The sequence below is a fragment of the Mesorhizobium sp. CA7 genome (assembly GCF_020165015.1).
In the GTDB taxonomy this organism is placed as follows: Bacteria; Pseudomonadota; Alphaproteobacteria; order Rhizobiales; family Rhizobiaceae; genus Mesorhizobium.
Window position 1 is genome coordinate 341,746 of sequence record NZ_JAIUHH010000002.1, and the last position, 56,308, is coordinate 398,053.

At 63.8% G+C, this 56,308-nt stretch carries 54 protein-coding genes (2 of these 54 running past the window's edge); 26 read left to right on the forward strand and 28 right to left on the reverse strand.

Annotation, left to right across the window (positions count from 1 at the left end):
• The 6 genes from rbfA to LB552_RS06395 all read left to right on the forward strand — a co-directional run.
• Positions 1–374: the 3' portion of a 30S ribosome-binding factor RbfA gene (gene rbfA / locus LB552_RS06370; protein WP_224602927.1), read on the forward strand. The gene continues 43 nt to the left of window position 1, outside the view; 374 of the gene's 417 nt are visible here — the last part of the coding sequence; its start codon lies beyond the left edge, outside the window; the stop codon is at positions 372–374.
• The gene (gene truB / locus LB552_RS06375; protein WP_224602929.1) at positions 375–1,334 is read left to right on the forward strand and encodes a tRNA pseudouridine(55) synthase TruB; all 960 of its coding nucleotides are present in this window, start codon (positions 375–377) and stop codon (positions 1,332–1,334) included.
• Positions 1,335–1,544: 210 nt separating this feature from the next.
• Entirely contained in the window at positions 1,545–2,639 is a 1,095-nt protein-coding gene (gene corA, locus LB552_RS06380) for a magnesium/cobalt transporter CorA (RefSeq protein WP_224602931.1), read from the forward strand.
• 189 nt (positions 2,640–2,828) lie between these two features.
• On the forward strand, positions 2,829–3,098 hold the full coding sequence (gene rpsO / locus LB552_RS06385) for a 30S ribosomal protein S15 (protein ID WP_095765958.1): 270 nt from the start codon (positions 2,829–2,831) through the stop codon (positions 3,096–3,098).
• A 380-nt stretch (positions 3,099–3,478) separates the two neighbouring features.
• Positions 3,479–5,629, forward strand: a complete 2,151-nt coding sequence (gene pnp / locus LB552_RS06390) for a polyribonucleotide nucleotidyltransferase (protein ID WP_095765957.1) — start codon at positions 3,479–3,481, stop codon at positions 5,627–5,629.
• Between the two features lie 132 nt (positions 5,630–5,761).
• The gene (locus LB552_RS06395; protein WP_224602932.1) at positions 5,762–6,772 is read left to right on the forward strand and encodes a class I SAM-dependent methyltransferase; all 1,011 of its coding nucleotides are present in this window, start codon (positions 5,762–5,764) and stop codon (positions 6,770–6,772) included.
• Between the two features lie 87 nt (positions 6,773–6,859).
• Here the strand turns inward: LB552_RS06395 and LB552_RS06400 are convergent, their stop codons facing one another.
• The 4 genes from LB552_RS06400 to fabA all read right to left on the reverse strand — a co-directional run bounded on the left by LB552_RS06400 (position 6,860) and on the right by fabA (position 11,210).
• Complete coding sequence (locus tag LB552_RS06400) at positions 6,860–8,413, reverse strand: putative bifunctional diguanylate cyclase/phosphodiesterase (protein WP_224602934.1); 1,554 nt, start codon at positions 8,411–8,413, stop codon at positions 6,860–6,862.
• A 102-nt stretch (positions 8,414–8,515) separates the two neighbouring features.
• Positions 8,516–9,328, reverse strand: a complete 813-nt coding sequence (gene fabI, locus LB552_RS06405) for an enoyl-ACP reductase FabI (RefSeq protein ID WP_095765954.1) — start codon at positions 9,326–9,328, stop codon at positions 8,516–8,518.
• Positions 9,329–9,358: 30 nt separating this feature from the next.
• Positions 9,359–10,579: a beta-ketoacyl-ACP synthase I gene (gene fabB / locus LB552_RS06410; RefSeq protein ID WP_224602936.1), complete on the reverse strand. Its 1,221-nt coding sequence runs from the start codon at positions 10,577–10,579 to the stop codon at positions 9,359–9,361.
• A gap of 115 nt (positions 10,580–10,694) precedes the next feature.
• Positions 10,695–11,210, reverse strand: a complete 516-nt coding sequence (gene fabA / locus LB552_RS06415; protein WP_140845655.1) for a 3-hydroxyacyl-[acyl-carrier-protein] dehydratase FabA — start codon at positions 11,208–11,210, stop codon at positions 10,695–10,697.
• 249 nt (positions 11,211–11,459) lie between these two features.
• Between fabA and irrA the strand changes: the two genes are divergently transcribed.
• Both irrA and LB552_RS06425 read left to right on the forward strand, forming a co-directional pair.
• Positions 11,460–11,891 (forward strand): iron response transcriptional regulator IrrA, encoded by a 432-nt coding sequence (irrA, locus tag LB552_RS06420; RefSeq protein WP_095766194.1) that lies wholly within the window; start codon positions 11,460–11,462, stop codon positions 11,889–11,891.
• Between the two features lie 4 nt (positions 11,892–11,895).
• On the forward strand, positions 11,896–12,276 hold the full coding sequence (locus LB552_RS06425; protein WP_224602938.1) for a DUF4260 domain-containing protein: 381 nt from the start codon (positions 11,896–11,898) through the stop codon (positions 12,274–12,276).
• A 140-nt stretch (positions 12,277–12,416) separates the two neighbouring features.
• Here LB552_RS06425 and LB552_RS06430 read toward each other — a convergent pair whose 3' ends face one another.
• On the reverse strand, positions 12,417–12,974 hold the full coding sequence (locus tag LB552_RS06430; RefSeq protein WP_095765950.1) for an SH3 domain-containing protein: 558 nt from the start codon (positions 12,972–12,974) through the stop codon (positions 12,417–12,419).
• A gap of 270 nt (positions 12,975–13,244) precedes the next feature.
• Between LB552_RS06430 and LB552_RS06435 the strand changes: the two genes are divergently transcribed.
• A complete protein-coding gene (locus LB552_RS06435) occupies positions 13,245–14,246 on the forward strand; it encodes a 2-hydroxyacid dehydrogenase (protein WP_224602940.1) in 1,002 nt (333 codons plus the stop codon).
• Between the two features lie 7 nt (positions 14,247–14,253).
• Here LB552_RS06435 and LB552_RS06440 read toward each other — a convergent pair whose 3' ends face one another.
• The 6 genes from LB552_RS06440 to dnaN all read right to left on the reverse strand — a co-directional run bounded on the left by LB552_RS06440 (position 14,254) and on the right by dnaN (position 19,673).
• On the reverse strand, positions 14,254–14,667 hold the full coding sequence (locus tag LB552_RS06440) for an aconitase X swivel domain-containing protein (protein WP_224602942.1): 414 nt from the start codon (positions 14,665–14,667) through the stop codon (positions 14,254–14,256).
• Positions 14,664–15,917, reverse strand: a complete 1,254-nt coding sequence (locus LB552_RS06445) for an aconitase X (RefSeq protein WP_224602944.1) — start codon at positions 15,915–15,917, stop codon at positions 14,664–14,666. The genes LB552_RS06440 and LB552_RS06445 overlap by 4 nt, the downstream gene beginning before the upstream one ends.
• On the reverse strand, positions 15,914–16,402 hold the full coding sequence (locus LB552_RS06450; RefSeq protein WP_224602946.1) for a GNAT family N-acetyltransferase: 489 nt from the start codon (positions 16,400–16,402) through the stop codon (positions 15,914–15,916). Before LB552_RS06450 ends, LB552_RS06445 begins: the two co-directional genes overlap by 4 nt.
• A 4-nt stretch (positions 16,403–16,406) precedes the next feature.
• Positions 16,407–17,162 carry a molybdopterin-synthase adenylyltransferase MoeB gene (locus LB552_RS06455; protein ID WP_224602948.1) on the reverse strand — a complete coding sequence of 252 codons (756 nt, stop codon included), beginning with the start codon at positions 17,160–17,162 and terminating at the stop codon, positions 16,407–16,409.
• Positions 17,163–17,253: 91 nt separating this feature from the next.
• Positions 17,254–18,414 (reverse strand): DNA replication/repair protein RecF, encoded by a 1,161-nt coding sequence (recF, locus tag LB552_RS06460; RefSeq protein WP_224602950.1) that lies wholly within the window; start codon positions 18,412–18,414, stop codon positions 17,254–17,256.
• Between the two features lie 140 nt (positions 18,415–18,554).
• Positions 18,555–19,673, reverse strand: a complete 1,119-nt coding sequence (dnaN, locus tag LB552_RS06465) for a DNA polymerase III subunit beta (RefSeq protein ID WP_095765942.1) — start codon at positions 19,671–19,673, stop codon at positions 18,555–18,557.
• Between dnaN and LB552_RS06470 the strand changes: the two genes are divergently transcribed.
• The gene (locus LB552_RS06470) at positions 19,672–19,890 is read left to right on the forward strand and encodes a hypothetical protein (protein WP_224602952.1); all 219 of its coding nucleotides are present in this window, start codon (positions 19,672–19,674) and stop codon (positions 19,888–19,890) included. The two genes, dnaN and LB552_RS06470, sit on opposite strands and share 2 nt — an antisense overlap.
• Here the strand turns inward: LB552_RS06470 and dnaA are convergent.
• From dnaA to LB552_RS06495, 5 genes are all read right to left on the reverse strand, one after another.
• Positions 19,874–21,421 carry a chromosomal replication initiator protein DnaA gene (gene dnaA / locus LB552_RS06475; RefSeq protein WP_095765941.1) on the reverse strand — a complete coding sequence of 516 codons (1,548 nt, stop codon included), beginning with the start codon at positions 21,419–21,421 and terminating at the stop codon, positions 19,874–19,876. The genes LB552_RS06470 and dnaA overlap by 17 nt on opposite strands.
• A gap of 844 nt (positions 21,422–22,265) precedes the next feature.
• Entirely contained in the window at positions 22,266–22,532 is a 267-nt protein-coding gene (gene rpsT / locus LB552_RS06480) for a 30S ribosomal protein S20 (RefSeq protein WP_095765940.1), read from the reverse strand.
• A gap of 304 nt (positions 22,533–22,836) precedes the next feature.
• Positions 22,837–23,610 carry an enoyl-CoA hydratase gene (locus LB552_RS06485; protein ID WP_224602954.1) on the reverse strand — a complete coding sequence of 258 codons (774 nt, stop codon included), beginning with the start codon at positions 23,608–23,610 and terminating at the stop codon, positions 22,837–22,839.
• 46 nt (positions 23,611–23,656) lie between these two features.
• Positions 23,657–24,547, reverse strand: coding sequence for a bifunctional DNA-formamidopyrimidine glycosylase/DNA-(apurinic or apyrimidinic site) lyase (mutM, locus tag LB552_RS06490; protein ID WP_224602956.1), 891 nt, complete (start codon positions 24,545–24,547; stop codon positions 23,657–23,659).
• On the reverse strand, positions 24,540–25,778 hold the full coding sequence (locus LB552_RS06495; protein ID WP_224602958.1) for a phosphopentomutase: 1,239 nt from the start codon (positions 25,776–25,778) through the stop codon (positions 24,540–24,542). The genes mutM and LB552_RS06495 overlap by 8 nt, the downstream gene beginning before the upstream one ends.
• A 134-nt stretch (positions 25,779–25,912) precedes the next feature.
• Between LB552_RS06495 and LB552_RS06500 the strand changes: the two genes are divergently transcribed.
• A complete protein-coding gene (locus LB552_RS06500; RefSeq protein ID WP_224602960.1) occupies positions 25,913–26,851 on the forward strand; it encodes a phosphate/phosphite/phosphonate ABC transporter substrate-binding protein in 939 nt (312 codons plus the stop codon).
• Positions 26,852–26,854: 3 nt separating this feature from the next.
• Here the strand turns inward: LB552_RS06500 and LB552_RS06505 are convergent, their stop codons facing one another.
• From LB552_RS06505 to LB552_RS06515, 3 genes are all read right to left on the reverse strand, one after another.
• Positions 26,855–27,472, reverse strand: coding sequence for a TadE/TadG family type IV pilus assembly protein (locus tag LB552_RS06505; protein WP_224523393.1), 618 nt, complete (start codon positions 27,470–27,472; stop codon positions 26,855–26,857).
• Positions 27,473–27,509: 37 nt separating this feature from the next.
• Positions 27,510–28,103 (reverse strand): TadE/TadG family type IV pilus assembly protein, encoded by a 594-nt coding sequence (locus LB552_RS06510; protein WP_411965601.1) that lies wholly within the window; start codon positions 28,101–28,103, stop codon positions 27,510–27,512.
• Between the two features lie 142 nt (positions 28,104–28,245).
• Positions 28,246–28,668: a pilus assembly protein N-terminal domain-containing protein gene (locus tag LB552_RS06515; RefSeq protein ID WP_224602962.1), complete on the reverse strand. Its 423-nt coding sequence runs from the start codon at positions 28,666–28,668 to the stop codon at positions 28,246–28,248.
• A gap of 345 nt (positions 28,669–29,013) precedes the next feature.
• Here LB552_RS06515 and LB552_RS06520 point away from each other — a divergent pair, with 345 nt between their 5' ends.
• The 9 genes from LB552_RS06520 (at position 29,014) to LB552_RS06560 (ending at position 38,210) form a co-directional block, all read left to right on the forward strand.
• Positions 29,014–29,193 carry a Flp family type IVb pilin gene (locus tag LB552_RS06520; RefSeq protein WP_095765933.1) on the forward strand — a complete coding sequence of 60 codons (180 nt, stop codon included), beginning with the start codon at positions 29,014–29,016 and terminating at the stop codon, positions 29,191–29,193.
• Positions 29,194–29,350: 157 nt separating this feature from the next.
• Positions 29,351–29,869: a prepilin peptidase gene (locus LB552_RS06525; protein ID WP_095765932.1), complete on the forward strand. Its 519-nt coding sequence runs from the start codon at positions 29,351–29,353 to the stop codon at positions 29,867–29,869.
• A gap of 222 nt (positions 29,870–30,091) precedes the next feature.
• Positions 30,092–30,904: a Flp pilus assembly protein CpaB gene (gene cpaB / locus LB552_RS06530; protein ID WP_224523395.1), complete on the forward strand. Its 813-nt coding sequence runs from the start codon at positions 30,092–30,094 to the stop codon at positions 30,902–30,904.
• A complete protein-coding gene (locus tag LB552_RS06535; RefSeq protein ID WP_224602964.1) occupies positions 30,901–32,409 on the forward strand; it encodes a type II and III secretion system protein family protein in 1,509 nt (502 codons plus the stop codon). Before cpaB ends, LB552_RS06535 begins: the two co-directional genes overlap by 4 nt.
• Before the next feature lie 14 nt (positions 32,410–32,423).
• Positions 32,424–33,155, forward strand: a complete 732-nt coding sequence (locus LB552_RS06540; protein ID WP_224602966.1) for a CpaD family pilus assembly protein — start codon at positions 32,424–32,426, stop codon at positions 33,153–33,155.
• A 45-nt stretch (positions 33,156–33,200) separates the two neighbouring features.
• A complete protein-coding gene (locus tag LB552_RS06545) occupies positions 33,201–34,484 on the forward strand; it encodes a CpaE family protein (RefSeq protein WP_411965673.1) in 1,284 nt (427 codons plus the stop codon).
• A 30-nt stretch (positions 34,485–34,514) separates the two neighbouring features.
• Entirely contained in the window at positions 34,515–36,011 is a 1,497-nt protein-coding gene (locus LB552_RS06550; protein ID WP_224602978.1) for a CpaF family protein, read from the forward strand.
• A 155-nt stretch (positions 36,012–36,166) separates the two neighbouring features.
• Positions 36,167–37,180, forward strand: a complete 1,014-nt coding sequence (locus LB552_RS06555; protein ID WP_095765926.1) for a type II secretion system F family protein — start codon at positions 36,167–36,169, stop codon at positions 37,178–37,180.
• Between the two features lie 13 nt (positions 37,181–37,193).
• The gene (locus LB552_RS06560) at positions 37,194–38,210 is read left to right on the forward strand and encodes a type II secretion system F family protein (RefSeq protein ID WP_224602988.1); all 1,017 of its coding nucleotides are present in this window, start codon (positions 37,194–37,196) and stop codon (positions 38,208–38,210) included.
• 147 nt (positions 38,211–38,357) lie between these two features.
• Here LB552_RS06560 and LB552_RS06565 read toward each other — a convergent pair whose 3' ends face one another.
• Positions 38,358–39,185, reverse strand: coding sequence for a tetratricopeptide repeat protein (locus tag LB552_RS06565; RefSeq protein WP_224602990.1), 828 nt, complete (start codon positions 39,183–39,185; stop codon positions 38,358–38,360).
• Positions 39,186–39,310: 125 nt separating this feature from the next.
• On the opposite strand from LB552_RS06565, the gene LB552_RS06570 reads away from it, so the two are divergent.
• The 5 genes from LB552_RS06570 to pdeM all read left to right on the forward strand — a co-directional run bounded on the left by LB552_RS06570 (position 39,311) and on the right by pdeM (position 45,530).
• Entirely contained in the window at positions 39,311–40,675 is a 1,365-nt protein-coding gene (locus LB552_RS06570) for a leucyl aminopeptidase family protein (RefSeq protein WP_224602992.1), read from the forward strand.
• 68 nt (positions 40,676–40,743) lie between these two features.
• Positions 40,744–41,094, forward strand: a complete 351-nt coding sequence (locus LB552_RS06575; RefSeq protein ID WP_040985896.1) for a MarR family winged helix-turn-helix transcriptional regulator — start codon at positions 40,744–40,746, stop codon at positions 41,092–41,094.
• A 37-nt stretch (positions 41,095–41,131) separates the two neighbouring features.
• The gene (locus tag LB552_RS06580; RefSeq protein ID WP_224602994.1) at positions 41,132–41,992 is read left to right on the forward strand and encodes an NlpC/P60 family protein; all 861 of its coding nucleotides are present in this window, start codon (positions 41,132–41,134) and stop codon (positions 41,990–41,992) included.
• A gap of 271 nt (positions 41,993–42,263) precedes the next feature.
• Positions 42,264–44,795, forward strand: coding sequence for a ligase-associated DNA damage response DEXH box helicase (locus LB552_RS06585; protein ID WP_224603402.1), 2,532 nt, complete (start codon positions 42,264–42,266; stop codon positions 44,793–44,795).
• Positions 44,796–44,813: 18 nt separating this feature from the next.
• A complete protein-coding gene (gene pdeM / locus LB552_RS06590) occupies positions 44,814–45,530 on the forward strand; it encodes a ligase-associated DNA damage response endonuclease PdeM (RefSeq protein ID WP_095765921.1) in 717 nt (238 codons plus the stop codon).
• A gap of 3 nt (positions 45,531–45,533) precedes the next feature.
• Here the strand turns inward: pdeM and LB552_RS06595 are convergent, their stop codons facing one another.
• Genes LB552_RS06595 through LB552_RS06610 form a run of 4 tightly spaced genes read right to left on the reverse strand, consistent with a single transcriptional unit; the run spans position 45,534 to position 50,291 of the window.
• On the reverse strand, positions 45,534–46,472 hold the full coding sequence (locus LB552_RS06595; protein ID WP_224603004.1) for a dimethyl sulfoxide reductase anchor subunit family protein: 939 nt from the start codon (positions 46,470–46,472) through the stop codon (positions 45,534–45,536).
• A 2-nt stretch (positions 46,473–46,474) separates the two neighbouring features.
• A complete protein-coding gene (locus LB552_RS06600; protein ID WP_224603006.1) occupies positions 46,475–47,209 on the reverse strand; it encodes a 4Fe-4S dicluster domain-containing protein in 735 nt (244 codons plus the stop codon).
• Complete coding sequence (locus LB552_RS06605) at positions 47,206–50,136, reverse strand: molybdopterin oxidoreductase family protein (protein ID WP_224603008.1); 2,931 nt, start codon at positions 50,134–50,136, stop codon at positions 47,206–47,208. Before LB552_RS06605 ends, LB552_RS06600 begins: the two co-directional genes overlap by 4 nt.
• The gene (locus LB552_RS06610) at positions 50,133–50,291 is read right to left on the reverse strand and encodes a hypothetical protein (RefSeq protein ID WP_224603010.1); all 159 of its coding nucleotides are present in this window, start codon (positions 50,289–50,291) and stop codon (positions 50,133–50,135) included. The genes LB552_RS06605 and LB552_RS06610 overlap by 4 nt, the downstream gene beginning before the upstream one ends.
• 124 nt (positions 50,292–50,415) lie before the next feature.
• On the opposite strand from LB552_RS06610, the gene LB552_RS06615 reads away from it, so the two are divergent.
• Positions 50,416–51,303, forward strand: a complete 888-nt coding sequence (locus LB552_RS06615; RefSeq protein ID WP_224603013.1) for a LysR family transcriptional regulator — start codon at positions 50,416–50,418, stop codon at positions 51,301–51,303.
• A gap of 342 nt (positions 51,304–51,645) precedes the next feature.
• Here the strand turns inward: LB552_RS06615 and LB552_RS06620 are convergent, their stop codons facing one another.
• From LB552_RS06620 to LB552_RS06635, 4 genes are all read right to left on the reverse strand, one after another.
• On the reverse strand, positions 51,646–52,902 hold the full coding sequence (locus LB552_RS06620; RefSeq protein WP_224603015.1) for an Hsp70 family protein: 1,257 nt from the start codon (positions 52,900–52,902) through the stop codon (positions 51,646–51,648).
• Between the two features lie 201 nt (positions 52,903–53,103).
• The gene (locus tag LB552_RS06625; RefSeq protein WP_224603017.1) at positions 53,104–53,892 is read right to left on the reverse strand and encodes a TIGR02186 family protein; all 789 of its coding nucleotides are present in this window, start codon (positions 53,890–53,892) and stop codon (positions 53,104–53,106) included.
• Positions 53,892–54,815 carry a sulfite exporter TauE/SafE family protein gene (locus tag LB552_RS06630; RefSeq protein ID WP_224603019.1) on the reverse strand — a complete coding sequence of 308 codons (924 nt, stop codon included), beginning with the start codon at positions 54,813–54,815 and terminating at the stop codon, positions 53,892–53,894. The genes LB552_RS06625 and LB552_RS06630 overlap by 1 nt, the downstream gene beginning before the upstream one ends.
• A gap of 191 nt (positions 54,816–55,006) precedes the next feature.
• On the reverse strand, positions 55,007–56,308 hold the 3' portion of the coding sequence (locus LB552_RS06635) for an SEL1-like repeat protein (protein ID WP_224603020.1). The gene runs 2,721 nt beyond the window's last position; 1,302 of the gene's 4,023 nt are visible here — the last part of the coding sequence; its start codon lies beyond the right edge, outside the window — the gene reads right to left on this strand; the stop codon is at positions 55,007–55,009.

The following is a 56,308-nucleotide window of genomic DNA, read 5'->3' on the forward strand; positions in this document are numbered from 1 at the left end:
GCGTCGGCGAGCAGGTGCGTCACGCCCTGTCCGAAACCTTGCAGCGCGGCGAGATCATCGATCCGGTGATCGAGAACAGCGTCGTCTCTGTGTCCGAGGTGCGCATGTCGCCCGATCTCAAGATTGCCACCGCCTTCGTCTCGCCGCTTGGCGCAGGCGACGATAGCGCCGTGATCGAGGCGCTCAACAGGCACGCGAAATTCATCCGCGGCCGCGTCTCCGGCGCGCTCAGGCAGATGAAGTACATGCCGGAGTTTCGCTTTAGGCTCGACACTTCCTTCGACAATTTCGCGAAGATCAATGAACTGCTGAAATCGCCCGAAGTCGCGCGCGATCTCGGTGACGACAAGAACAACGACAAGGACGAGGAATAGGTGGCGCGTCGCGGTAAGAAGAAGGGGCGGCCGGTCTCCGGTTGGGTGGTGCTGGACAAGCCGGTCGGCATGGGCTCGACCGAGGCGGTTTCCAAGATCAAATGGCTGTTTCAGGCTGAGAAGGCCGGCCATGCCGGCACGCTCGATCCGCTGGCTTCCGGCATGTTGCCGATCGCGCTCGGCGAGGCGACCAAGACCGTTCCCTATGTGCAGGACGGCGCCAAGGTCTACCGCTTCACCGTCGCCTGGGGCGAAGAGCGCTCGACCGACGACCTCGAAGGCCCGGTGACCAACAATTCCGACCGTCGGCCGGACGAGGCGGAGGTGAGGGCGCTGCTGCCGAAATACACCGGCGTCATCATGCAGACGCCGCCGCAATTCTCGGCCATCAAGATCGCCGGCGAACGCGCCTATGACCTTGCCCGTGAAGGCGAGACGGTCGAGATACCCGCGCGGGAAATTGAAATCGGCCGCCTCGACATTGTCGAACATGGTGCCGACAAGACTGTCTTCGAGGTCGAATGCGGCAAGGGCACCTATGTGCGCTCGCTGGCCCGCGACATGGGCCGCGATCTCGGCTGCTTCGGCCACATCGCCGAATTGCGCCGCGTCGAGGTCGAGCCGTTCACGCCGGAGGATTTCGTCACTGTCGCCGAGCTGGAAGCGGCTCGCTTTGGCGAAAAGGATGACGACAAATCCGATGAAATGGACGCCCCGGTCGATTTCAGCGCCATAGATGCGCTGCTTGTCGAAACAGCGGCGGCGCTCGACTGCCTGCCGCAGGTCGCGGTCAGCGACGACGCGGCGACGAAGATCCGCCTCGGCAATCCCGTCATCATTCGCGGCCGCGACGCGCCGGTCGAGGCCGAGGAGGCCTGTGCTACCGCGCGCGGCAAGCTCGTCGCCATCGGCGCCATCGAGCAGGGCATGTTCAAGCCCAAGCGGGTCTTTGTCGGGTGAATCCGGCTTAGTGCATGTCGCCCAAAAGTGCGCAACGGTTTTGGGATAACGACATGCATCAACACAAGACTTAAAGCGCGTCGACTCAATCCGTCTCAGCGTGACGCGCCTTAAGTGTTTGTTATTACGCAATTCCGGACGGGAAACCGGTGCGCACTTTTGCTGGAATTGCTCTAATCTGGGCCGAATGCTGAGTCCCGAGGATATCTCATGGCCAAGGCTGATGCAGGCAAGAAGCGGGAACCGCTGAAAACCCGCCGGCCGCCGGTTGGGGCGTCGCCAGGCACGCTTATCGCCGATCCGGCGGCGCGGCGCAGCGAGCTGCGGCTGACGCTGATCTCGCCCGAGAAATACAAAACAATCGACAATGCCTCGATCGACGATCTCAACGCGCATTGCGAGAAATGGCCTGTCGTCTGGCTGGATTGCACCGGACTTGCCAATATCCCGCTGATCGAGGAGATCGGCCGCATCTTCAGCCTGCATCCGCTGGCTCTGGAGGACGTCGTCAACACCGGACAGCGGCCCAAGGTGGATTTCTTCGAGGATCATGCCTTCGTCGTCATGCGCATGATCGACGATGTCACCTCACATCGCTACGAGCAGATTGGGTTGTTCTTCGGCGGCAATTTCGTCGTCACGTTCCAGGAGCGCGAAGGCGATCCGTTCGATCCGGTGCGCAAGCGCATTGCGGCCGCGATGCCCAACCGCCTGCGCTCGCGCGGGGCCGACTATCTTGCCTATGCGCTGATCGATGCCATCGTCGACAGCTATTTCCCACCGATCGAGGCGGCGAGCGAATTGGTCGACGGCATCGAGGACGAGATGCTGAATAAGCCGCACAAGCACCAGATGCGGCAGCTGCATGAATTGCGGCGCGACGCCAACGTGCTCAAAGGCGTGCTGTGGCCGATGCGCGACACGCTGGCGACGCTGATCCGCAACGACGTGGCCTTCGTGAAGGCGGAGACCAAGATCTTCTTCAACGACACGCTCGACCATTCGCTGCGTCTGATCGAGCTGGTCGAGAACCAGCGCGACATGCTCACCGGCCTGATCGAGATGCATGTCTCGCTGACCCAGGCCCGCACCAACGACGTCATTTCCTATTTGACGATCGTCTCGGTGATCTTCATGCCGCTGACCTTCCTGGTCGGCGTCTGGGGGATGAATTTCGATCCGCAAAGCTCGCCCTGGAACATGCCGGAGCTGAAAGCCTATTACGGTTATCCGGTGGCAATTCTGTTCATGGCGCTTGTCGCCGCCGGACTGATCTTCTTCTTCAAATGGAAGAAGTGGCTATAGCCGCTGAACCCTTTGTTTTCGTGGCAAGACCTGCGACAAGCCGGCTTGACATTTGGGCTGGTGTTTATTCCGGAATTGGACTATATGCGCCGCAGCTTCGCGCCCTGACGCGTCGCTTGCACTGGCCCCTGCTGGACGACATCCCGGCTGTGGGCGTCCCGTTTCCTCCAACAGATAAGGAAAAGCACGATGTCGATTACTGCCGACCGCAAGAAGGAATTGATGACCGAATTCGCAACCGCCAAGGGCGACACCGGATCCCCGGAAGTCCAGGTTGCCATTCTTTCCGAGCGCATCAAGAACCTGACCGAGCACTTCAAGGACCACAAGAAGGATAACCATTCCCGCCGTGGCCTGCTTGCTCTGGTCTCCCAGCGCCGCAGCCTGCTTGACTACCTCAAGCGCAAGGATGACGGGCGCTATCAGACGCTGATCGACAAGCTCGGTCTGCGTCGCTGACGAATTGACCGGCGGGTCTTCCTCGGAGGGCCCGCCGGTCGCGCATTGGCGCATCGGTCGATCCGGTGCGATAATGCCGGAGCGCGACGCGCTCTAGAAATTCGCATTCGCGCAGGGCGCGTTCCGGAAACAGCGGTTTCCGGCGTCATGCGCAAAAGCCGGCCGATCGGTCGGCCAAAACGGTTCCGGACGCGCAGAGGGCCATTCGGAACCGCCCCATGGACGGTCATGGGGCAGGATTGCAGGATGCTCGCTCGGCTTATGAGCCGGACCTACGAGCCTCCCGTTGTCTTGCCCGTGGCTGCCCGAAGGAAGCCAGGAAAGGGAGAACCCGTGACCGTTAGGACGGCGCGGCCCTTTCCGCATATGAAGGACAAGACATGTTCAATCAACACAAAGTGGAAATCGAATGGGGCGGCCGTCCGCTCATCCTGGAAACAGGCAAGATCGCGCGCCAGGCTGACGGCGCGGTGCTCGCCACCTATGGCGAGACCGTCGTTCTCGCCACCGTCGTTTCGATGAAGGAGCCGAAGCCCGGCCTCGATTTCTTCCCGCTTACCGTCAACTACCAGGAAAAGACCTACGCCGCCGGCAAGATCCCGGGCGGCTACTTCAAGCGTGAGGGCCGCCCGAGCGAAAAGGAAACGCTGGTTTCCCGCCTGATCGACCGCCCGATCCGCCCGCTTTTCGCGGACGGCTACAAGAACGACACCCAGATCGTCGTCACCGTCGTCCAGCACGACCTCGAGAACGATCCCGATATTCTCTCGATCGTGGCCACCTCCGCTGCGCTCACGCTTTCCGGTGTGCCGTTCATGGGCCCGATCGGCGGCGCCCGCGTCGGCTACATCAACGGCGAATATGTGCTCAATCCGCACATCGACGAAATGCAGGAATCCAAGCTCGACCTCGTCGTCGCCGGCACCGGCGACGCCGTGCTTATGGTCGAATCCGAGGCCAAGGAACTCTCCGAGGAACTGATGCTCGGTGCCGTCGTGTTCGGCCACAAGAGCTTCCAGCCTGTGATCGACGCGATCATCAAGCTGGCCGAGGTCGCCGCCAAGGAGCCGCGCGACTTCACCGCGCCGGATTACTCAGCGCTTGAAGCCGAGATGCTGAAGATCGTCGGCGACGAGCTTCGCGAGGCCTACAAGATCACCGACAAGCAGAAGCGCTATGCCGCCGTCGACGCCGTCAAGTCGAAGGTCAAGGCCGCGTTTGCGCCGGCCGAAGGCGAAGAGGCCAAATACACCTCCGAGCAGATCGGCTCGGTGTTCAAGGAACTCCAGGCCAAGGTCGTGCGCTGGAACATCCTCGACACCGGCTCGCGCATTGACGGCCGCGACCTGAAGACGGTCCGCAAGATCGTCTCCGAAGTCGGCGTCCTGGCGCGCACCCATGGTTCGGCGCTGTTCACACGCGGCGAAACCCAGGCTCTGGTCGTTGCCACGCTCGGCACCGGCGAGGACGAGCAGTATGTCGATTCGCTGACCGGCATGTACAAGGAGAAGTTCCTCCTTCACTACAACTTCCCGCCCTATTCCGTTGGCGAGACGGGCCGCATGGGTTCGCCGGGCCGCCGCGAGATCGGCCATGGCAAGCTCGCCTGGCGCGCCATCCGGCCGATGCTGCCCAGCGCGGACCAGTTCCCCTACACGCTGCGCGTCGTTTCGGAGATCACCGAGTCCAACGGCTCGTCCTCGATGGCGACCGTCTGCGGCACCTCGCTGGCGCTGATGGATGCCGGCGTGCCGCTGGCAAAGCCGGTCGCCGGCATCGCCATGGGCCTGATCAAGGAAGGCGAGCGCTTTGCGGTGCTCTCCGACATCCTCGGTGACGAGGACCACCTCGGCGACATGGACTTCAAGGTCGCCGGCACCGCCAACGGCGTCACCTCGCTGCAGATGGACATCAAGATCGATGGCATCACCGAGGAGATCATGGGCATCGCCCTGGCCCAGGCCAAGGACGGCCGCCTGCATATCCTCGGCGAGATGGCGCATGCGCTGTCCGGCGCCCGCGCCGAGCTCGGCGAATTCGCGCCGCGCATCGAGGTCATGCATATCCCGACCGACAAGATCCGCGACGTCATCGGTTCCGGCGGCAAGGTGATCCGCGAGATCGTCGAGAAGACCGGCGCCAAGATCAACATCGAGGACGACGGCACGGTCAAGATTGCTTCGGCGAACGCCAAGGAGATCGAGGCGGCGAAGAAGTGGATTCACACAATCGTCGCCGAGCCGGAAGTCGGCGAGATCTATGAAGGCACCGTCGTCAAGACGGCCGACTTCGGCGCGTTCGTCAATTTCTTCGGCCCGCGCGACGGTCTCGTCCATATCTCGCAACTCGCCAATGAGCGAGTCGCCAAGACCTCGGACGTCGTCAAGGAAGGCGACAAGGTTTGGGTCAAGTTGATGGGCTTCGACGAGCGCGGCAAGGTCCGCCTGTCGATGAAGGTCGTCGACCAGGCGACCGGCAAGGAAATCGTCCAGGACAAGAAGAAGTCGGACGGCGAGGAAGACGCCGCCTGATCGGTTTGACCGGATAATTTAAGACGGGCGCGCCGCGAGGTCGCGCCCGTTTTTGTTTCAGGGCAGTTCCAGGAAAGCGGCAACCGTTTCCGTCCGGAATTGCGTCGGGCAAAGGTCCTACGGAGCAGGTGAATGGCCGCGGAGCCGCTGAAGACGCTGTTCTACCCGTTCGAGGCCGAGGCGCTGCCTCTGCCGCGAAAGGATGCCCGCGTCCTGTTTCTCGGCGCCGAGCCCGGCTTCCGCTTGCCTGCCGGCTTTGAGGCGGCGCTGCACCTCGTGCAAGGCTTTCGGCCACATTTTCGAACGCTGCAGGCGTCCGGCTACGCGGTCACGCCGCGCGCCGAGGATACCGGCTTCGACCTGGCGTTGGTGCTTGCGGGCCGTCATCGCGGCCAGAACGAGCAGCGTGTCGCCGAGGCGATAGAGCGCGTCCAGCCGGGCGGGCTGGTCGTCGTTGCCGGCGGCAAGGAGGACGGCATCGACAGCCTGCGCAAACGGATCAACGCCCTGGTGCCGCTCGAAGGCCATTTGCCGAAGCATCACGGCGTTGCCTTCTGGTTCAAGCGAGCCGGCGCGGAGACAGCCGCGACGCTGCGCGCCGGCAACCCCGATTTGATCATCGAAGGCGGTTTCAAGACCAGGCCTGGCATGTTCTCCTTCGATCGGATCGATGCCGGTTCGAAACTGCTGGCCGCGAACCTGCCTGACGATCTCAAAGGCAACGTCGCTGATTTCTGCGCCGGCTGGGGTTATCTGGCGGTGGAAGTCCTGCAGCGCTCACAAGGCCTCACCGCACTCGATCTCTACGAAGCGGATTTTGAGGCCCTGGAAGCAGCCAGGTTGAACGTCCAGGGCGGCGCCATCGAGCCGCGTTTCTTCTGGACCGATCTGCTCACCGAGGCGGTCGAACGGCGCTACGACGCGATCGTCATGAACCCACCCTTTCACCGCGGCCGCGCGTCCGAGCCGGAGATCGGTTCCGGCATGATCCGCGCCGCGTCGAAGGCGTTGAAACCGGGCGGCCGCCTGTTCATGGTCGCCAACCGCCAGCTTCCTTACGAACAGGCGCTCTCGGCGGCCTTCGCCAGCCATGCCGAGATCGCCCGCGACGGCATGTTCAAGGTGTTTTCGGCGCGCCGCTGAAGCAATCAAGGAAAAGCGTGCAGCGGGGTGGATTCGGCGCCTTCGCCGTACCTTGGATCCACAATTGCGGCGGGAAGAATACTTGTTCTATTGTACGCTGACGATGCGGGCCGGCTCGTGCATGCCGAAGGCGGACCGCGCTTCGCCAAGCTCGACCTTGAGCGGCGCCGGCCGGCCGAACAGATAGCCCTGCACAACCTCGCAGCCGGCCGCTCGGAGCAGGGTGGCTTGGTTCTCGGTCTCTACGCCTTCGGCGATGATGCCCACGCCCAGCGCCCGTGACAGGCCGACAATGGTCGACACGATCGCGCCGGAGCTGGAATCGGTGTCGATGCGGCTGACGAAGGAACGGTCGATCTTCAGCTTGCCGAAGGAGAAATCGATCAGGTAGCTCAAATTGGAATAGCCCGTGCCGAAGTCGTCGACGGCCACGGAGATACCCATCCCGGCAAGCTGTTCCAGGATGGCTGCGGCGCGGTCGCGGTCCTGCATCATCGCCGTCTCGGTGACCTCGAGCTCCAGCCGCGAGGGCTTGATGCCGGTCGATTCCATCACCTCCCGCACGATGCCGATGAAATCCCTGGTCATGAACTGGACAGGCGAGATGTTGACGGCGACGAAGCATTCCTCCGGCAGGTACCGGGCGTCGCTGCAGGCCTTGCGCAGCACCCACTCGCCGATCGGATTGATCATGCCGGTTTCCTCGGCGATCGGAATGAATTCCATCGGCGGGATCATGCCGCGCTCCGGGTGCTTCCAGCGGATCAGCGCCTCATAACCGACGATGCGGCCGCTCGGCAGGTCGAGCTGCGGCTGGTAGTGAAGGCTGAAGTCGCCTCGATCGAAAGCGGTCTTCAGCTCCGACTCGATCCATTGCCGATAGTCCGCAACGCGGCCCATGTCGGCGTGGAAGACAGACCAGTTGCCGATGCCGCTGGCGCGCGCGTTCTGCAGCGCCAGGTTCGAGCGGCGCAGGACCAGGACCGGGTCGACGCCGTCCTTTGGCATCGCCACGATGCCGACCGACAGGCTGACCGACTGCAGATGCGTCTGCAGCTGATAGGGCTCCATCATCTCGTTGATGAGCTTCTCGATCAGCCGCTCGATCGAGCCCCTGATCTGGCGGTCCGGCAAAAGCACCGCAAATTCGCCGGCGCCGATACGGCCGATCACCGCATCCTCCGGCATAGTCTCCGTCAGCCTGCTGGTGAAGGCGCAGATCAGTTCGTCGCCCTGGCTGTAGCCGATGGCGTCGTTGATCTGCTTGAAGCGGTCGATATCGATGTCGATCAGGAATACCGGCTCGCCGGTTCGGATCGTCCCGGAGGCGGCCTCGGCTATCTTGCCGACCATGGCCTGGCGCGACAAAAGGCCGGTCAGCTTGTCGAAATGGGTTTCCTTGAAGACATAGGCCGCGGATTCGTCGACCCCGGCAAAGAACGAGAGTGCTGCTCCGCCGGCGGCAAGGGCGCAGAGAGCGGCAATGACGCCCGCCATCGTTTCGGCCGGCATGCCGGCCATGCCGTCGCCGAAGCCGAACCTCAGCCCCCACAGTCCAAGGATGAAACTGCCCATGCCCGAGCTGGCGATGGTGATCAGCCGGAACAGCGGAGTCCGTTTGGGATTGCTGACTGCAGGCATGCATTGTCCCCAGATTGCGGGGCCTTATAGCGGATATCTCCTTAAAATGAGTTTCCGCCGATGAATCCAATTTTACTGGAGCGCTACTGTCGCCGCCGCAGACTATTCCCGCGTGCCGTCGTTCTGCTTCAATTCCTCCAGTGCCGGCATCGAAACGATGTGATAGCCGGAATCGACATAGTGGATTTCACCGGTGACGCCAGACGACAGATCGGAAAGCAGGTAAAGCGCCGAGCCGCCGACTTCGTCGATGGTCACGGTGCGCCGCAAAGGCGAATTGCGCTGCTGGTAGGAGAACATGTGGCGGGCATCGGACACGCCGGAGCCGGCCAGCGTCCGAACCGGCCCGGCCGAGATGCCGTTCACCCTGATGCCGCGCGGGCCGTAGTCGTTGGCCAGGTAGCGCACGCTGGCTTCCAGCCCGGCCTTGGCGACGCCCATGACGTTGTAGTTCGGCATCACCCTGACCGAGCCGGCATAGGTGAGCGTGATCATCGAGCCGCCATTGCCCATCAACGCGGCGGCGTTGCGGGCGATCTCGGTGAAAGAATAGCAGGAGATCACCATGGTGCGCACGAAGTTGTCGCGGCTGGTGTCGGCATAAAGGCCCTTCAGCTCGTTCTTGTCGGAAAAGCCGATGGCGTGCACCACGAAATCCAGCCCGCCCCAGGCCTTGCCGAGGGTCTCGAAGGTCGCGGTGACCGAGGCGCTGTCCTCGACATCGCAGGGCACGATCAGCGAGGCCCCCACTTTCTCGGCCAGCGGCTTGACCCGCCGCCCGAAGGCGTCGCCCTGATAGGTGAAAGCGAGCTCGGCCCCATGTTCCGACAGCTTCTTGGCGATGCCCCAGGCAATCGAATGGTCGTTGGCAACACCCATGACAAGCCCGCGCTTGCCCTTCATCAACCCTTCCATGCCTGGCAATCCTTATGAAAAACGCTGGTCTTATGCGGAATAGCGCTGGAAAATCAGCGTTGCGTTGGTGCCGCCGAAACCGAAGGAGTTGGACAGGACGGTGTCGATCCTGGCGTCGTCGATACGCTTGCGCACGATCGGCATGCCCGCGAATTCCGGATCGAGCTCCTCGATATGGGCGCTCTCGCCGATGAAACCGCCCTGCATCATCAGGATCGAATAGATCGATTCCTGCACGCCGGCCGCGCCCAGCGAATGGCCGGTGAGCGATTTGGTCGAGGTAATGTAAGGCATCTTGTCGCCGAACACCTCGCGGATGGCGCCCATTTCCTTGGAATCGCCGACCGGCGTCGAGGTGCCGTGGGTGTTGATGTAGTCAACCGGCGAAGACACCGTGGCAAGCGCCTGGCGCATGCAGCGGATCGCGCCTTCCCCCGAAGGTGCGACCATGTCGTAGCCGTCGGAAGTCGCGCCGTAGCCGACGACCTCGGCGTAGATCTTGGCGCCGCGCGCCTTGGCGTGCTCCAGTTCCTCCAGCACCAGCACGCCGGCGCCGCCGGCGATGACGAAACCGTCGCGGTTGACGTCATAGGCGCGCGAAGCGGCCGATGCGTTGTCGTTGAACTTCGACGACATGGCGCCCATGGCGTCGAACAGGTCAGACATGGTCCAGTCGAGGTCCTCGTGGCCGCCGGCAAACATCATGTCCTGCTTGCCCCACTGGATGAGCTCATAGGCATTGCCTATGCAATGCGCGGAGGTCGAGCAGGCCGACGAGATCGAATAATTGACGCCGTGGATCTTGAACCATGTGGCCAAGGTGGCCGACGCCGTCGATGACATGGCTTTCGGCACGGCGAACGGGCCGATGCGCTTGGGGCTGTTGTTCTTGATCGTGGTTTCGGCCGCTTCGACGATGGTGCGGGTCGAAGGCCCGCCGGAACCCATCACGATGCCGGTCCGCTCATTGGTGATGTCGCCTTCGCTTAAGCCGGCATCGGCGATCGCCTGGTCCATGGCGACGTGATTCCAGGCGGCGCCTTGGCTCAGGAAGCGCATGGCGCGGCGGTCGATCATCGGGGTGGGATCGAGCGTCGGCGCGCCCCAGACCTGGCAGCGGAAGCCGTGTTCGGCGAAGGAATTGGAAAAGCTGATGCCTGATTTTGCATCGTAAAGCGAGCTCTGCACCTCATTGGCATTGTTGCCGATCGAGGACACAATGCCGAGCCCTGTCACTACGACCCGTCTCATTCGCAACTCCTTCCCGCGTATTCGGGCGAAAGACCTAACCGGCTTCGCCCTTGATCATACGCAAACAAACTGACGTGGCATCCGTTGGCTACGCGGGCGCCGTGGCGGAAAACGGTCAGGCGGCCGGCTGCTTGGACAGGCCGACCTTCAGATCCGTAGCCGCATATATGGGTTCGCCATCCGCCTTGAGCCACCCATCGGCGATGCCGAGCACCAGGCGGCCGCGCATCACGCGCTTGAAGTCGATGCCATATTCGACCTTCTTCACCGACGGCGTCACCATGCCCTTGAACTTCACCTCGCCCGTCGAAAGCGCCATGCCTTTGCCCGGTTCGCCCAGCCAGCCGAGATAGAAGCCGGTCAACTGCCACATGGCGTCGAGGCCGAGGCAGCCCGGCATGATCGGGTTGCCGATGAAGTGGCAGGCGAAGAACCACAGGTCCGGCTTGATGTCGAACTCGGCGCGGATGAAGCCCTTGTCGAAGGCGCCCCCGGTCTCGCTGATCTCGGTGATGCGGTCGAACATCAGCATCGGCGGGTAGGGCAGCTGGGCATTGCCCGGGCCGAACAGCTCGCCGCGAGCGCAGGCAAGCAGTTCCTCGTAATCGTAGCTGGACTTTTGATCCGCCATCAAATTTCTGTCCCCGTGTTCTTTCGCGGGCGGCAGGTCGCCCTTCTCGTTGGTTTCCTAACACACTCTGTTTGCGGCCGGAAACCGGCGTTTGCGCTTAACCCGTGCGCCTGCCCGGGTCAATGCGCGCTATTGATCGCATTCGGACTACAGAATATATGTCGGCTGATGTCCGGTTTTGGCTTTTGACGTCTTTTTGCCATTCTGGACCTGTTGGTGGGCTGGGCAGCAAAGCTTCGACGCGAAGAGATGGATTCGGGCTACAGGAAGGAAAATGTCGCTGTGGACAAGCGGGTTCGCGAAGCCGGCCTGAGGCCGACGCGCCAGCGCATTGCGCTGGCCGACCTGCTTTTCGCCAAGGGCGACCGCCACCTTTCGGCCGAGGAACTGCACGAAGAGGCGATCGCCGCCGGCGTGCCGGTTTCGCTGGCGACGGTCTATAACGCGCTCCACCAGTTCACCCAGGCCGGACTGCTGCGCATCCTGGCGGTCGAAGGCTCGAAAACCTATTTCGACACCAACACCTCCGACCACCATCACTTCTACGTCGAGGGCGAGAACCGGATTTTCGATATCGAGAGCGGACCGGTGACCGTCTCCAACCTGCCGGCGCCTCCGGAAGGCATGGAGATCGCCAATGTGGACATCGTCGTGAGGCTTCGCCCGAAGCGCGGCAACTGATCCCGTGCGGCCCGTCGATTTGATTGTCCGGTTTGAATGGGCCACCGTCGCCGCGTTGGCTATCGTTTGCTATGCGATCTCCGGTTTTTCCTGGTGGCTGTTTGCGCTGCTCATCCTTGCGCCGGACCTGTCGATGCTGGGCTATCTCGCCGGGCCAAGCGTCGGCGCCGTCACCTACAACGCCTTGCATATCCTGATTGCCCCGCTCGTGCTTCTGCTTGCGGGCGCGTTGTTCGCCGGCCCGATCACGACCGCCGTGGCGCTCATCTGGATCGCGCACATCGCCATCGACCGTGCCCTCGGCTACGGCCTCAAGCTGCCCACCGGTTTTCAGGATACGCATCTCGGCCGCATCGGCCGCCAGCAGGACGGTGTGTCCAGTTAGGCTGTGTTGAGATTCAGGTCAGGCCAAGTCGAGAATGGCGGTTTTCGAGAACCGGAGCGGAGCGTACTTAAAGTACGTGAGCACCGGAAGCGCAGAAAGCCGGCATTCGCAGACCGGCCTTACCTGAATATCGACACAGCCTAGTTCTTGACCTTCTCGCCGGGATAGGCGCCCCACACCTGCGACTGCGCCATCCAGCCGGTATGGCCGTCGAAGGTCATCTCGCACCATTGGCCGTCGCATTTCTTGATCGAGCCGATCACGCCCGGCTCGATGATGGCGATGACACCCGCATCCTTGTCGGGCTCGTCGAGAAGGTTGATTCGCCCGCCCTTGCCGCGCTGCCAGGGCGCAACGATCGCGGTGCGGCGGCCGGAGAGCAGCGACTGGTTGATCCAGCCTTCCGAGCCGTCGGCATCGCGCACGCGGCGCCATGTGTCGAATTCCTGGATGACTTCCATCGGCAGGCCGGCCTTCAGATACATCCAGTTGACGGAATAGTTGGCGCCGGGGCCGACGCGCGAGTTGACCCGGGCCGGCTTGAGGCTGACGAAACGCGGCAGCGGCAGCCCGCTCGGGCCAAGCGTTATGGTTTGCGCCGGCGCGGCCGCGCTTTGCGCGAATGCCTGCGGCGCGCAAAGCAGGGCGCCAAGAATGGCTGCACTGAAGGCCAGGCGAAGCGACGCGAAACCAGACACTTTCGTTCCTTTCGGCGCCGGTCCGTGCGGATGAGCGCCCCTTTTTCTTTGTCTTCGGCGGCACCGCTTGTTACAGGAGTGGACTGATGCCGCGACTGGCTACAAGTTTCGCCGGTCTTGGTTAAAGAGGTCTCAACGAGATCGGTTTCGAGAGCATGATCCCGAAAAGTGGGAACCGGTTTTCGGAAAAGATCATGCTCCTACAAAGAGTAGGATCAGGATGACGATTCGACGAAACGTCATCCTGATCGAAGAAGCTTCGGGGATAAAATGGCAGGCAAAAAACGGCCCCTCGTCGTCATCACGCGCAAGCTGCCCGATCCGGTCGAAACGCGCATGCGCGAGCTGTTCGACGCGAGGTTGAATGTCGAGGACCGGCCGATGACGCAGCCGGAGCTGGTCGCGGCAGTCAAGGAAGCCGATGTGCTGGTCCCCACCATCACCGACCATATCGATGCCGCGCTGATCGCCCAGGCCGGCGAGAACCTCAAGCTAATCGCGAATTTCGGCAACGGCGTCGACAAGATCGACGTCGCGGCGGCCGCCAAGAAGGGCATCACCGTCACCAACACGCCGAACGTGCTCACCGAAGACACCGCCGACATGACCATGGCGCTGATGCTCGCCGTGCCGCGCAGGCTGGCCGAAGGCGCCAATGTGCTGACGGGTGACAAGAAATGGGCCGGCTGGTCGCCAACCTGGATGCTCGGCCGGCGCATCTGGGGCAAACGTCTCGGCATCGTCGGCATGGGCCGTATCGGCACGGCGGTCGCCAGGCGGGCCAAGGCCTTCGGCCTGTCGATCCACTACCACAATCGGCACCGCGTGCTGCCGGCGGTCGAGGAGGAGCTGGAGGCGACCTACTGGGAAAGCCTCGACCAGATGCTGGCCCGCATGGACATCATCTCGGTCAACTGCCCGTCGACGCCGGCGACGTTCCACCTTTTGTCCGGCCGCCGCCTCGCGCTGATGCAGCCTTCGGCCTATATCGTCAACACCGCGCGCGGCGACATCATCGACGAGGAATCGCTGATCAAGCTCATCCATGACGGCAAGATCGCCGGAGCCGGCCTTGACGTCTACGAGCACGAGCCGGCGCTGAACAGCAAGCTCTTGAAGCTCGCCGCCAAGGGCAAGGTGGTGCTTTTGCCGCATATGGGCTCGGCCACGCTCGAGGGCCGCATTGACATGGGCGAGAAGGTGATCATCAACATCCGTGCCTTTTTCGACGGCCACCGACCGCCGGACCGCGTGCTGCCGCTCAGGACCTGAAAAAGCTTTAGACGGCGGCGGTCACTGCGCCGTCCGAAGCGACCGTGACGGCGGCTCCGCGGTAGCTCTCGAACGCGCTGCGTTCGAGCCTCACCGCCATCGGCGTTTCCCAGCCCATCTCACGGGCTACGATCAGGCCGAGCAGCAGGATGGCGTCCGGCTCGTGCAGCACCAGGGCGGCCGGCGCGCGGCCGTTGTTGACGAGCTCCATCAGCACCGCCGAAGCGGATGACGAGCCGATCGTGCCCGGCAGGAACAGAACCCGGCCGGCGATGACTTCGCCATGCTGCGGGTGGCGAACGTCGGCGATACGCCCGGTCCTGGGGTCGACGCCGCCCCAGAAGCTGATCGGCGCCGTCAGCACCAGCGCGTCGCCTTCGCCCGCCTTGCCCGGCACCAGGATTTCGGCCCTCGCGCTCATGCCGCGATATCCGTGAAGACCGGCTTGCCGAGGACCGCGCTTTCGACGCAGTCGGCGAGCGAGGCGTAGAGCACCGCATAGCCGGTGTTGCCCGGCGCGTAATGCGCGAACTTGCCCGAATTGGTCATCAAAACGCCGCCGGCGAGGTCCGGCATGATCGGCGTCACCACCACGCAGGTGTCGGCGACGATGACGACGCCGCTGGCTTCGAGCCGCTTCCGCTGGCCGTCCTGCTCCAGCAGGGCAAGCGCATGGCGGCCGGTGCAGGCGTAGATAGGCACCGCGAGCCGCCGTCCGGCGATCAGCCGCTCCAGGTTGTCGAACTCGGCGTGCGACAGGTGCGGGCTGCCGATCGCCACCGCATCGATGGTCTTGGTCGCGGCCGCGGTCGACAGGCCGGCACGGGCCGTCGCCACCATGGCGGGTGTCACCCGGATCACCGCTTCCGGCTCCGGCCCGGCCAGAATGGCTTCGACGTCGGGAGCCTCGGGCGTCACGCCGGCAACGTGGAACAGGCCGACCGCGCCGGACGATGCGGCCGCCGCGCCGAAGGCTTTCAGCGCGTCTTCGCCGGGATTATCCGTCACGCCGGTAACGACGGCGATGGCGTTGCCCACCTCGCGGCCATAGAGGCTGCCCAACACCGGCCAGGCGATCTCCGAGGCAAGGAAGGACGGCGACAGGCCCGAGACATCGAAAATGAGCCGCGCGCGGCGGTTCTCCGTCCGATGCAGGCCGTAGTCAGGCGCTCTGGCAGTGATGGCGCAGGCAATGTCCAGGAAATCGCCATAGCGATTGGTGCGCGCGCCCAGCACCGAATTGCAGAAGACGACCGCGTTGGACTCCCCCCAGGCGACGTCGCTGCCGAGCGCGGGCCTGTGTCCGGCCTGGTAGGGGGCGCAGGTCCAGCTCTGCTCGCAGCCCAGCTTGCCATAGGCCTCCATCATCCGCCGCGCCATGCCGCGCTGCGGCTCCTCGAGGCGGATGCGCGAGCAACCCATCAGGTCGAGCGCCCCGACATTGAGCGTCGAGCGCACCGCGACCTTCGCACCGCCTTCGACCAGTTTTTCAGCGAACAGCGTGCCGGAATCGCCGTGATACAGAGCGCCATCGATATGCGTGGAGGCGATCGGGATCAGTCGCGGCGCGCCGAGCAGGCGAGCGCTTTCGGCGACGATGCGCATCGCCATGCCCGCGCCGTCCCGGCCGGCGGCGATCGCCCGTTCTTCCGGGCTGAGGACCAGGCTCAAGACAGCACCTTGCGCATGGTGATGGAGGTCGGCCTGTCATAGCCCGCATGCGCCGTGCGCTCGGTCTCGCGGAAGCCGAGCTGGGTGAAGGCTGCATGGTTTGCGGTCAGTTCGATACGGGTCTGCAGCTCGATGGCGTCCATGCCGCGCTTGCGGGCAAAATCCTCCACCGCCCGCATCAGCCGGGTTCCGATGCCTTGGCCCTGCAGCCGTGGCTCGACCGCGAGCTTGCCAACATAGAAGTCCCGCGCCCGTTCCAGGGCGAAGACGCAGCCGACGATGCGGCCGTTCTCGACGGCCAGAAACCCCGTCTCCCGCTTCGCCTTCGCGGCAAGCGCCTCGGCGGTCAAAAGATGCGCCGAGGAGGGCGGGTCGATGACGCCGTCCATATAGGCGAAGGCGCGCCGGATCAGCGCGAGCAGGTCGTCCCACCGATCGAAATCCGCTGGAAGGCCGGTTATGGAGATGCCGACGTCCTGGTCCATGCGCTCAGACGGCCTTGTAGCGGATGGTGTCGAAGCGGGCCGTGAGCCCGTCATAGAGCAGCAGCCGGCCGATCAGCGGCTCGCCTATGCCAGCGATCAGCTTGATCGCCTCCATCGCCTCCAGCGTGCCGATGACGCCCGTCAGCGCGCCGACGATGCCGGCGACGGCGCAGGACGGCACCAGCCCTTCGGGCGGGGCTTCCGGAAACAGGTCGCGATAGCTTGGATTGCGCTTGCCGTCGGCGCCAGCCTCGAACGGCTTCAGCACCGTCACCGAGCCGTCGAAGCGCCCGACGGCCGCCGTGACGAGGGGTTTCTTCTCGCCCGCGCAGGCATCGGCGACGGCGTAGCGCGTTTCAAAATTGTCGGAGCCGTCGACGACGATATCGTAGCGGGCGACGAGGGCAGGGGCATTCTCCTCCGTCAACCTCAGGCGGTGCGATTCCACCGTGACGTTGGGATTGATGCGCATGATCGCTTCCCGTGCGCTGTCGGTCTTGGCCATGCCGACCCTGTCGCTGCCATGGATCACCTGCCGTTGCAGGTTGGACAAGGAGACGGTGTCGTCATCGACGATGCCGAGCGTGCCGACGCCGGCGGCGGCAAGATATTCGAGCACCGGCGCGCCGAGCCCGCCGGCACCGATCACCAGCACCCGTGCCCGTTTCAGCTTCTGCTGGCCCGGCCCGCCGATCTCCGGCAGCACGATATGGCGAGCGTAGCGTTCGAGCTCTTCGTCGGTGAGGGCGGCGTCGGTCATGGCTGGACCATATCGCCGTGGCGAGGCCTTGTCAGTAAGCGCAAGGCGCGGCCTTGTCGCATATACGCAGGTGCAGAACTCGCTTCAAAGGTCAGCCGGTCGGCTCGACGTTGCCGTGCTCGACGGTCAGGAACTGCGCGCGGCCGGCAAGGCTGGAGAATAGGGCGGCATCGGTGCCGGTCATGAAGGCCTGGCAGTTCAGCTCTTCCAGGATGGAAAACAGCGCCGCGCGCCGGCCCGCGTCGAGATGCGCGGCGATCTCGTCCAGCAGAAGGATCGGCGTCAGGCCCGACATCTCGCCGGTCAGCCTGGCATGCGACAGCACGATGCCGACCAGCAGCGCCTTCTGCTCGCCGGTCGAACAAAGCTCGGCCGGCATCGACTTCGGCCGGTGCCGCACCACGAGATCGGAACGATGCGGGCCGTCCAGCGTGCGGCCGGCGGCACGATCGCGCTCGCGGCCATTGGCAAGCGCGCGGCGGAAGCGCTCCTCGACATCGACGGCCGGCGCGGCGGCGACCTCGCTCTCCAGGTCGCCGGCAAGGCTGATGTCAGCCTGCGGAAACGGTCCGCTGCCAGGCAATCTGTCGATCATGGCGGCAAGCAGCCTTATCAGCTCGGCCCGCGCCGCGGCGATCGCCACCCCGGTCTCGGCCATCTGCGTCTCGATCGCGTCGAACCAGGCGCCGTCGCGGGAGCCTTCGGTAAGCAGGCGGTTACGGCCGCGCATGGCTTTCTCATAGTCGAGCGCGCGCTGGCCATGCCCGGGATCGATCGCCAGCACCAGCCGGTCGAGGAAGCGGCGGCGGTCCGCCGCCGGCCCTGGAAACAGCCCGTCCATCGCCGGCGTCAGCCACACGACCCGCAGCCATTCCAGCATATCCTCGGCCGATCGCGCCGGCGCGCCGTTGATCCGTACCTTCCTGCCGCCTTCGCCGGCGGCGTCTCCGCCGGAAATTCCGGTGCCGATCTCGACCTGGCCTCCCGGCCCCTCAATGCGCGCATGCAAGGCGAAGCCGCCATCGCCGCCTTCGCGCGCCACATCGCCATAGGGCGCGCGGCGCAGGCCGCGGCCGGGCGTCAGGAACGAGATCGCTTCCAAGAGATTGGTCTTGCCGGCGCCATTGTCGCCTGACAGCACCACCGCGCCGGGCGCGAGCTCGAGCGACAGCGTCGCGTAATTGCGAAAATTCGTAAGTACAAGCTTACTTACATAGCTCTGCTGCCGAAGCTGTTTCGCATCCGAGTTCACGGCGACACATCAGGTCCGTCAGAGCAATTCCAGGAAAAGTGCACAGCGGTTTTCCGTCCGGAATTGCGAAAGACAAAGGCGCAATTCCGGGAAAAGTGCACAGCGGTTTTCCGTCCGGAATTGCGTCAAGGTGACTGAGCCTAGACCCGCATCGGCATCAGCACGTAGAGCGCGGTCTCGTCGGCCATGTCGTGGATCAGCGTCGGCGAGCCGGCATCGGCCAGCATGAATTTCGCCTCCGTGCCAGTGAGCTGGGCCGCGACGTCGAGCAGATATTTGGCGTTGAAGCCGATCTCGATCGGGTCCGACGAGTAGTCGGCCGCCAGTTCCTCGGTGGCGCTGCCCGAATCCGGATTGTTGACTGCGAGCGTCACCTGGCCGTCATTGATCGAAAGCTTCACCGCCCGGCCGCGTTCGGAGGAAATGGTCGAAACGCGGTCTACCGCCGCAGCGAAGCTCTGCCGGTCGATGATCAGCTTCTTGTCGTTGCCGGTCGGAATGACGCGCTGATAATCGGGGAAGGTGCCGTCGATCAGCTTCGAGGTCAAAACGACGCTGCCGATGGTAAAGCGGATCTTGGTGTCCGACAGCTCCGTGGTCACCGCCACGTCGGGATCGTCGACCAGCTTCTGCAGCTCGCTCACCGTCTTGCGCGGAATGATGATGCCGGGCATGCCTTCGGAGCCTGCCGGCGCGTCGATCTCGGCCCGCGCCAGGCGGTGCCCGTCGGTCGCCACCGAGCGCAGCTTCAATTTGCCGCCGACCTCATGCGTGTGCAGGAAGATGCCGTTGAGATAATAGCGCGTCTCTTCGGTGGAGATGGCGAATTGCGTCTTGTCGATCAGCCCTTTGAGCGCCGCCGATTCCAGCCGGAAGATATGCGAGAACGAACCGGCCGAAAGCTCCGGGAAGTCGGATTGCGGCAGGCACTGCAGGCGGAAGCTCGAACGACCGGAGGTGACGGTCATCGCGTTGCCGTCCTCGTCCGTCTTCAGCATCACCTCCGCGCCGTCGGAAAGCTTGCGCACGATGTCGTAGAGCAGATGCGCCGGCACCGTCGTCGCGCCGCCGCGCTCGACTTTGGCGGGCGTCGCCTCCGTCACTTCGAGGTCGAGGTCGGTCGCCTTCATCTCGAGGCTGGCGCCCTCGGCGCTGAGCAGCACGTTGGACAGGATCGGTATGGTGTTGCGCCGCTCGACCACGCGGTGGACGTGGTTGAGGGACTTCAAGAGATTTGACCGTTCCAGGATAACACGCATGACGAAACAGGCTCGCTTCAAGAATGAACAGGTCACCGGCAGGCGGCATCCCGTGAAAGCTCTGAAAGGCTTTCAGAATCTCCGTAAGCTGACAGTAAAAAGCCTGCAAACGCAAGCCCGCGGCGCCGGTTCCGACCGGCGGCGCGGGCTTTCTGGGGATAAAGCCGGCGAAGCGTGCCGCCGGCTGTTTGTGCGCTCCTTCAGGCCTGGTCGTTGATCAGCCTTCTGAGCAGTTCCAGTTCCTGCGCCAGCGTGTTGTCCCCGCCCGAAAGGTCCTCGATCTTGCGCACGGCATGCAGCACGGTCGTGTGGTCGCGGCCGCCGAACCGCCGCCCGATCTCCGGCAATGAGCGCGGTGTCATCACTTTCGACAGATACATCGCAACTTGCCGCGGCTTGACGATCGTGCGCGTGCGCCGATTGGACAGAAGCTCGGTCTTCGACACGTTGTAGTGGCGCGCCACGATGCGCTGGATGTCCTCGATGCGCACCCGCTTCGGCTCGCCGGAGCGGTAGATGTGGCCGAGGATCTCGTCGATGCGGTCGATGGTGATCTGCGGCTCGAAGGACTGGCGGAACAGAAGCTGGTTGAAGGCGCCTTCGAGCTCGCGCCCGCTGCCGGTCACCGTGCGCGCGACATGCTCCAGGATCTCGTCCGAGATGTCGAGCGAGGTGTCATCGGTCTTGGTACTGGCGCGGCGCAGTTTCAGCATGCCTAGCCGCATGGCGAAATCCGGCGCCGACATCTCCAGCGCCACGCCGCCATTGAGGCGCGAACGCACGCGCGGCTCCAGCGATTCCAGTTCCGAGGGCGGCCGGTCGGCCGCGACCACCACCTGCTTGGCGCTGTCGAGCAGCATATTGATGAGGTGGCAGAATTCGTGCTGGATCGACTTGCCCTGCAAGAACTGCATGTCGTCGATGATCAAGAGATCGATATCGCGCAGCTGCTCCTTCAGCGTCAGCGCGTTGTTGTCGCGGATCGCGGTGGCGAAGCGCCACATGAAATATTCCGCCGTCAGGTAGACGACGCGCGACTTCGGGTTTTGCCGCAGCGATTCCGCGGCGATCGCTTGCAGGAGGTGCGTCTTGCCGAGCCCGACGGTCGCGTGCAGGAAAAGCGGGTTGAAACGTACCGCGCTGGACTGCGATTCCGCCACCGCCCTGGCCGCTGCGAAGGCCACCCTGTTCGACGGCCCTTCGATGAAGGAGGAGAATGTGTAACGCGGGTCAAGCGGCGACCCCAGCACATTGTGGCGGAACTCCGGTTCCGCTGACACGCCCTGGCGGGGCGCCGGCGCCCGTTGCTCCACACGCCCGGCGCTCGCGGTGCCGTTGGCAAGCGCGGTGTGCGTCTGCTTGGTCATCTTGCGCGCCGGCGCGATCTCGGGCTCGACAGGATTGCGCCCCTGGCGCGTTGCGGTGCGCACGACGATCTCGATCTTGAGGACGTCCGCATCCTCATGCCGCCACAGCTCCGCGATAAGCTCGAGGTAATGGCCGTTGATCCAGGACCGCAGGAAGGCTGTAGGCACGGAGATGCGAACGACGCCGCGGGAAGCCTCGGCGACCTTCATGCGACCGAACCAGCTCGAATAGACCTCGGCTCCAAGACGCGCCTTCAGCTGGGCCTTGACCCGTTCGAACTTCTGTTCCGCGTCGCTGGATACCGCCACGTCGCCCCCTCCGACAAAAGTTGCTGGAAATGGGAGCTCGCCCGCTATCTCCCTTTCAATGCCGCTCTGCATGATCAAAGTCCCTTTGTCTTCTCGTACCCTTTTTCCGCCGGGGATGCGCCTCCTGCATCCTTGGTCCGGCGACCCTCATTCAGCCGCGATGCCATTGCCGCCGCCGGCAACGATCGTCGCAACTCGCGCAAGGGACCAGCTGCCGGCTCCGCACGCCGGCCACCGACAAAGACAAGTCAATACCTCACCCTCCGGCGAAAACGCCGGCGAGACATCGACTGCCATGTACAATTACGCCAGTCCCCTACCCGCACCGAAGAGACAAACCAAGCCGTACGCGGAATTGCTCCACGTCATGAATTCCGCCATTTTGTGCTGGCCGATTCAGGCTGGGTCAGGGGCTAGAGCCCGTCCCTTCGATGGATGGACATTACCGAAATCGCTGTGGATAGGGCAAGGCCACATCTAACGGTTTTTTAACGAATCTGGTTACCGGACGGGGCTTGAAATCGGGAGCTGCGCCGGCACGTTTTGACAAAGCCATTGTGATTCAAACCCTTTTCCGGCGAATATGAAAAAGGCGGCCCGAAACGAAATAATCTGAAATAATTGTCTTGACAGCTACTTCTCCCCCGTCGCTCGACCTTGAGCTGAACAAGCTGTGGACGACCGGCTGTAAGTCTCTGAAAAAACTTCGGATTTTTTGCCAGGCAAATTTAGGCAGTTGCCGCGGGGAGGGCGTTCCGCTGTCAGCGGCGTTGAATATGCCGGCAAAACATTACTGGCGTTGGAATCACGTCGCGAGCGTTGCTCTCGAGCAATTTTTTTAAGTACTTGCCGGCAAACGAAAAAAACCCGGTCTATGCGACCGGGTTCAACATCGATGGAGTAAGGATTAAGTCGGTCAGGCCGACAGCGTCTTGACCCGCTGGGCCAGCCGCGAAACCTTGCGGGAAGCCGTGTTCTTGTGAACGACGCCCTTGGTGGCGGCGCGCATCAATTCAGGCTCCGCCGCCTTGAAGGCTGCCACCGCCGCGGCCTTGTCGCCGGCGGCCAGCGCCTCTTCGACCTGGCGCACATAGGTGCGGACACGCGAGCGACGGTTCTTGTTGATCGCCGCGCGGCGGGCGATCTTGCGCGTTGCCTTTTTGGCCGAAGACGTGTTGGCCATGATGCCTCTCTTCCGATCTGGTGGGCGCCAGCGGGTGCCGCAGGGCGCAAAAAACAAACGGGCAGCCACAGGCCGCCTCGGTTGGTGCGGCTTATAGTTCAGCTTTTCCGGCGCGTCAACGCCACTTGGCGGTCTTTTTGGAGACTGAAAGCGCATCACGTCGTGACCCGGCCTTCAGTCATTGGGCAAGGTGCCCTAGAGCCGGACGATTTCAGGTCGAGTCGACCTGAAATCATCCGGCTCTAAATCAAAGAGAGAGCATGATGTCGTCCGAAAACCGCTCCACACTTTTCGGCATCATGCTCTAGCGGTTGGTGAAATTCGGCTTCCGCTTCTCCACAAACGCGGCCATGCCTTCCTTCTGATCGTCGAGCGCGAACAGCGAATGGAACAGGCGGCGCTCGAAGCGCAGCCCTTCGGCGAGCGTCGTCTCGTAGGCGCGGTTGACCGCCTCCTTGGTCATCATGACCGACGGCAGCGAGAACTCGGCGATCTTGGCCGCCGCCTTCAGCGCCTCCTCGGCGAGCTCGGCGACCGGCACCACCCGCGAGACAAGTCCGCTGCGCTCGGCTTCGGCGGCGTCCATCATCCGCCCGGTCAGGCACATGTCCATTGCCTTCGACTTGCCGACGAATCGGGTCAGCCGCTGCGAGCCGCCCATGCCCGGCATGACGCCGAGCGTGATTTCGGGCTGGCCGAACTTGGCGTTGTCGCCGGCGATGATGAAATCGCACATCATGGCCAATTCGCAGCCGCCGCCGAGCGCATAGCCCGCGACCGCCGCGATGATGGGCTTGCGCGTGCGCGTGAATTCCTCCCAGCCGACGAAGAAGTCCTGCGTGTAGGCGTCGGCGAAAGACATCGCCTGCATTTCCTTGATGTCGGCGCCGGCGGCAAACGCCTTCTCCGAGCCTGTAAGCACCATCGCGCCGATCTCGGGATCGGCATCGAACGCGCTCGCCGCCGCCACGACCTCCGCAAGGACCTGCGAATTCAGTGCATTGAGCGCCTTGGGCCGGTTCAGCGTGATCAGCCCGACCTTGCCGCGTGTTTCCACGATAACAGTTTCATAGGCCATGGTTCGCTTCCTTCCGCGGCAGTGGGACGATCGATACGTTCCTAGCTTACCGCTGACAGGTCCGGCAATAGAAGGTCGAGCGGCCGCTTTGCACGATGCGCTCGATGTGGCCGCGGCAGCCCGGCTTGGGGCATGGCTCTCCCTCGCGATCGTAGACCGCGAAGGAATGCTGGAAATAGCCGAGCGACCCGTCGGCTTGGACATAGTCGCGCAGCGAGGAGCCGCCGGCGGCGATCGCATCGGCGATGACCGAGCGGATCGCTTCGGCAAGGCGCGCGCTTTGCTCTTTCGCCTTCTTGGCCGACCCGGCGATGGTGCCGGCTTCGCGCAGCGGCGAGAGGCCGGCGCGCCACAAGGCCTCAGCCACGTATATATTGCCGAGTCCGGCGATCAGCCGCTGGTCGAGCAGCGCTGCCTTGAGCGGCGATCTGCGACCCTTCAACAGCGAGGCGAGCAGGGGACCGTCGAGCGCGTTGCCAGTTGGCTCGATGCCGAGCCCCGCCAGCATCGGATGCGTGTCCGGCGCTCCTTCGGCAAACAGCATGAAGCCGAAGCGGCGCGGGTCGTTGAAGATGACGCGGGAGCGCTCGTCCCTCGGAGAGACGACGTCGAACACGACATGGTCGTGCGCCGCGCTTTTCGGTCGCTCGTGGTGGAAGGCGCCGGGGACGTCGCTGCTTTCCGCGGCTTCGATCCGGAACGACCCCGACATGCCGAGATGGCAGATGAGAACCGGACCGTTTTCGATATGCATCGTCAGGTATTTGGCGCGCCGGCCAAGCGCCGTAACGGTCTTGCCGGCAAGCCGTTCCGAAAAGCGTTCGGGGAAAGGAAAGCGAAGGTCGGGCCTGCGCGCCTTGACCTTGACGAGCCGCGCCCCTTCCAGGACCGGCTGCAGCCCGCGCCGGACGGTCTCGACTTCGGGCAGCTCAGGCATGGCCGCCTATCATCGCAAGGAACGATGTTCCGTGGCGACCGGCAGCCAGGCCGAGGTGGTCCGCGACGGTTTCGCCGATATCGGCGAAGGTCGGCCTGAGCCCGATGTCGCCGCCCGTCAGTCCCGGCCCGATACCGATCACCGGAATGCGTTCGCGCGTATGGTCGGTGCCGCGCCAGGTCGGATCGTTGCCATGATCGGCCGTGAGGATAAGCAGGTCGCCAGGCCTAATCCGCGACAGCGCCTCCGGCAGCCGGCGGTCGAACGCTTCGAGCGCTCCGGCATAGCCGGCGACGTCGCGCCGGTGACCGAACTCGGTATCGAAATCGACAAAATTGGCAAAAACCAGGTCGCCGTCGCCGGCATCGTCCATCGCGCCGAGCGCCTTGTCGAACATTGCCATGTTGCCGCCGGCCTTGCGCACTTCCGAAATGCCGCGATGAGCGAAGATATCGCCGATCTTGCCGACGGCGATGACCTTGTTGCCGCGCCCGGTCAGCCGGTCGAGCAGGGTCGGCTCCGGCGGCGGCACCGCATAGTCGCGGCGATTGTGGGTGCGCTGGAACGTGGCCGGCGTCTCGCCCACGAATGGCCGAGCGATCACCCGCCCGATCTTGAGCGGCTCGACCAGCCGACGCACCGTGAGGCAAAGCTCATAAAGCCGCTCCAGGCCGAAATGCGTCTCATGCGCGGCGATCTGCAGCACGGAATCGACCGACGTGTAGCAGATCGGCTTGCCGGTGCGGATATGCTCTTCGCCGAGCCGCTCGATGATCTCGGTTCCGGGTGCATGGCAGTTGCCTAGGATACCCGGCAGCTTGCCCTCGCGGATGATGGCGTCGGTCAGGTCGGCCGGAAAGGCGGGCACCGTATCGGGGAAATAGCCCCAATCGAAACGTACCGGCAGGCCGGCGATCTCCCAGTGGCCGGAGGGCGTGTCCTTGCCGCTCGACACTTCCTGTGCGGCTCCATGAAAGACCGAGGCGACCGGCGGCGCGTCGATACCGGTTTTCAGTCCCGTCGCGGTTTGCGCCGCCCGGCCAAGTCCGAGCGACATCATGTTGGGCACGGCGAGCGGCCCTTTGCGCAAACCTTGCCGATCGGCACGACCATCGGCGCAAGCCTGAAAAATATGCCTGAACGTGTCGGCGCCGGTATCGCCATAGCGTTCGGCGTCGGCCGCGCCGCCGATGCCGAAAGAATCGAGAACGAACAGGAACGCGCGCGCCATGGGTATCTTTATTGTGAGCCTTGATCGCCAGACATAAGGTTCCCCGGCGGCGTTGGCAAATCGGAAACCAAACCGCAACGGCTTGGCGCCATAGTTGCGGCGAGGCGCGGATGCGGGGCGGGAGCGTGGCAGGTATGGCAAGGCGCGGCAAAACCGCGACAAGGCAAGCCGTGAAGATGTGCGCGGCCGCTCTCGCGGCCTTAGGTGCCGCCTCCTCGCCGGCACGCGCCGACTGGCGTGGCGACATCGGCACGTTCCGCATCGGCATCGTTGCCGAACCAGGCGGCGGCAACACCGTCCCGGGGCTCGCGCGCCTGACCGACGCCTATGCCAATGCGCTCGGCATGACGGTCGAGTTCGTCGTTGCGCGCGACTACGCGGCGCTGATCGAGGCGCAGGCGAGCGGGCGCGTGCAATATGCGATCTATTCCGCTCTCGCCTATGCCACGGCCTCGGAGCGCTGCGGCTGCGTCGAGCCGCTGGTGGCGCCGGTCGATACCGACGGCGCCGTCGGCATCCGTTCCGTCCTGGTGACGCGCGACGGCCGGCTTGCGGACCTTGCCGCCATGGCTTCGCACCGGATCGCGATAGCGCCAGCCGAAAACGTCGGCGGCGCGCTGCTGCCGCTGGCGGCGCTGCGGGCCGAAGGCGTCAAGATCGCGCGGGACTCGCCCTTCCTGCAGCGCGCCGCTTCGGCCACAACGGCCGAGACAATGCTCGCCGGCGGCGAAGCGGACGCCCTGTTCGGCTGGGAACCGGCCGATACCGATGGCCGGTCCACCCGTTCCGAGGGCACCGTCGCGCGGCTGGAGGCTGCCGGCATCCCCGGGGCGTCGCTTCGGGTGTTGTGGACCTCAGGCCTCTTGCGCTACGGCCCGCACGCCGTCCGCAACGATCTCGATCCCGAGGCAAAGCGCCGGCTGACGGTCTTCCTAACCAATCTCAAGTCCCAGACGCCCGACATATACGATCTGCTGGAGGCGGCGCATTCCGGTGGCTTCGTGCCGGCGGCGTCCAAGGATTACGCTATGGCCACGGCCATTGTGCGGCACGCATCCGACGGCCGAGACTGACCGTCAGCAATCGCTGCAGGGGATCGTTGGGCTCCGGCGAGGCCGGAGATAGTAGGTCTCGCTCATATTTATGTGGCTGAAGGTCGACAACAGTCCAAGCGCCTTCTGCTGGTTGTTGTTCTCACTCCAGGCGATGACGGGCACATAGCCGAGGTCGCTTTCCACGCGGACCAGGAAAGTGTTGCGGATTTTCAGCGTCGAAGGGACGGTCGTGGTGTCGCCGGGACTGGCATCGACGCTGTAGGTGTTGCCCACCAGCTTGCGCGACCACGCCACCTTCACTGTTGGCGATGCCTCGTCGGATATCTGTATGCCGGTGATGATGATCGTCGGATCCGAGCGATTGTAGGGCCGAAGCGTCGATATGCCGATCTTCATCATTGCATCGAGGTTAGCCTTCACGACGGCCTGCTGCTGCGTGACGAGGTCCGCGACCATGCTGCCGATGCGGCTGACCTTCTTGCCGGTCTCGATGGCCTGCGAGGCCTCCATCGTGATGAAATACATGATCAGGAGCACCGGCACGATGAACGCGAACTCGATCGCCGCGATGCCGCGGCGATCGCGGCAAAACTGCTTCACCTTCGCCGAAATGCCCCGGAGTGCCCCCGCACTATGCATATCGTCCTCCACGCCGCGGCTTAGCCGTCGAGCAGTCTCAATTGTCGTCGAACGGCTCGTTCTGCCAGGTCACCGATGCGAAATGCAGTGTGTTGCCGTCTTTCAGATTGGCCATCGACTTGGCCAGGAAATCGGTCATCACCGGCCATTTGTAAAACACCCGCAACATGTTGATGGACTCCGCCAGTCCGGGCGACACCGTGAAATTCATCGAGTTGGTGCCTTGCACCAGCACGATATCGCCATTGACGATCTTGAAGCCCGCCGTGGCGGCGTCGGCGAAACTCGGATATTCGCGCAGATCCACCAGCAATCCCGGGCAGTCCTTGGCCACCATGATCTCAAGCCTGCTGCAGATCAGCTGCTTGATGGAGGCTTCGGTGACGTTCGTCTTCTGCAACTGCCCGGTCCGCAGCTGGCGGGCGACATCGTCGGCGACGTTGGCCATCACCTCCTGGCCGGCGAACGAAATGCAGCTCTCGAGGATGGCGAAGACGAGAAGCGCGAACGGGATGGCGAGCATCGCGAATTCCATAGCCGTGCTGCCGCGCCTGTCGCTGAAGAAGCCGGGGCGGACTTTGACCCGCGTCTTGCTGTCCATGCCGCCGCCGGATGTGGCATCCTTGCTCATATTGCTTTCCTGCCGATCCCCTTGGCGGTACCGGCGGTAAGGTTAGCGATAACCCATTGAGTTCCGGTTTTGATGATCGTTAAATTCGTCGGGCAAGCTTTAAGCCGTCTTTAATGCCCGTGGGTTCGCGCCCTCGCAGAGCTCAGTGCCCGGCGCTCATTTCGGCTTCGGAAGTTTTCTCGGCCTCGCTCTTGAACGCGCTCTCGCAATAGGGCGTGCAGGACATGGTCTGAACTTCGGCGCGTCGGTAGATGCGCACCGAGGAGGCGGCTTGTCGCACGACGGTCACCTGTTCGTCGATGATCGGGCTGCCTTCCGAGTCGAGCACGACCAGATTGGTGACACCGAAGCCCTTGCCGGTGAGAACGATGGTCGAGGCGTCCTGCACGGAGGCGTCGGCGATTGCCGGGTTGCCGATGACGACCGTGTCGGCCCCGCGTGACAATTTGACGATCTTGGCCTGGTTCATGGTGACTTCAATACCGGCGCCGGCCCTGGCCGGCATGACCAAGGCAGCAGTTGCCAGCAGCGCGGCGACTGGAAACAGCAATCTCGACAATGTCATTGAAGCGCTCCCGGCAGGCAGATTCTTCAACGGAACATGAACGAGATTGGTGAAGTAACGGTTAAACCGGGCCCGCCATGATTAAGGATCGCCTGCACGATGCGCCATGCGTCCATGGCGCTTACTGTTTTAGGAATATTGCACAAGCGCCGGTTTCTCGGGAACTCGGACCTCTGGCGATGTTTAGGCCACGGTTAACCACGCAGTGCGTTCGCCATCGGAAAGGAATCGGTAAGGCTGTTTATTAAGCCGATCGAAACGGCTTCTCCCTAGATTTGCGCCATCCGATCAACCCGGAAGAGAAGTTGACGGTAGTGCTGTAACACGTGGAGTAGGAGCTCTCGAATGTCTAATCTCATCGCACGTTTCGTGAAGGACGAATCCGGCGCGACCGCCATCGAATACGGTCTGATCGCCGCTCTCATCGCGCTTGCCATCATGGTTGGTGCTACCCAGCTCGGCGGCGCGCTGAACGCCAAGTTCGCCAACATCGCCGCCACCCTCAACGGCGCCACTGCTCCGTAATAAGGCTGCGTATCGCGCCTTTTCGACAGAAAGAAAAAGGGCCGCCGGCTGGCGGCCCTTTTTTATGCAGTCGGCCGATTTGATCGTCCGGCCTCATCGATCGTTAATCCAGCGCGCCTAGGATGACGCTGAAACATGCCACAGGCAGGCCGCATCCATGCTTGAAGCCGTGATCTTCGTCGTTTTTCCTTTCTGCATGCTTTTTGCTGCGATCTCGGACACGCTGTCGATGACGATCGCCAACCGCGTTCCCGTGCTGTTGGTGGCGACATTCGCGCTTGTTGCGCCGCTCGCCGGTATGGACTGGGCAACCTATGGCTGGCATTTCGCCGCCGGCGCCCTTGTGCTTGCCACGACCTTCGGCCTTTTTGCGCTCGGCGGCATGGGCGGCGGCGACGCCAAGCTTCTGGCCGCGACCGCTCTGTGGATGGGCCTCAACATCAACCTGGTCGGCTATCTGGTGACGTCGGCTTTCATCGGCGGCCTGCTTACCCTCGCTATCCTTGCCTACCGGAAATCGCCGCTCGTCACGTACACCGGCCACAGCCGATTTCTGCGCCATTTCGCGGACGAGAATGTTGGCATCCCATATGGCATAGCGCTTGGCGCCGGCGGACTGATCACTTTCCCGGATTCGCCGCTGATGGTCTGGGCGCTGGAGAGGCTCACGACATAGGTCCGGCGATCTCGATGTCGGCAATCCCAATGGCCGCCTTTTATCAGAATCGGAAGGCGGCCCCGGCCGCTTTTTCTGTTAACGGCGCACCGTTCAATCCAATTTGAGTAAACCTTAAATTAATCACGATCGTAAGCATTACATTAACCTTGTTTTGACGATTGCAGCTGCAAAGTCCGGCCTGGTGAGGTGGTTTGCCATGAGGCGAAGGGTTTCGGACGAATGCCAGCATCCCGATTGATTATTCTGGGCGTGGCTGCGGTCGCGGCGGGTGGCGCGGGCTACGTGGCGAAGAACATGGTCGTAGCGCCGCCGCCTCAGGTCATTGTCGATGCGCCCAAGCAGCCGGCGATCGCATTGCAGGACGTGCTGGTGCTTTCCGGTGACGTGTCAATGGGCAGCCAGCTCGGCAACAACATCAGCTGGGAAGAATGGCCGGCCGATGGCGTCAACGCCAATTTCATCACGCGCGCCGCCGAGCCTGACGCGATCGAAAAGCTCAAGGGCTCGGTCGCCCGCGTAGCCATGTATACCGGCGAGCCGTTGCGGCGCTCCAAGCTGGTCGGCGAGGGGCAGAGCTTCATGTCGTCGATCCTGCCTTCCGGCATGCGCGCCGTCGCCACCGCGATATCGGCCGACACGTCCGCCGGCGGGTTCATCCTGCCCAACGACTTCGTCGACGTCATCATGACCCGCCGCGCCGACACCGGCAACGGCGGCAGCGGGTTCAACACCGAGACGATCCTCAAGAACATCCGCGTGCTGGCCATCGACCAGACCATCCAGGAAGACGAGGAAGGTAAGAAGACCAGGGTCGGCCAGACCGCGACGCTGGAGCTGACGCCGCAGCAGGCGGAGATCATCACGGTGGCGCAGCAGATGGCCGACCGCCTGACGCTGGCGCTGCGCCCGATCACCGACATCCATGAAAAGAATACGGGCGAGGCCGACTATCTGGTCAACGGCAACGGCCGACGCGGAACCGTGCGGCTGATCAAGTCCGGCGAGGTTTCCGAGGTGGGAGCAAGGAAATGAGGCTGAACGGTAAACTGCTGCCCTTCCTGGCCGCCGCGGCGATCGCTATTTTCCTGCTCGGCGCCGGCGCCCCGGGAACGGGCGAAGCCAAAGCCGCGGGCGCCGGCGTGTCGGCTTCCGTCGCCACGCAGCGCGTCAAGCTCGGCCTCAACAAATCCGTTGTCATCGACTTGCCGAGCGACGCCTATGATATCCTCGTCGCCAATCCGGCGGTTGCCGATGCCGTGACGCGCACCGCGCGGCGCATCTACCTGTTCGGCAAGACGGTCGGCGAGACCAACATCTTCGTCTTCGGCCCCAATGGCGAGCAGATCGTCAGCCTGGATCTGGCCGTCGAGCGCGACGTCGCAGGGCTGGAAGACTATCTCAAGCGCTTCATCCCGTCCTCGCAGATCAAGGTCGAGCTTCTCAATGACAACGTCGTCCTGACGGGCATGGTGGACACGCCGCTCGATTCCAAGCGTGCCGTCGACCTGGCCACCATCTTCGTGTCCGGCGGTGAAGCGACGACGGGTCAATATTCGCAGACGGCGGCCGGCGGCTCGGTCAATGGCGGCGTCGACATAAACAATCCCGACCAGGAGCGCCGGACCTCCAAGATCGTCAACCTCTTGCAGATCATCGGCGACGACCAGGTGACGCTCAAGGTGACCGTCGCCGAAGTCAGCCGCTCGGTGATGAAGCAGCTCGGCGTTAACATGGTTGGCCGGGGTGGCAGCAATGGCATCAGCTATGGTGCGACCAGCGATACTTTCCCGGGTTTGGGCAAGCCACTGTCCTCCTCAGGCTTGAGCTTCGCCACTTCATCCCTGCAAGGCACCATCAACGCCATGGAGCAGTCTGGTGCCATGAAGACACTGGCGGAGCCAACGTTAACGGCGGTCTCCGGTGAGAAGGCGACGTTCAAGGTCGGCGGCGAATACAACATAGTGACCGCCGTCACCAGCAACAAATCGGCAGACAATCAGAATGCCGACAGAACCTGGACGTCATCGAAGGTCGACTATGGCATCGGGCTGGAATTCCAACCGGTGGTCCTGTCGGCCGGCCGTATCAGCCTGAAAGTGAGAACCGCGGTGTCAGAGCCGACGACGGAAGGCTCCGTTGCATTTGGCGATACCAACATCATATCGCTGCGCAAGCGCTTGGCGGATACGACTGTGGAGCTGCCTTCCGGGGGATCGATGATGATCGCCGGACTTGTTCGTGACGATGTGCGCCAGGCCCTCAACGGCATGCCTGGCCTGACAAAGATACCGGTCCTCGGCGCCCTATTTCGTAGCCGTGACTTCGTGCGCAACGAAAGCGAGCTCGTCATCATCATCACGCCTTACCTAGTCAAGCCTGTTGCACGCAACGAGCTGGCGAAGCCGGATGACAATTTCAATCCTGCGAGCGACGGCGCCGGCATGTTCCTCGGCCGCGTCAACCGCGTCTACGGCACCATGCAGACCGACAGGCCAGCCGGCCGCTACCACGGCGTCGTGGGCTTCATCTACAAATGAGTGGGAATGCGGATATGTCCAAGTCAGCATCGAAGGTCATGACGGTCCGGACAGCATCCGGTATCGCAAGGATCCGTCGGCAGGTGGTCCCGGCATTGGCGGTCATGCTTGCCGCGTCGCTCGCAGGTTGCGCCAACCGCGACAGCGTAACCGTCGGGTCGATACCGGACGACTACCGCACGACCCATCCGATCGTCATTGCCGAGCAGAACCAGAAGATCGACCTGCCGGTCGGCGCCGGTGATCGCGGCATGACCGGTGCGCAGCGCGATACGCTGCTCGGTTTTCTTGACGGCTACGACAAGAGCGCCGCGCCGGCGCTGACGATCGCGATGCCGGCCGGGTCCGCCAATGAGCTTGCCGCCCGGGCCGCCGGTCGCGATTTTGCCAGGCTCGCCATTGCGGCAGGCGTCAAGCGCAACCGTATCGTCATGACATCCTATCAGTCGGCGGTGCCGGAGGCGTCAGCGCCGGTGCGCGTCGCCTTCGTCGCGGTGAGGGCCCAGACCGACAAATGCGGGCGTTGGCCCGAGGACATTCTGGAGACGTCGCAGAACAAGCACTACGCCGACTTCGGCTGCTCCTATCAGAACAACCTCGCAGCACAGCTGGCAAATCCTAACGATCTGATCGGGCCGCGCAAGCAGTCCGACATCGACGCCGAAAATCGCGGCGCGGTGATCGACCAGTACCGCGAGAGGGGCATCTCGGACGAGTTCCTCGGCAATTCGGAAGTGACCTACTAAGCTGCGCCGGACGACGAAGAAAGCAGTCACGGAAAGAGCATGACGATGAGCAATCTTGCCTACGACACGCCCGCGGAAACCGGCGACCTTTCGCAGCAGGACATCGCCGCCATGCAGGCGCTGCGCCCCGTGCCGCGCATTTCGATCCAGGCCTTCTGCGAGACCGAGGGGGTCGCCAACCCCGTCGAGCGCGCCGGCGAGGATCGTCGGATGGCCAAGGCCCATCTCAAGGTCCATATGGGCGGCATCCCGACCGCGATCGAGTTCTACCAGTCCGCGCCGACGCCGAACCTGATCCTGCTGGAATCGCGCAGCGAACCGCAGCAGCTGCTCGAACAGCTCGGCCAGCTCTCGGAATACTGTGATCCGTCCTCCAAGGTGGTGGTTATCGGCCACTACAACGATGTCGGGCTCTACCGCGAGCTGATCCGTTCGGGCATTTCCGAATATGTGATCGCGCCGGTCTCGATGACAGACATCGTCAGCGTCGTGTCGTCGATCTTCGTCGATCCGGATTCGGAGCCGATCGGCCGCTCGATCGCGTTCATCGGCGCCAAGGGCGGCGTCGGCTCCTCGACCATCGCTCACAATGTCGCCTGGGCGATGTCTTCCCTGTTCAAGTCCGAGGTCGTCATCGCCGATCTCGATCTCGCCTTCGGCACCGCCAACATCAATTTCGATCAGGATCCGGCGCAAGGCATCGCCGAGGCGGTGTTTTCACCAGAGCGGGTCGACGAGGTCTATCTCGACCGTCTGCTTGCGCAATGCGCCGAGCATCTGTCGTTGCTCGCGGCTCCCTCCACGCTCGAGCGCGTCTACGATTTCGACTCCGAGGCTTTCGCGCAGATCATAGAGACAGCGCAGCGCAGCGCGCCTCTGCTGGTCCTCGATGTCCCGCACGTCTGGAGCGGGTGGACCAAGAGCACGCTGATCAAGGCGGACGAGATCGTCATCACGGCCACGCCCGAGCTCGCAAATCTTCGCAACACCAAGAACATGGTGGACATGCTGAAGCGGCTGCGCCCGAACGATCCGCCGCCGAAGCTGATCATCAACCAGGCGGGCGTGCCGAAACGGCCCGAGATCGCGGCGTCCGATTTCGCCGAACCGCTCGGCATCACGCCGATGGCGGTGATCAACTTCGAACCGCTGCTGTTCGGCAACGCCGCCAACAACGGCCGCATGCTCTCCGAGATGGACGCCAAGAGCCCGGTCGTGACCACCATCAATGAGATAGCGCATGTGCTGACCGGACGCAGCGAAATCAAGGCAAGGAAGAAAGCAGGCCTGGGCTCGATCCTCGGCAAGCTCTCGCGCAACAAGAAGTGACGCTGATTGAGCGGCATCGGGTAGTCGATCATGTTTGGTAAAAGAGGCAAAGACGACGGCAGCCGGGCAACGCCCGAATTCCGTCCGCCGGCATCCGCTCCCGCCGCCGCTCCAACCGGGACGATGACGGCCGAACGACCGGCCGCGCCGCCGTCCGGCACGCCGGCCACGCCGCCGGCGCGCCGGCCCGTCGAGCCGCCGCCTATGGCGCCGGAGCCGCCAAGAAGGGTCCAGCGCGAGCGCTCCGAGACCTATTACGACACCAAAAGCCAGGTGTTTTCGGCGCTCATCGACACGATCGACCTGTCGCAGCTCGCCAAGCTCGATCCCGAAAGCGCGCGCGAAGAAATCCGCGACATCGTAAATGACATCATCGCGATCAAGAACTTCGCGATGTCGATCTCCGAGCAGGAAGAACTGCTCGAGGACATCTGCAACGATGTTCTGGGCTATGGACCGCTGGAGCCGTTGCTTGCCCGCGACGACATAGCCGACATCATGGTCAACGGCTCCAAGAACGTCTACATCGAAGTCAATGGCAAGGTCGAACAGACCGGCGTCCGTTTCCGCGACAACCAGCAGCTGCTCAACATCTGCCAGCGCATCGTCAGCCAGGTCGGCCGCCGCGTCGACGAATCGAGCCCGATCTGCGACGCACGCCTGCCCGACGGCTCGCGCGTCAACGTCATCGCGCCGCCGCTGTCGATCGACGGCACCGCGCTCACCATCCGCAAGTTCAAGAAGGACAAGCTGACGCTGGACCAGCTGGTCAAGTTCGGCGCCATCTCGCCGCAAGGCGCGGAAATCCTCAAGATCATAGGCCGCGTCCGCTGCAATGTCGTCATCTCGGGCGGCACGGGCTCCGGCAAGACGACGCTGCTCAACTGTCTGACCAACTATATCGACCGCGAGGAGCGCGTCATCACCTGTGAGGATTCGGCGGAACTACAGCTGCAGCAGCCGCATGTGGTCCGTCTCGAAACCCGGCCGCCCAATCTGGAGGGCGAAGGTGAGGTGACCATGCGCGACCTGGTCAAGAACTGCCTGCGTATGCGGCCGGAGCGGATCATCGTCGGCGAAGTGCGCGGACCGGAGGTGTTCGACCTGCTGCAGGCGATGAATACCGGTCACGACGGCTCGATGGGGACGATCCACTCGAACAGCCCGCGCGAATGCCTCAATCGTATCGAATCGATGATCGCCATGGGCGGCTATTCCCTGCCGCAGCGGACGGTGCGTGAGATCGTCGTCGGCTCGATCGACGTGATCATCCAGGCGGCTCGCCTGCGCGATGGCTCACGCCGCATCACCCACATCACCGAGGTGGTCGGCATGGAAGGCGATGTCATCATCACCCAGGATCTTGTGCTCTACAACATCAAGGGTGAAGACGCCGGCGGCCGGCTGGTCGGCGAGCATGTGTCGACAGGCATCGGCCGCCCGCATTTCTGGGACCGCGCCCGCTACTATGGCGAGGAGCAGCGCCTCGCCAATGCGCTCGAGGCGATGGAGAAACGCGCTGACTGATGCATCTGGAGGTTGGAAGCAATTCCAGGAAAGGCGTGATGCGGTCGGGTTCGGTGACTTCGCCGTAACTTTCCGTCAGCAATTGCGTCAAGGCAAAGAGACAGGACGGTTCGCCGTTTCCTTGGAACGGCGAAATGCCCTAGGGACCCCGGTCGATGTTCGGAATTGACACCACCGTACTGGCTTTCATCGTGCTTGCCGGCTTCAGCGCCGGCGCGGTGGCCTATGCTTTCCTGTTCACGCGCATCGACAACGAGAAGCAGGCCGGCAAACGGCTTCAGACCATCAAGACAGCCGAGACGGACCGGTCGGTGGTGAAAGCGACGCGCGACCGCGCCGCGGAGGCGGTCAAGCGGCGAAAAAATGTTCAGGACACGCTGAAGCAGCTCGACGAGAAGCAGAAGGCCAATGATCGCAACGTCAAGAAACCGCCGCTGAAGGTTCAGATCCGCCAAGCCGGCATGCAGGTTCCGATCGAGCGTTTCTATATCTATTCCGCTGTCTGCGGGATCATCCTGACGGCCGTTCTCTTTTTCCTCGGCGCGCCTCTATGGGCGCTGCCCGGTGCCCTGCTGGTAGGCGGCCTCGGCCTGCCGCGCTGGTTCGTGTCGTTTCGCCGCACACGTCGCACCAAGGCTTTCCTGGAAGAATTTCCGAACGCGCTCGACATCATCGTGCGCGCGGTCAAGTCCGGCCTGCCGCTCAACGATGCGATCCGCCTGATCGCCAACGAATCGCCCGAACCGGTCCGGTCCGAGTTCCGCCGCATCGTCGATTCCCAGCAGATGGGCATGTCGGTGCCCGACGCCGCCATGCGCATGCCCGAGACGATGCCGTGCAGCGAAGCCGGCTTCTTCGGCATCGTCATCCAGATTCAGTCGCAGGCCGGCGGCAACCTGTCCGAGGCGCTGGGCAACCTTTCGCGCGTCCTGCGCGACCGCAAGAAGATGAAGGCCAAGGTCCAGGCGCTGTCGATGGAAGCCAAGGCATCGGCCGTCATCATCGGCGCCTTGCCCTTCGTCGTCGCCTTCCTCGTCTATCTGTCGAGCCCGAACTACATCATGCCGCTGTTCACCACCAACGTCGGCAACCTGATCCTCGGCTGCTCGGGTGTGTGGATGTCGATCGGCATCCTGGTGATGCGCAAGATGATGAACTTCGAAGTGTAGGGGTGCGGATCCGGTGACAGAGCAGGTCGTCAAAACACTCACCGACCCTTCTTTCCTGATCGCGATGCTGGTCGGCATCGCCGTGTTCGCGACCATCTTCACGCTCATGCCGGCGTTCGGCGGCACGTCGCTCAAGTCGCGCATGAAAAGCGTGGCGCTCGAACGCGACAAAATGCGCGCCGAGCAGCGTGCGCGGCTGGCCAACGAGGCCGACCGCCGCCGCAAGGGCCTGCGCGAGGAACAGTCGATCGGCATGCGCAACATCGTCGACCGCCTGGATCTCAGGCGCGCGCTTGCCGATGAAAGCACGATCCAGAAGCTCAAGGTCGCGGGCTTCCGCGGCCAGAACCCGCTGACGCGCTTCCTCTTTTTCCGCCTGGTCCTGCCATTCGTCGGTTTTGCCTTGGCGGCCATCTATCTGTTCGTGCTCGGCGGCTTGCCGCAGCAGCCGGCCTTCATCAAGCTGTTCGTCTGTGTCGTTGTCGCCTATGGCGGCTTCTACGCGCCGATCCTCTACGTCAACAACCGCGCGACCAAGCGCAAGCAGTCGATCCAGCTGGCGTGGCCGGACGCGCTCGACCTGATGCTGATCTGCGTGGAATCCGGCATGTCGGTGGAAGCGGCCCTGCGCAGGGTTGCCGACGAGATCGGCGCGCAGTCGGTGGCGCTTGCCGAGGAATTCGTGCTCACCAATGCGGAGCTGTCCTATCTGCAGGACCGCAAGAACGCCTATGAGAACCTGGCAAGCCGCACCGGCCTGGAATCGGTAAAGTCGGTGTCCCAGGCCCTGGTCCAGGCCGAACGCTACGGCACGCCGGTGGCGCACGCGCTACGCGTGCTCGCCTCGGAAAGCCGCGACATGCGCATGAACGCCGCCGAGAAGAAGGCCGCGGCACTTCCGCCGAAGCTTACCGTGCCGATGATCCTGTTCTTCCTGCCGGTTCTGTTCGCCATCATTCTGGGACCGGCCGGCATCCAGGTCAGCCAGCGCGGCATCTTCGGCGACCAGCACAGCTCCTCGAGCCAGTAAAGCTTCCAGGAAAAGTGTTGAGCGGTTTTCCGTCCGGAATTGCGCAAAAACAAAGAGATAGGGCCGTTCGCTTCAAATCAAAAAGCCGCGCGGGATCCGGGCGACTTTTTTGATTTTAACGGTGGTCGATTTGGCAATGCCGTCCGGTCAGTTCGTGGCGACCTTCGCCTTGTCCTTGTCCTGATCCTTCAATTGGCTCCAGGCGTTCTGCTGGGCAAGCATCTGGCGCAGGTAGGCGACGTTGGCCTGCGCCTGTTCGGGCGACAGTTCCTGCGAGGCGATCTTCTCGGCTTCGTCGAAGCGGCCCTGCAGGCCGACGACCAGCGCGAGGTTCTGCCGCACCCTGCTGTCGGCGCCGGGCTGCTGCGCGGCCGCGCGCATATAGGTTTCTGCCGTGCGCAGGTCGCCTTCGAGCACATAGGACATGCCGAGATTGGACAGCACCGAAGGCTCGTTCGGCTTCAGTTCCAGTGCCTTGCGATAGTCTTGCCGCGCTTCGTCTTTCTGTCCCATCTGGTCGAGAATGGCGGCTTCCGCCGACACTAGCTTCCAGTCCGGATATTCGGGCGTCTGCGCGCGCCGCACGGCATCGAGCGCCGGTTCGAACTGGCCGTTGGCGGCGAGCGCCTTGCCATAGGCCGCAAGCACCTCGCGATCCTTGGGATAGGCGATCGCCAGCTTGCGCATCACCGCCAGCGACTGGTCGGCATCGCCGTCCATCTGCAGTGCCGCCGCGAAATTCATCGCGATGCGCTTGTCGCCCGGATTGCGGGCATAGGACTGGCCGAGCCTGGACGTGGCGGTACGCAATTCGCCGGACGACATCGTTTCCAGCGGCCTGCTGTCGGAGCGGGAGATGGAGCCCGTGGTGAACTTGCTGGTGCTGCCGCAACCCGCCACGCTGGCCGCCAGCGCCGCCATGAAAGCCGTGGTGATCAGACGCTTGGCTGTAAGGTTCAACGCTTCGGTCGGCATCGGCGCCCGGTCTCCATTCCTGTGCGGCCATTGGCTGGCCGTCTTCCCTCCGGCAGAAATATTCTGTTAACCCTAACGGACCGTTAAGAAGCGCCGACTCGAACTGTTCGGCCGGAGATCATCGCATGCCTGTCGAACTGGTTGAGCAGAAGCCGGAAGCCGCCTTGCCTGTCTATCTGGTGGCGAAGGACGCCCTTGAAGCCGCGGCACTGCCGCCCTCCGCCATCGCCTGGGCAAGGGCCAACGGTTTTTCCGGCGAAGCAGGGCGCACGCTGGTCTTGCCGGGCGAGGGTGGCGGCCTTGCCGGCGCGTTGTTCGGCACAGGCGATGGCGAGAGCGTTCTTGCCCTCGGCGCGCTCGCAAGGGCGTTGCCGGGGGGCGACTGGCATTTCGCGTCGCGCCCGGCGCAACCCGATCTCGCGGCGCTCGCGCTTGTCCTCGGCGGCTATGTCTTTACTCGCTACGGCAAGAAGCCCGGCAAGGCTGTGCGCTTCGCGCTGCCGGAGGGCGGCGACGCGGCGCATGTCCGCCGTATCGCCGACAGCGTGTTCCTGACACGCGACCTCGTCAACACGCCAACCAGCGACCTCGGTCCGGTCGAACTGGAAGAAGCCGCCCGAAAACTGGCGACCGCCCATGGCGCCGATATCTCGGTGATCCATGGCGACGATCTCCTGATGCGGAATTTCCCGATGATCCACGCCGTGGGTCGGGCCTCCACCGGCGCGCCGCGGCTGATCGACCTGAGCTGGGGACCGGGCGACGCGCCGAAGGTGACGCTGGTCGGCAAGGGCGTCTGCTTCGACACCGGCGGCCTCGACATCAAGCCGTCGTCGGGCATGCTTTTGATGAAGAAGGATATGGGCGGCGCCGCCAACGTGCTGGGTCTCGCCGCCATGATCATGGCGGCGAGACTGAATGTCCGGCTGCGCGTGCTGATCCCCGCCGTCGAGAATTCGATCGCCGGCAATGCCTTCCGGCCCGGCGACGTGCTCAGGAGCCGCAAGGGCATCACGGTCGAGATCGGCAACACGGACGCCGAAGGCAGGCTGATCCTGGCCGACGCGCTGGCGCTGGCCGACGAGGAGCAGCCCGCTTTGCTAGTCGACATGGCGACGCTGACCGGAGCCGCCCGCGTCGCGCTGGGGCCCGATCTGCCGCCTTTCTACACCAACGACGAGACGCTTGCCTCCGACCTGGCCGCGGCGTCGGTCGCGGTCGAGGATCCACTGTGGCGCATGCCTTTGTGGCGCCCCTATGATGCAAAGCTTTCCTCGAAGATCGCTGACATCAACAATGTGACGACGGATGGCTTTGCCGGATCGATCACCGCCGCGCTTTTCCTCAAGCGCTTTGTCGAGAAGACTCACAGCTGGGCGCATTTCGACATCTTCGCCTGGAACCCGGCCGACCGACCCTACGGCCTGACCGGCGGCGAAGCGCAAGGCATTCGCGCGCTGGAGCGGATAATTACGCAGCGATTTGCCTAGGCCGGAAGACCAAGGTGGCAGATCGTCACTGAAACGGAACCGAAACAATTTGCCGGCATGCTTGGGCGATGTCGATCTCGATGCGCCCGAGCCAGGCCTTGCGACTGTGGCAGCAGGTGATGCTGGCCCAGGTGCGCGACGGCGAGCCCGATCTCACCATGCGCCAGACGGCTATCCTGTTCACCATCTATCTCGATCCGCCGCCCCATACGGTGCGCGGGCTGGCCGCCAAGCTCAACGTCACCAAGCCGGTCATCACCCGGGCGCTGGACACGATGGGCGCGCTGAAGCTGGTCTCGCGCCACCGCGACGAGCTCGACAAGCGCAACGTGCTGATCCGGCGCACGGTGGAAGGCGCGCTCTTTGTCGAGCGCTTCGGCGATGGTATCGTCGCCAGGGCGCACGAACTGCCCATCTGACCTCATTGTCCTTATCTGATATGACTGGATTATCGATTTGACCGCCAGGGATGCCCGCCTTCATGCCTTCCGCTCCGACCTTGCCGATGCGAGGCTGAAGGGCGAGGTCGCCGCCGACCGCTTCGTCACCGGCCGCCCGGCGCGGATCACGGCCGCTGTCGCCGACCTGCGCAAGGCGCCGCGCCCCGACGCGGGCGTCAACACGCAGGCGCTGTTCGGCGACGACGTGCTCGTCTTCGAGGATGCGGAAGGCTGGGCCTGGGTGCAGGCCGAGCGCGACGGCTATGTCGGCTATGTGGCCGACAATCTGATTGGGGCACGCGAACATGCGCCCACGCATGTCGTCTCCGTGCCGCGCACCTTCCTCTATCCCGGCCCCGATTTGCGTTTCCCGATCAGCGGGCAGCTGTCGATGGGGTCGACCGTGATGGTGACCGGCTCGGCCGAAACGCGCGGCACGCATTATGCGCTGCTGCCCTCCGGCCAGGCGGTCATCGCCGGCCATCTGCGGCCGATCGCGGAACTGGCCGAGGACTACGTCACGGTCGCCGAGAGCTTCCTCGGCACGCCTTATCTCTGGGGCGGAGTCTCGGGCTTCGGCATCGACTGTTCCGGCCTCGTGCAGTTGGCGATGCGCATGACGGGCAAGGATGTCCTGCGCGACTCCGATATGCAGGCGGCGTCGATCGGCACGCCGTTTGAGCCGGGTCCGGACTATTCAGGTCTCCGGCGCGGCGATCTCGTCTTCTGGAAAGGCCACGTCGCGATCATGACCGACGAAAGAGACATGATCCACGCCAACGGCCACACCATGCTGGTCTCGCGCGAGGGCCTTAAAGAGGCTGTCGACCGCATCGGCTATCTTTATGGCGGTCCGACTGGGTTTCGGAGGCCGTAGCGCCAGCCTCCCCTTCTCCCCTTGTGGGAGAAGGTGGATCGGCGCGCAGCGCCGAGACGGATGAGGGGTGCTGGACGGATCGCTACGTTGAAGAGCTAAGCGTCTTTAGCACCTTTATCTAGTCAGGTCTCGTTTCTTCCAGCACCCCTCATCCGTCTTTGCCGCTACGCGGCAATCCACCTTCCCCCACAAGGGGGAGGAAGAATCGCGCTGATCCCCTTTTGTTCCGATTTTCCTTGGCGATTGCTTGCCGCCGCGCTACCTCTTGCGCGTGACCGAGCAGCCGCGCCTTGCCGAGCAGAATGCCGCCGTCCTGCTGCCTGAGCCATTCGTCAGATGGTTCGGCGAAAAGGGCTGGTCGCCGCGCGTCCATCAGCTCGAGCTGCTGGCGAAGGCTCAAAGCGGCCAGTCGGTGCTGCTGATCGCGCCGACCGGCGCCGGCAAGACGCTGGCCGGCTTCCTGCCGTCGCTGACCGAGCTGGCCAGCCGTCCCAAGCGAAAGCCAGGCGAGGCCCGCCGTGGCATCCACACACTCTACATTTCGCCGCTGAAAGCGCTGGCCGTCGACATCGAGCGCAATCTCGGCAAGCCGGTCGAGGAGATCGGCCTGCCTGTCACCATCGAGACGCGCACCGGCGACACGCCTTCGCACAAGCGCCAGCGGCAAAAGCTGGCGCCGCCCGACATCCTGCTCACCACGCCCGAGCAACTCGCCTTGCTGATCGCTTCGAACGACGCAAAGCGCTTCTTCGAGGACCTGCGCTATGTCGTGCTCGACGAATTGCATTCGCTTGTCACCTCGAAGCGCGGGCATCTGCTGGCGCTTGGCCTTGCACGATTGCGCGCTTTTGTGCCCGGGTTGCAGACCATAGGCCTGTCGGCGACCGTGGCCGAGCCGGACGAGTTGCGTCGCTGGCTGGTAAGCCAGGCTTCTCCAGGCGCCATGTCCGAGCTCATCGTCGTGACCGGCGGCGCGAAGCCCGAGATATCGATCCTCGACTCGGAAGAGCGGGTGCCCTGGGCCGGTCACTCCGCCCGCTACGCCACGCCTGAGATCTACCGCGAGATCAAGCGGCACAAGACCACGCTGCTGTTCGTCAACACGCGCAGCCAGGCCGAGCTGTTGTTCCAGGAGCTATGGCGCGTCAATGAAGACACGCTGCCGATCGCGCTTCATCACGGATCGCTTGATGTCGCCCAGCGCCGCCGCGTCGAGAAGGCCATGGGCGAAAACGCGTTGCGCGCCATCGTCGCCACCTCGACATTGGATCTCGGCATCGACTGGGGCGATGTCGATCTGGTCGTGCATGTCGGCGCACCGAAAGGCGCCAGCCGGCTCGCGCAGCGCATCGGCCGTGCCAACCATCGCATGGACGAGCCGTCGAAAGCAATCCTGATTCCCGCGAACCGTTTCGAGGTGCTGGAATGCCGGGCGGCGCTCGATGCCAATTATCTCGGCGCCCAGGACACGCCGCCGCTGGTCAATGGCGGGCTCGACGTGCTGGCCCAGCATGTGCTGGGCTGCGCCTGCGGCGCGCCGTTCCATGCCGATGTGCTCTTCGAGGAGATACGGACGGCCGCGCCTTACGTCAGCCTGGACAGGCCGACATTCGATCGGGTCATCGACTTCGTCGCCACCGGCGGCTACGCGCTGAGAAATTACGAGCGCTATGCCCGCATCCGTCAGACCAAGGAAGGCTTATGGCGGGTTTCAAATCCGGCCGTCGCCCAGCAATACAGGCTGAATGTCGGCACCATCATCGAAGTGCCGGCGCTCAATGTGCGCTACGTCCAGGCCGGCAGCAGAGGAGCGGCCTCGCGCGGCGGCAGGGTGCTGGGAAAGATCGAGGAAGCGTTTCTGGAGACTTTGACCCACGGCGACACCTTCATGTTTGGTGGCAAGATCCTGCGCTTCGAAGGCATTCGCGAGAACGAGTGCTTCGTCTCGAACGCACCGGGCAGTGACGCGAAGGTGCCCTATTATGGCGGCGGCAAATTCCCGCTTTCGACCTATCTCGCCGAGCAGGTGCGGGCCATGCTCGACGACCCGCAACGCTGGAAGAAACTGCCTGAGCAGGTCGCTGACTGGTTAAGATTTCAGGCGGACAAGTCCGTTTTGCCGAAACGCGATGATCTGCTGATCGAGACTTTTCCACGCGGCAACCGCTATTACCTCGTCGCCTATCCCTTCGAAGGCAGGCTTGCCCATCAGACGCTGGGCATGCTGCTCACCCGCCGGCTGGATCGGGCGGGCGCGAAGCCAGTCGGTTTCGTGGCCACCGATTACGCGCTGGCCATCTGGTCGCTGGCCGACATGGGCTGGATGTTCAAGAACAGAAAACCGTCGCTGGCCACGCTATTCGATCAGGACATGCTGGGCGATGATCTCGAAGCCTGGTTCGCCGACAGCTGGCTGCTGAAGCGCACCTTCCGCAACTGCGCGCTGATTTCCGGATTGATCGAGAAGCGCCACCCAGGCAAGGAAAAAAGCGGCCGCCAGGTCACCGTGTCGACAGACCTGATCTATGACGTGTTGCGCAGCCATGAACCCGACCATATTCTGCTGCAGGCCACCCGTACGGATGCCGCGACCGGGTTGCTCGATGTCAGCAGACTTGCCGAGATGCTCTCGCGCATCCGCGGTCGAATCATGCATAAGAACCTTGAGCAGATATCGCCGTTGGCCGTGCCGATCATGCTTGAAATCGGCAAGATGCCGGTGAATGGCGAGGCAGACGAGACGCTGCTGATGGATGCCGCCACGCTCGTCGAAGAGGCCATGGGGCCGGAGATGGCGGACTGAAAGAAGGCCTAAGAGGGGATGAATTTTTCGCTGTCGCGCGCAACGCTGATCGCCGAGGCCGACCCTGTCGGCATCGCCGGCGAGCGCGCGGTCTGCGACCGGCGCGGCGTGCTCTATTTCCCCGATCTGCGGCTGCTCGCGGTCTCCGATCTGCATCTCGAAAAAGGCTCTTCTTTCGCCAGGCGCGGCGCGCTGATCCCGCCTTACGACACCGGGGCCACCCTGCTGCGGCTTCAGGCGGTGATCGCCGACTATCAGCCGCGCATCGTCGTCAGCCTGGGCGATTCCTTCCATGACGGCGGCGGTGCCGAGCGCATGCATCTGAGTTTCCGCGAAAGGCTGGAGGCGATGATGGCCGGCCGCGACTGGTTCTGGGTCGCCGGCAACCACGACCCGGATGCGCCAGCCGACCTGCCGGGCGAGACCGTGCGGGAACTCGCCATCGGCTCGCTGCTCTTCCGTCACGAGCCGTCGAAGGTCCGGGTGGAGGGCGAGATATCAGGCCACCTCCATCCGTGCGCGCGCATCGTTCAGCGCGGGCGCTCGGTCAGGCGGCGCTGCTTTGCCGGCGATGGCGGCCGCATGATCATGCCGGCCTTCGGCGCCTATACCGGCTCGCTCAACGTTCTCGACCGCGCCTATGCCGGCCTGTTCCGGCTGGAGACGCTAATGGCCTATATGCTGGGCGCCGAACGCATTTTTGCTATCTCCGGCTCGATGCTCAGGCCGGGCTGAAACTTACTCCCTGCCGTAATAGAGGGTGACCGTGTGCTTCGCCTCGGCGAAGAACAGCCAGCGCTCGACCAGCATGCCGGCGAGTTGCGCGACGGCTGCAAGCATGGACGCAATTGCGCTTAAGGGCCTTGGCAGGAAGTACGCGATCGCCAGCAGAATGGCTGGCACTGCGAATGCCAGCGCCTGCGTGATCAGCCGCAACTTGGCGCTATGCTTGCGCGCGATGCGGAATCCCATTTCCTTCAGCAGATAGTTCTCTTCCGTGTGCGGCCACTCGATGGAACGCACCGTGCCGCCGGCAAGGCCGGTCGCTGTGTTGGCGGTGGTCGGGATTTCCAGCCGGTCATTGTAGCGCCAAGTCGCAAGCTTCCAGCCCCAGCCGGCGAGCGTGGCAAGCAGAGCCCAGATCGGCATCGCCGTTGAACCCAGCTTGAACCCCTGGAGCAAGGCGTTGGCGAGAACGCTTCCGGTCATCATCGCGAAGATGAGATAGGCCGGCAAAGTATAGCGACTGTGCCACTGCGCGATCGGCTTCAACGAAGCATAGATCATGGCGGTCGTGCAGATTGTCACGACCGCGCCTGCCGCCGCCAGCAGGCCGGCGATCGCTACCCAGCCGCCGCTCCTGCCGAGCAACACCCAGCCGATGCCGAACAGGCCGGCCGGAATGAAGGTGGCGACCGAGGCCACGCCTTCGCGCGACAGCCACGAGCTGCGCCATTGCGAGAAAGCGCGCCAGGCTCGCTCAGGGCGGCCAAGATGGCCGGTCGAGGACAACAGGCCGGCCGCGATCAGGCCGAGCGCCAGCCCCATGCCGACAAGGCCAAGCCAGAAATCGGCCGGGATCACGCCAAATCCGCCAAGCAGGCCGAGCAGTGCCAGCAGGCCGTAGCCGGCGCCGGTGGCAGTGGTGAAGAAGACGACCGAGAAGGCGGGATGCATGATCAGTTCGAAAGCATGCGGTCGATCCAGCCGAGGAAGCCGCCCTCGGCCCGGATCGGCTCCAGCGCCGGCGCGTCCAGCTTCGCCGCACGTTGGCTACGGGCGCGCGGCGGCAAATATCTGTTGGTCGGCTTGTAGCCGAGCTCCGGCATTAACGCGACGCCGCCACGCTCCTCGACAAGCTGCGAAATCGCCGAGGCCGGATCGCCGAGGTCGCCGAAATGCCGGGCGCTGGTCGGGCAGGCGGCGACGCAGGCGGGCACCCGGTCCTCCTCAGCCAGATTGTCGTTGTAGATCCGATCGACGCAGAGCGTGCATTTCTTCATCACGCCGACATCGGTGTCGAATTCACGCGCGCCGTAAGGACAGGCCCAACTGCACAATTTGCAGCCGATGCACTTGTCCTCGTCGACCAGCACGATGCCGTCCGAGGCACGCTTGTAGGAGGCGCCGGTCGGGCAGACGGTGACGCAGGCCGGCTGCTCGCAATGCAGGCAGGAGCGCGGGAAGTTCACCGTGCGGTCGCCCTGTTCGGTCGTGTGCTCGTAACTATGCACCCGGTTGAACCAGACGCCGTCGACATGCCCGCCATAGGGATCGATGTCCGTCAGCGGCGCCATGTGGCCGCCAGTGTTCCACTCCTTGCAGGCGGTGACGCAGGCCTGGCAGCCGACGCAGGTGTCGAGGTCGATGACGAGGCCGAGTTTTTTCTCGGTTCGAGCGGGAAGACAGGTCATTCGGCGGCTTCCCTCTTCATGCGGAATTCCGTGCCGAAGCGAAGCACGTCAGGCGATGGCTCGAAATGCGGTGGCTGTGCAAAACGCTCGAAATGCGGCTCGGTGAAGCCGGCTTCCTCCGCCGCGCATTTGACGATCCGCACGCGCACGTCAAACCACGCGGCCTGTCCGGTGACCGGATCGGAATTCGAATAGCGCTTGCCGTTGGCATCGGCCGCCGTCTGGTCGCCGATGATATGGTTGAGCAGGAAACCGCGATTGCTCTCCGCCGCATCGTCCTTCAGGCCCCAGCTGCCGCGCCGCTTGCCGATCGCGTTCCAGGTCCACACCGTGTCCGGGTTCACGCCGTCGATCAGCTTGATCTGGCCTTTCACCCTTCCGTTGACGCTTTCGATCCACACCCAGTCGTCGTCGGAAAGGCCAAGCTCGGTGGCGGTCTGCCTATGCACGAACAGCCGGTTCTGGCTGGTGATCTGCCGCAGCCACGCATTCTGCGATCCCCAGGAATGGTACATGTGCATCGGCCGCTGCGTCAGCGCATGCAGAGGATATTTTTGCAGGTCGACGGTGCTGTCCTCGAAGGGCGCGTACCAGAAGGGCAGCGGGTCCATATAGGCCTCGATGCGGCCGCGCTCGGCGTCCGGCGGCTGCACCTCGCCATGGCCGCGCCCGGCAAGCCTGAACCGCTGCATCGGCTCCGAGTAGAGCTGGAAGACGATAGGCTCGCCCTTGGAAATGAAACCCATCTCTACGGCGAAGTCGAGATAGGCACGGTTGCCCATCTTGTAATAGCGCTGCTCGTCGGAAAAATCGTGGTGCCAGAAGCCGCCATTGTCGATGTAGCGCTGCAGCTGGTTGGGGTTGACGTCGCCCCTGCCGATCGAGCCGCCATTCTCGCCGCGCCAGCCGGCCAAAGGGCCGATGCCGGGCGTGCGCTCGTGGTTGACGATGTAGTCGGCATAGTCGCGGTATTTGGCTGAGCCGTCCTCGTCGACAAAGCCCGGCAGACCAAGCCGCGCGCCGAGCTCGATCAGCACCGACTGGAACGGCCGCACGTCGCGGTCCGGTTGCACCACGGGATGGCGGATGGCGTCGCCCGGACCGTCGGCATGGCTGATCGGCCGGTCGAGCAGGCTGATGCAGTCGTGCCGCTCGAGATAGGTGGTGTCGGGCAGCACCAGGTCGGCGAAAGCCACCGTTTCGGAATAATAGGCGTCGGAATAGATGATGAAGGGGATCTTGTAGGCGCCCGCCTCGTCCTTGTCGGTCAGCATACGAACGGTCTCGACCGTATTCATCGACGAGTTCCACGCCATGTTCGACATGTACGTCATCAGTGTGTCGATCGGATAAGGATCGCCGGCCCAGGCATTGCGGATGACCGAGTGCATCAGCCCGTGCGCGGCCAGGGGTGCTTCCCAGGAATAGGCCTTGTCTATGCGGGTGGGCCGGCCGGCCTCGTCGACGAGAAGATCGTCCGGGCCGCAGACGAAGCCGAGCGGCATGCCGTCGAGCGGCGTCATCGGCCGAACGTTTTTTCCGCATGGCTTCGGCTCCGGCGGCGCCGGGCGCGGGTAGGGCGGCTTGAAACGGAAACCGCCCGGAACGTCCACCGTGCCGAGCAGCACCTGCAGGAGGTGGATGGCGCGGCAGGTGTGAAAACCGTTGGAATGGGCCGAGATGCCGCGCATGGCATGCATCGAGACGGGTCGTCCCTTGATCGTCTCGTGTCGCCGGCCGGCCCAATCGGTCCAGGCGATCGGCAGCTCGATCGGCTGCTCGAAGGCGACATGCGCCAGCTCCGCCGCGATCCGCCGGATCGTGTCGGCGGTGACGCCGCAGCGCGCCGCCACGGCGTCCGGCGAATAGGTCTCGTCGAGATAGCGTTCGGCGATGAGCTGGAAGACAGGCACGCAACGCCGCCCGCCTGCCTCATAGCTGCCGGTCAGCGCCGGCTTGGCTTCGGGGTCGGCTGCATTGACCGGGCGCTTCGCCACTCTGTCCCAAGCCAGCGGATTGCCGTCGCCGTCTCGCACGAACAGGCCCTCGTCGGCGGTCCCCGGTTCCTGCACGACCAGCACGGGCGCGTTGGTGTAGCGCAGCAGATAGTCGAGATCGACGCGTCCGGCCTTGAGCAGTTCGTGGACGAGCGCCAGCACGAACAGGCCGTCGGTGCCGGGGCGAATGCCGATCCAGTCGTCGGCGATGGCATTGTAGCCGGTGCGGCAGGGATTGATCGAAACCACCTTGGCGCCGCGCGCCTTAAGCTTGCCGAGGCCGATCTTGATCGGGTTGGAATCGTGGTCTTCGGCGACGCCGAACAGCATGAAGTATCTGGTGTTGTCCCAGTCGGGCTCGCCGAATTCCCAGAACGAGCCGCCGATCGTATAGAGGCCGCCGGCCGCCATGTTGACGGAGCAGAAACCGCCATGCGCAGCGAAATTGGGCGTGCCGAACTTCGATGCCCACCAGCCGGTCAGCGATTGCGACTGGTCGCGCCCGGTGAAGAAGGCGAGTTTTTTTGGATCGGTGCGGCGGATCGCCGACAGCCTTTCGGTGGCGATGGTCAGCGCTTCGTCCCACTCGATCTCGCGGAACTCGCCGGAGCCGCGCGGACCTGTGCGCAGCAACGGCTTCTTCAGCCGCGCCGGGCTGTAATGCTGCATGATGCCGGCGCTGCCCTTGCCGCAGATCACGCCCCGGTTCACCGGATGGTCTTTGTTGCCGTTGATGTAGCGGACCTTGCCGTCCTTGATGTGGACGTCGATGCCGCAACGGCAGGCGCACATGTAGCAGGTGGTCTTGGCGATGCGGTCGGAGACGCTTGGCGAGGTCTCGACGCCGTCACCCTCCTCCGGCGCTCGGCTGTCGGCCAGCGGCCGCTGCGAGGGGGCGGAATTGGCGCCGCGCGGCGCGCCGGGATTCATGATCCGCGAACGCTCTTGCCGCTCGCCGTCTTGGCCTTCGTCTTGGGACCCGGGCCGCGCATATAGTGGAGCTCGGGATGATAGCGCTCGCCGGCGAGCTGCCGCTTCAGACGGCGGTTCCAATGCGCGAACAAGGATTTGAAGCGTCCGATCATTTCAACCCTTGGCGGAAATGCAGCTAATTTTTTCCAACTTCCAATAAAAACTTAGAACAAAGCTATTGATGCGTCTAACAAGCAGCTCTTGTAATTCCGATCGATTTTGCTTCTTAGTTAGCCTATGACTCTCGATCAGTTGCGCATCTTCGTCGCCGTCGCCGAGCACGGCCATATGACCAAGGCCGCCGAGCGGCTCGGCATCTCGCAGTCGGCGGCGTCGGCAGCCATTCGCTCGCTAGAAAGCCAGCACGGCGTGCGCCTGTTCAACCGGGTCGGCCGCAACATCGAGCTGGCGCAGACCGGCCACCGCTTCCTGCCGGAGGCGAAGGCGGTTCTGGACCGCGCCGCCGCGGCCCGCGGCGTGCTGGAGGATGTCTCGCAGACCGTCGCCGGCAGCCTGTCGATCGCGGCCAGCCAGACCATAGCCAGCTATTGGCTGCCGCGCCGCCTGGCGTCCTTCCACGAGGCCTATCCTGCCGTGAAGCTCAGCGTGACAATCGGCAACACCCGGCAGGTCGAGACCAATGTGCTGGACGGCCGCGCCGATTTCGGACTGGTCGAGGGCCGCACCGAATCCGACATCCTGCGCCGCGCCACGGTCGACGAGGATCGCCCGATGCTGGTGGTGGCGCGCTCGCATCCCGAAATTCCGACGACGCGGGCAGGAAACCTCGACATCAGGGCATTGCGCTGGATCATCCGGGAAGGCGGGTCGGGCACGCGCGAGGCGCTGGAGGATTTCGCGCTCAGCCAAGGGGTCCCGCCGGCGGAGCTCCAGATTTTCCTCGTCCTGCCAAGCAACGAGGCGGTGCGCCAGGCCGTCGAGGCTGGCGCGGGGGCGACGATCATCTCGGAACTGGTGGTCGCGCGCTCCCTGGCGGAAGGCAGCCTCAGGGCCGTGCCGGTCGAATTGCCGAAGCGCGACTTCGCCATGATCACCCACCGCGACCGCCAGGCGAGCCTCGCGCAGATGGCGCTGAAGGCGCATTTAGGCGGAAAGGTCAGCTGAGCCCAGGCCGCACCCGGACTATGTTCTTGGGATGCTAATCATCGCGAATGTTCGCGATTGTCCGAGGCCTCCGAACGTCGTCATCCACGGGCGGAGCGACGCGAAGCGGAGCGTGGACCCGAGAATCCATTCCATGACCTTCGACGTGGAGTGCAGCGGAGCAGAAATTCTGCACCGCAGCGGCGCTTATACGTCACGGAATGGATCCTCGGGTCTGCGCCGCGTCGCTTCGCTCCTTGCTCCGCCCGTGGATGACGACGTCACGGGCGTTTCGACCAACCTTCCGGGCATGCCGTCGCTACCCGATGGACGGACCCCCGCAGCTACGTTGCGGCAAAACGCTCACGCATATTTGCGCTGTGCGTCGAGCGCGAGTCCCAGGCCGACCGAGCCGAACATGTCGCCTTCGATGACGGCGGCCTGCGGCACCAGCGACAGGATCTGCCGCTTGGCCAGCGGGATGGCGGTCGAACCGCCTGTGAGGAATACGGCGGTGATGGCCGAGGCGGCAACGCCGGCGTCGGCGATCGTCTGTTGGACCGTCGCGGCCACGCGTTCGATGTCGCCGCTGATCGTTTCCTCGAGGCCGGCGCGCGTGATCTCGGCCGCGAAGCGCGCCCCGGGCAGCGAGACCTTCACCTCCGCCGAAGACTGGTCGGTCAGCGCGATCTTCGCCCTTTCGACCAAGCCCGCCATCGCATGGCCATAGCGATGCTCGACAATGTGGATGAAGCGGTCGACGAGGTCGGCCCGCTCGGCCTCGTAGCGGATCTGTCGCAGGTCGTTCATGGCCTTGGCCGTGTAGACGAGATTTATGCGCTGCCAGGTGGCGAGGTCGATGAAATACGCGGCCGGCAGGTTGCGCTTGTGGTCCTTGGTCCGCGTCAGATAGCCGAGCTCGGGCATGACATGGGCGATGCTGAGCAGCCGGTCGAAATCGGTGCCGCCGATGTGGATGCCGCGATTGGCTAGTATGTCGGCCTTGCGGTCGCTCGAGCGGGCGCGCTCCGGCGAGACCCGCACGATCGAGAAGTCGGAGGTGCCGCCGCCCATGTCGACGATCAGCGCCAGCTCCTCGCGGGAAACCTTCTGCTCGTAATCGAGCGCCGCCGCGATCGGCTCGAACTGGAAGGCGATGTGCTTGAAGCCTTGCGCGCGCGCCGCCTTTTCCAGTTCGCCCTGCGCCTTCGCATCGGCGGCCGCGTCGTCGTCGACGAACTGCACGGGCCGGCCCAGCACGACGTTGTCGACCGGGCCGCCGGCGTCTTCTTCCAGCCGCTTCTTGAGATGATCGATGAACAGCCCGACGATGTCGATGAAGCCGATCTGGCGTGCCTTGATGCGCGTCTTCTCGTTGGCAAGCGAGCTGCCAAGCACGCTCTTCAGCGAGCGCATCAGCCGGCCTTCGATGCTGTCGGTGTAGTCGCTGATCGCACGGCGGCCGAAATAGGTGTAGCCGTCCTCAAAGTTGAAGAACACGGCGCTCGGCAAGGTGGGTTGCTCGCCCTCCAGCGCCACCAGCCGCGCCTGGCCGTCGCGGATCACGCCCACGGTGGAATTGGACGTGCCGAAATCGATGCCGCCGAATGCCGATCGCATCGCAGCCTCCTGTCGTTGCCTTGGGGCAGGGTTTGTCAACGACGCGAGACGCGCCGTCGTCTGGAAAGCCGAACCGCTCTGCCGAAAATCGAGATGTGTGTGCTTGTCCCTAGGGCTGGGAGGCGGCGATGTATCGCAAAACCAGGAAAAGGGAAACCCTGTTTCACGGGAAAATGGGTCTTCCCATTGTTTCCGCGAGCATCAATCCTTGCGGAAGATGAGCCGGCCCAGCCAGCCGGTCAGCATGGCGAGCGATATGGCGAACACGCCATAGAGGAAGGAATAGTCATGCGCGACGCGGAAGACCGATTGCTCGAAGCCGGATTTGCGGATTTCGAGCTGGGCCGAGCTTTCCTTGACGAACATGCCGCTCTTGAACAGGAACGCGCGGGCCTTGTGGGTGCCGACCGGCACGTTCGGTGCCAGCCGCACGGTGGCGCGAAACAGGTTCTGCGACAGGAACTGCACGCCGCCGACATTCTCGCTGTAGAGGCCCGTCGCCGCCTTGCGGTCGCGGAGCGCGGCGGTGAATTCCTCGATCGTCGCCGGGCTGTCGGTCTCGTCGGCGGGCTTCATGTAGAGGTTCTGCGCGCCGAGCGAGAGCTGCTTGTATTTGGCAGGCTCGGCGATGTCCTGCAGCGGCCGCGTCGTCGCAACGGAATAGGAAACCGGCACATTCTCGAATGTCTCGGAGTCCAGATTGATCCAGACGCCGAGCACGCGGTCCTTGCGCCGGACCACGACCGGCCTCGGCGGCCCTTCGAGCACGACGATCACGTCGTAACGCCCCTGGCGGGCGATCAGCGGGTCGGGATTTTCCAGCGATCCGAAGATGGTGAGGTCGGCGCCGGAGAAGCCCGCCGTGATGGAAATGGCGTCGGTCGACAGGCCGATCTGGATGCTTTCGGCGGGCGGCGTCTGCGCCGTCGCCGGGGAAAGGGCAAAGAGCATCGACAACGAGACGGCTGCAAATGCTCGTCGTGCCGCCATCAGTTGAGGCCCGCGGCGGTAAGCGAATAGAGATTGGGCGGCGTCACGAAGAGATCGACGGCAAGGCGTATGGCGACGGCCAGCACCAGCATCGCCAAAAGCGCGCGCAATTGCTCGCCGCGCAGCCGCTGGCCGGCCTTGGCGCCATATTGCGCGCCGGCGACGCCGCCGGCCATCAGCAGGAAGGCCAGGATCACGTCGACCGTCTGGTTGGTCGTGGCATGCACCAGCGTCGTATAGGCCGAGGTGAAGATGATCTGGAACAGCGAGGTGCCGATGACGACATTGGTCGGCACCTTGAGCAGGTAGATCAGCGCCGGCACCATGATGAAGCCGCCGCCGACGCCCATGATCGACGACAGGAAACCGATCCCGGCGCCGAGCCCGAGCACCGGGATAACGCTGACGAACAGCTTCGAGGCGCGGAAGCGCATCTTGAACGGCAACCGGTGGATCCAGTTGTGCTGTCCGGATTTCTTGAGCACGGGTGCGGCGCCGCTGCGGCTGGCGCGCAGCGCGTTGACGCTTTCGAACAGCATCAGCCCGCCGACCGTGCCGAGCAGCACGACATAGAGCAGCGAGATGAACAGGTCCAACTGGCCAAGCCGGCGCAAGAGCGCAAAGACGAAGATACCCGCCGTCGAGCCGACGATGCCGCCGGCCAGAAGCACGCCGCCCAGCTTGAAGTCGAGCGTGCCGCGCTTGAAATGCGAAAGCGCGCCGGAGAAGGAGGAGGCGATGACCTGGTTGGCGCCCGTGGCGACGGCGATCGCCGGCGGAATGTTGTAGAAAATCAGAAGCGGCGTGATCAGGAAGCCGCCGCCGACCCCGAACATGCCCGACAGGAAACCCACCGCGGCGCCCATCGCGAGCAGCACGAAGATGTTGACGGAAATTTCCGCGATCGGGAGATAGATGCCCACCCGTCTGTCTCGATCAGTTTGTCTGCCGGCGCACAGTGCCGTCCCCGGACAGTAAAGCACCGAAAAGCCAATTTTTTCTTGCGCCGGGGGGGGGGGGGTATAACGCCCGCCGCCGCGCCGAAACAAAAACCATCTCAATCAGTTAACAGGCAAATGTGTGGCAGGGCGTCGCATATGCGACGCGTCCGCCGTTATTTGTGCGCCAAGAGCGCCTTGACGAGCGGCGCGTCGATCTCGCCCGTCGGCTTCATCTTGTTGTCGGTCTGGAAGGCCATGATGGCGGTCTTGGTCTTGCCGCCCATCACGCCGTCGGCGCCCCCGGCATCATAGCCGTTCTTGTTGAGGATCAGCTGGATGTTCTTCACCGCCTTCTTCATATCGATGCCGGCGGTCGTCTGCGGAGTGCTGTCCTGCCAGGACTCCGGAACGTCGACCGAGTTGGCGGCCGCGTTGAGCGGCTTGGCCTTCCACAATTCCGTGGCGGCGCGCGCCCGCTCGAGCTGTTCGGGCCTGAGCGCATTGGCGATCTCGTCGCGCTTGGCCGCAGCGTCCTTGTCGCCGGTCTTGGCGACGAGCGCGAACCACTTGTAGGATTCCTCCAGGTTCTGTTTCATGCCGACGCCCTTGGCGGCCAGGATGCCGAGGTTGAACTGGCTGTCTTTGACGCCGAGGTCGGCGGCTTCCTGGAACCAGTGCGTCGCCGATTCATTGTCGGTCACGCCGTCCGCCGCCATGGCGAACAGCACCGCCAGATTGTGCATGGCGCTGGCATTGCCCTGTTCGGCGGCGAGCTGATAGTAGGTCTTGGCCTTCTTGATGTCGCGCGCGACGCCGATGCCTTTTTCGTAGAAATTGCCGATGCGGTATTCGGCCGGCGCGAAGCCGAGCTCGGCCGACTGCTCGTACCATTTGGCGGCCGCCTTCATGTCTTCCTTCACGCCGCGCGATTCCGCATAGCGGGAGCCGATCTCGAACAGCGCCTTGGCGTCGCCGCCGGCGGCCGCGTCGTGCAGCGCCACCGGACCGATTTCGGAAGGGATATCGAATTTGGCCGCGGCTGCCTGGCTCCCGGCCGGCGGCACGGCGCCTGTCGTGTCGACGGAAGTGGCCGTCGGTGTGCTGGCGGCGGCGCCCTCGGCTGCCGGACTGGCCGTCATGGGGTCCTTGGCCATCGGCTGCGTGTCGCCATCCGTATCCGCCGCGGAGACGGCTGCGGCGGCGGGTTCGGGCGGCGTTGCCGAAGCCATGGGAGCCGGCACCGGCGCGGCAGGCGCAGCAAGCGCCACTGGCGCGGGCGCCGGTTCGGCGGGCATGGCTGCGGCATTTTCGGGACTGGAAGACGTAGAAGCGGCGAGTGCCGCGTCCTTGACGGGCTCGGCCTGCCTGACGGGCCGGGCCGGACCGCTTTCGTCCTGTGCTGTTTCCGTGTCGACCGTCTGCGGAGAGACGACCGGTGCGGGCTGGTTGTTGGCCGTCTCGACCGGATCTGACAA

Excerpts from the sequence above, each read along its gene's own strand:
- corA (WP_224602931.1), top strand. The coding sequence starts at position 1,545 with ATGGCCAAGGCTGATGCAGGCAAGAAGCGGGAACCGCTGAAAACCCGC.
- rpsO (WP_095765958.1), top strand. The coding sequence starts at position 2,829 with ATGTCGATTACTGCCGACCGCAAGAAGGAATTGATGACCGAATTCGCA.
- pnp (WP_095765957.1), top strand. The coding sequence starts at position 3,479 with ATGTTCAATCAACACAAAGTGGAAATCGAATGGGGCGGCCGTCCGCTC.
- LB552_RS06395 (WP_224602932.1), top strand. The coding sequence starts at position 5,762 with ATGGCCGCGGAGCCGCTGAAGACGCTGTTCTACCCGTTCGAGGCCGAG.
- LB552_RS06400 (WP_224602934.1), bottom strand. The coding sequence starts at position 8,413 with ATGCCTGCAGTCAGCAATCCCAAACGGACTCCGCTGTTCCGGCTGATC.
- fabI (WP_095765954.1), bottom strand. The coding sequence starts at position 9,328 with ATGGAAGGGTTGATGAAGGGCAAGCGCGGGCTTGTCATGGGTGTTGCC.
- fabB (WP_224602936.1), bottom strand. The coding sequence starts at position 10,579 with ATGAGACGGGTCGTAGTGACAGGGCTCGGCATTGTGTCCTCGATCGGC.
- fabA (WP_140845655.1), bottom strand. The coding sequence starts at position 11,210 with ATGGCGGATCAAAAGTCCAGCTACGATTACGAGGAACTGCTTGCCTGC.
- irrA (WP_095766194.1), top strand. The coding sequence starts at position 11,460 with ATGGATTCGGGCTACAGGAAGGAAAATGTCGCTGTGGACAAGCGGGTT.
- LB552_RS06435 (WP_224602940.1), top strand. The coding sequence starts at position 13,245 with ATGGCAGGCAAAAAACGGCCCCTCGTCGTCATCACGCGCAAGCTGCCC.
- LB552_RS06440 (WP_224602942.1), bottom strand. The coding sequence starts at position 14,667 with ATGAGCGCGAGGGCCGAAATCCTGGTGCCGGGCAAGGCGGGCGAAGGC.
- LB552_RS06450 (WP_224602946.1), bottom strand. The coding sequence starts at position 16,402 with ATGGACCAGGACGTCGGCATCTCCATAACCGGCCTTCCAGCGGATTTC.
- LB552_RS06455 (WP_224602948.1), bottom strand. The coding sequence starts at position 17,162 with ATGACCGACGCCGCCCTCACCGACGAAGAGCTCGAACGCTACGCTCGC.
- LB552_RS06470 (WP_224602952.1), top strand. The coding sequence starts at position 19,672 with ATGACGAAACAGGCTCGCTTCAAGAATGAACAGGTCACCGGCAGGCGG.
- dnaN (WP_095765942.1), bottom strand. The coding sequence starts at position 19,673 with ATGCGTGTTATCCTGGAACGGTCAAATCTCTTGAAGTCCCTCAACCAC.
- dnaA (WP_095765941.1), bottom strand. The coding sequence starts at position 21,421 with ATGCAGAGCGGCATTGAAAGGGAGATAGCGGGCGAGCTCCCATTTCCA.
- rpsT (WP_095765940.1), bottom strand. The coding sequence starts at position 22,532 with ATGGCCAACACGTCTTCGGCCAAAAAGGCAACGCGCAAGATCGCCCGC.
- LB552_RS06485 (WP_224602954.1), bottom strand. The coding sequence starts at position 23,610 with ATGGCCTATGAAACTGTTATCGTGGAAACACGCGGCAAGGTCGGGCTG.
- mutM (WP_224602956.1), bottom strand. The coding sequence starts at position 24,547 with ATGCCTGAGCTGCCCGAAGTCGAGACCGTCCGGCGCGGGCTGCAGCCG.
- LB552_RS06495 (WP_224602958.1), bottom strand. The coding sequence starts at position 25,778 with ATGGCGCGCGCGTTCCTGTTCGTTCTCGATTCTTTCGGCATCGGCGGC.
- LB552_RS06500 (WP_224602960.1), top strand. The coding sequence starts at position 25,913 with ATGGCAAGGCGCGGCAAAACCGCGACAAGGCAAGCCGTGAAGATGTGC.
- LB552_RS06505 (WP_224523393.1), bottom strand. The coding sequence starts at position 27,472 with ATGCATAGTGCGGGGGCACTCCGGGGCATTTCGGCGAAGGTGAAGCAG.
- LB552_RS06510 (WP_411965601.1), bottom strand. The coding sequence starts at position 28,103 with ATGAGCAAGGATGCCACATCCGGCGGCGGCATGGACAGCAAGACGCGG.
- LB552_RS06515 (WP_224602962.1), bottom strand. The coding sequence starts at position 28,668 with ATGACATTGTCGAGATTGCTGTTTCCAGTCGCCGCGCTGCTGGCAACT.
- LB552_RS06520 (WP_095765933.1), top strand. The coding sequence starts at position 29,014 with ATGTCTAATCTCATCGCACGTTTCGTGAAGGACGAATCCGGCGCGACC.
- LB552_RS06525 (WP_095765932.1), top strand. The coding sequence starts at position 29,351 with ATGCTTGAAGCCGTGATCTTCGTCGTTTTTCCTTTCTGCATGCTTTTT.
- cpaB (WP_224523395.1), top strand. The coding sequence starts at position 30,092 with ATGCCAGCATCCCGATTGATTATTCTGGGCGTGGCTGCGGTCGCGGCG.
- LB552_RS06535 (WP_224602964.1), top strand. The coding sequence starts at position 30,901 with ATGAGGCTGAACGGTAAACTGCTGCCCTTCCTGGCCGCCGCGGCGATC.
- LB552_RS06540 (WP_224602966.1), top strand. The coding sequence starts at position 32,424 with ATGTCCAAGTCAGCATCGAAGGTCATGACGGTCCGGACAGCATCCGGT.
- LB552_RS06545 (WP_411965673.1), top strand. The coding sequence starts at position 33,201 with ATGAGCAATCTTGCCTACGACACGCCCGCGGAAACCGGCGACCTTTCG.
- LB552_RS06550 (WP_224602978.1), top strand. The coding sequence starts at position 34,515 with ATGTTTGGTAAAAGAGGCAAAGACGACGGCAGCCGGGCAACGCCCGAA.
- LB552_RS06555 (WP_095765926.1), top strand. The coding sequence starts at position 36,167 with ATGTTCGGAATTGACACCACCGTACTGGCTTTCATCGTGCTTGCCGGC.
- LB552_RS06565 (WP_224602990.1), bottom strand. The coding sequence starts at position 39,185 with ATGCCGACCGAAGCGTTGAACCTTACAGCCAAGCGTCTGATCACCACG.
- LB552_RS06570 (WP_224602992.1), top strand. The coding sequence starts at position 39,311 with ATGCCTGTCGAACTGGTTGAGCAGAAGCCGGAAGCCGCCTTGCCTGTC.
- LB552_RS06575 (WP_040985896.1), top strand. The coding sequence starts at position 40,744 with ATGTCGATCTCGATGCGCCCGAGCCAGGCCTTGCGACTGTGGCAGCAG.
- pdeM (WP_095765921.1), top strand. The coding sequence starts at position 44,814 with ATGAATTTTTCGCTGTCGCGCGCAACGCTGATCGCCGAGGCCGACCCT.
- LB552_RS06595 (WP_224603004.1), bottom strand. The coding sequence starts at position 46,472 with ATGCATCCCGCCTTCTCGGTCGTCTTCTTCACCACTGCCACCGGCGCC.
- LB552_RS06600 (WP_224603006.1), bottom strand. The coding sequence starts at position 47,209 with ATGACCTGTCTTCCCGCTCGAACCGAGAAAAAACTCGGCCTCGTCATC.
- LB552_RS06605 (WP_224603008.1), bottom strand. The coding sequence starts at position 50,136 with ATGAATCCCGGCGCGCCGCGCGGCGCCAATTCCGCCCCCTCGCAGCGG.
- LB552_RS06610 (WP_224603010.1), bottom strand. The coding sequence starts at position 50,291 with ATGATCGGACGCTTCAAATCCTTGTTCGCGCATTGGAACCGCCGTCTG.
- LB552_RS06615 (WP_224603013.1), top strand. The coding sequence starts at position 50,416 with ATGACTCTCGATCAGTTGCGCATCTTCGTCGCCGTCGCCGAGCACGGC.
- LB552_RS06620 (WP_224603015.1), bottom strand. The coding sequence starts at position 52,902 with ATGCGATCGGCATTCGGCGGCATCGATTTCGGCACGTCCAATTCCACC.
- LB552_RS06625 (WP_224603017.1), bottom strand. The coding sequence starts at position 53,892 with ATGGCGGCACGACGAGCATTTGCAGCCGTCTCGTTGTCGATGCTCTTT.